This window comes from Polaromonas sp. P3_B1 (genome assembly GCF_056402935.1).
Map to the genome: position 1 here is coordinate 1 of NZ_JBFUGK010000001.1, position 56,867 is coordinate 56,867.

At 62.5% G+C, this 56,867-nt stretch carries 50 protein-coding genes (1 of these 50 running past the window's edge); 28 read left to right on the forward strand and 22 right to left on the reverse strand.

The features are described 5' to 3' along the window. Positions 1-1,621: tetratricopeptide repeat protein (locus AC1DXS_RS00005; protein WP_477735546.1), on the reverse strand; the 1,621-nt coding region annotated here is incomplete at its 3' end. An 86-nt stretch (positions 1,622-1,707) separates the two neighbouring features. On the opposite strand from AC1DXS_RS00005, the gene AC1DXS_RS00010 reads away from it, so the two are divergent. The 9 genes from AC1DXS_RS00010 (at position 1,708) to AC1DXS_RS00050 (ending at position 10,175) form a co-directional block, all read left to right on the forward strand. Then, positions 1,708-2,010, forward strand: coding sequence for a hypothetical protein (locus AC1DXS_RS00010; RefSeq protein WP_477735547.1), 303 nt, complete (start codon positions 1,708-1,710; stop codon positions 2,008-2,010). After that, positions 1,983-2,201 carry a hypothetical protein gene (locus AC1DXS_RS00015; RefSeq protein ID WP_477735548.1) on the forward strand — a complete coding sequence of 73 codons (219 nt, stop codon included), beginning with the start codon at positions 1,983-1,985 and terminating at the stop codon, positions 2,199-2,201. The genes AC1DXS_RS00010 and AC1DXS_RS00015 overlap by 28 nt, the downstream gene beginning before the upstream one ends. Beyond that, positions 2,198-2,659, forward strand: coding sequence for a pilin (locus AC1DXS_RS00020; protein ID WP_477735549.1), 462 nt, complete (start codon positions 2,198-2,200; stop codon positions 2,657-2,659). The genes AC1DXS_RS00015 and AC1DXS_RS00020 overlap by 4 nt, the downstream gene beginning before the upstream one ends. Positions 2,660-2,724: 65 nt before the next feature. Beyond that, a complete protein-coding gene (locus AC1DXS_RS00025) occupies positions 2,725-4,641 on the forward strand; it encodes a tetratricopeptide repeat protein (RefSeq protein WP_477735550.1) in 1,917 nt (638 codons plus the stop codon). Positions 4,642-4,661: 20 nt separating this feature from the next. Further along, positions 4,662-5,549, forward strand: a complete 888-nt coding sequence (locus AC1DXS_RS00030; protein WP_477735551.1) for a glycosyltransferase family 2 protein — start codon at positions 4,662-4,664, stop codon at positions 5,547-5,549. Beyond that, the gene (locus AC1DXS_RS00035) at positions 5,549-7,165 is read left to right on the forward strand and encodes a hypothetical protein (RefSeq protein ID WP_477735552.1); all 1,617 of its coding nucleotides are present in this window, start codon (positions 5,549-5,551) and stop codon (positions 7,163-7,165) included. Before AC1DXS_RS00030 ends, AC1DXS_RS00035 begins: the two co-directional genes overlap by 1 nt. Continuing rightward, the gene (locus tag AC1DXS_RS00040) at positions 7,155-8,300 is read left to right on the forward strand and encodes a glycosyltransferase family 4 protein (RefSeq protein ID WP_477735553.1); all 1,146 of its coding nucleotides are present in this window, start codon (positions 7,155-7,157) and stop codon (positions 8,298-8,300) included. The genes AC1DXS_RS00035 and AC1DXS_RS00040 overlap by 11 nt, the downstream gene beginning before the upstream one ends. Continuing rightward, on the forward strand, positions 8,297-9,160 hold the full coding sequence (locus AC1DXS_RS00045) for an NAD-dependent epimerase/dehydratase family protein (protein WP_477735554.1): 864 nt from the start codon (positions 8,297-8,299) through the stop codon (positions 9,158-9,160). The genes AC1DXS_RS00040 and AC1DXS_RS00045 overlap by 4 nt, the downstream gene beginning before the upstream one ends. Next, on the forward strand, positions 9,153-10,175 hold the full coding sequence (locus tag AC1DXS_RS00050; protein WP_477735555.1) for a glycosyltransferase family 2 protein: 1,023 nt from the start codon (positions 9,153-9,155) through the stop codon (positions 10,173-10,175). The genes AC1DXS_RS00045 and AC1DXS_RS00050 overlap by 8 nt, the downstream gene beginning before the upstream one ends. A 424-nt stretch (positions 10,176-10,599) precedes the next feature. Here AC1DXS_RS00050 and AC1DXS_RS00055 read toward each other — a convergent pair whose 3' ends face one another. The 4 genes from AC1DXS_RS00055 to AC1DXS_RS00070 all read right to left on the reverse strand — a co-directional run bounded on the left by AC1DXS_RS00055 (position 10,600) and on the right by AC1DXS_RS00070 (position 15,592). Continuing rightward, on the reverse strand, positions 10,600-12,405 hold the full coding sequence (locus AC1DXS_RS00055) for a hypothetical protein (protein WP_477735556.1): 1,806 nt from the start codon (positions 12,403-12,405) through the stop codon (positions 10,600-10,602). Between the two features lie 139 nt (positions 12,406-12,544). After that, the gene (locus tag AC1DXS_RS00060) at positions 12,545-13,447 is read right to left on the reverse strand and encodes a class I SAM-dependent methyltransferase (protein WP_477735557.1); all 903 of its coding nucleotides are present in this window, start codon (positions 13,445-13,447) and stop codon (positions 12,545-12,547) included. After that, positions 13,444-14,793, reverse strand: coding sequence for an ABC transporter ATP-binding protein (locus AC1DXS_RS00065; protein ID WP_477735558.1), 1,350 nt, complete (start codon positions 14,791-14,793; stop codon positions 13,444-13,446). The genes AC1DXS_RS00060 and AC1DXS_RS00065 overlap by 4 nt, the downstream gene beginning before the upstream one ends. Next, positions 14,783-15,592: an ABC transporter permease gene (locus tag AC1DXS_RS00070; RefSeq protein WP_477735559.1), complete on the reverse strand. Its 810-nt coding sequence runs from the start codon at positions 15,590-15,592 to the stop codon at positions 14,783-14,785. The genes AC1DXS_RS00065 and AC1DXS_RS00070 overlap by 11 nt, the downstream gene beginning before the upstream one ends. A 379-nt stretch (positions 15,593-15,971) precedes the next feature. Between AC1DXS_RS00070 and AC1DXS_RS00075 the strand changes: the two genes are divergently transcribed. Then, positions 15,972-17,489 (forward strand): PglL family O-oligosaccharyltransferase, encoded by a 1,518-nt coding sequence (locus tag AC1DXS_RS00075; protein ID WP_477735560.1) that lies wholly within the window; start codon positions 15,972-15,974, stop codon positions 17,487-17,489. Between the two features lie 9 nt (positions 17,490-17,498). On the opposite strand, the gene moaC is transcribed toward AC1DXS_RS00075, so the two are convergent. Next, on the reverse strand, positions 17,499-17,984 hold the full coding sequence (moaC, locus tag AC1DXS_RS00080; RefSeq protein WP_477735561.1) for a cyclic pyranopterin monophosphate synthase MoaC: 486 nt from the start codon (positions 17,982-17,984) through the stop codon (positions 17,499-17,501). A gap of 41 nt (positions 17,985-18,025) precedes the next feature. On the opposite strand from moaC, the gene tfpZ reads away from it, so the two are divergent. Both tfpZ and AC1DXS_RS00090 read left to right on the forward strand, forming a co-directional pair. Beyond that, positions 18,026-18,805, forward strand: coding sequence for a TfpX/TfpZ family type IV pilin accessory protein (gene tfpZ, locus AC1DXS_RS00085; RefSeq protein WP_477735562.1), 780 nt, complete (start codon positions 18,026-18,028; stop codon positions 18,803-18,805). A gap of 4 nt (positions 18,806-18,809) precedes the next feature. Further along, complete coding sequence (locus tag AC1DXS_RS00090) at positions 18,810-20,420, forward strand: M48 family metalloprotease (RefSeq protein ID WP_477735563.1); 1,611 nt, start codon at positions 18,810-18,812, stop codon at positions 20,418-20,420. On the opposite strand, the gene AC1DXS_RS00095 is transcribed toward AC1DXS_RS00090, so the two are convergent. From AC1DXS_RS00095 to AC1DXS_RS00105, 3 genes are all read right to left on the reverse strand, one after another. Then, positions 20,376-20,729, reverse strand: coding sequence for a phage holin family protein (locus AC1DXS_RS00095; protein WP_413326536.1), 354 nt, complete (start codon positions 20,727-20,729; stop codon positions 20,376-20,378). The genes AC1DXS_RS00090 and AC1DXS_RS00095 overlap by 45 nt on opposite strands. A 76-nt stretch (positions 20,730-20,805) precedes the next feature. After that, positions 20,806-21,255, reverse strand: coding sequence for a hypothetical protein (locus tag AC1DXS_RS00100; protein WP_477735564.1), 450 nt, complete (start codon positions 21,253-21,255; stop codon positions 20,806-20,808). A gap of 51 nt (positions 21,256-21,306) precedes the next feature. Beyond that, complete coding sequence (locus tag AC1DXS_RS00105; RefSeq protein ID WP_477735565.1) at positions 21,307-22,035, reverse strand: TerC family protein; 729 nt, start codon at positions 22,033-22,035, stop codon at positions 21,307-21,309. A 557-nt stretch (positions 22,036-22,592) separates the two neighbouring features. On the opposite strand from AC1DXS_RS00105, the gene AC1DXS_RS00110 reads away from it, so the two are divergent. Both AC1DXS_RS00110 and AC1DXS_RS00115 read left to right on the forward strand, forming a co-directional pair. Next, entirely contained in the window at positions 22,593-23,030 is a 438-nt protein-coding gene (locus AC1DXS_RS00110; RefSeq protein ID WP_477735566.1) for a DUF3717 domain-containing protein, read from the forward strand. A gap of 56 nt (positions 23,031-23,086) precedes the next feature. Then, a complete protein-coding gene (locus AC1DXS_RS00115) occupies positions 23,087-23,389 on the forward strand; it encodes a DUF2007 domain-containing protein (RefSeq protein WP_477735567.1) in 303 nt (100 codons plus the stop codon). Between the two features lie 104 nt (positions 23,390-23,493). On the opposite strand, the gene purB is transcribed toward AC1DXS_RS00115, so the two are convergent. Then, the gene (purB, locus tag AC1DXS_RS00120) at positions 23,494-24,885 is read right to left on the reverse strand and encodes an adenylosuccinate lyase (RefSeq protein WP_477735568.1); all 1,392 of its coding nucleotides are present in this window, start codon (positions 24,883-24,885) and stop codon (positions 23,494-23,496) included. 125 nt (positions 24,886-25,010) lie between these two features. Here purB and AC1DXS_RS00125 point away from each other — a divergent pair, with 125 nt between their 5' ends. Then, a complete protein-coding gene (locus tag AC1DXS_RS00125; protein ID WP_477735569.1) occupies positions 25,011-25,628 on the forward strand; it encodes a glutathione S-transferase family protein in 618 nt (205 codons plus the stop codon). A gap of 380 nt (positions 25,629-26,008) precedes the next feature. On the opposite strand, the gene AC1DXS_RS00130 is transcribed toward AC1DXS_RS00125, so the two are convergent. After that, the gene (locus AC1DXS_RS00130; RefSeq protein WP_477735570.1) at positions 26,009-26,596 is read right to left on the reverse strand and encodes a glutathione peroxidase; all 588 of its coding nucleotides are present in this window, start codon (positions 26,594-26,596) and stop codon (positions 26,009-26,011) included. Positions 26,597-26,858: 262 nt separating this feature from the next. On the opposite strand from AC1DXS_RS00130, the gene AC1DXS_RS00135 reads away from it, so the two are divergent. From AC1DXS_RS00135 to rfaE2, 3 genes are read left to right on the forward strand one after another with little or no spacing between them, the layout of a single operon-like run. Then, entirely contained in the window at positions 26,859-27,728 is an 870-nt protein-coding gene (locus tag AC1DXS_RS00135) for a ferritin family protein (protein WP_477735571.1), read from the forward strand. A gap of 44 nt (positions 27,729-27,772) precedes the next feature. Beyond that, positions 27,773-28,078: a Rid family hydrolase gene (locus tag AC1DXS_RS00140; protein WP_477735572.1), complete on the forward strand. Its 306-nt coding sequence runs from the start codon at positions 27,773-27,775 to the stop codon at positions 28,076-28,078. A 9-nt stretch (positions 28,079-28,087) separates the two neighbouring features. Next, a complete protein-coding gene (rfaE2, locus tag AC1DXS_RS00145; protein WP_477735573.1) occupies positions 28,088-28,594 on the forward strand; it encodes a D-glycero-beta-D-manno-heptose 1-phosphate adenylyltransferase in 507 nt (168 codons plus the stop codon). 16 nt (positions 28,595-28,610) lie between these two features. Here the strand turns inward: rfaE2 and AC1DXS_RS00150 are convergent, their stop codons facing one another. The 8 genes from AC1DXS_RS00150 to glnE all read right to left on the reverse strand — a co-directional run bounded on the left by AC1DXS_RS00150 (position 28,611) and on the right by glnE (position 40,892). Beyond that, positions 28,611-29,855 carry a beta-ketoacyl-[acyl-carrier-protein] synthase family protein gene (locus AC1DXS_RS00150; protein ID WP_477735574.1) on the reverse strand — a complete coding sequence of 415 codons (1,245 nt, stop codon included), beginning with the start codon at positions 29,853-29,855 and terminating at the stop codon, positions 28,611-28,613. A 27-nt stretch (positions 29,856-29,882) separates the two neighbouring features. Further along, positions 29,883-30,122 (reverse strand): acyl carrier protein, encoded by a 240-nt coding sequence (locus AC1DXS_RS00155; protein ID WP_007870140.1) that lies wholly within the window; start codon positions 30,120-30,122, stop codon positions 29,883-29,885. A 117-nt stretch (positions 30,123-30,239) separates the two neighbouring features. After that, a complete protein-coding gene (locus AC1DXS_RS00160) occupies positions 30,240-31,286 on the reverse strand; it encodes an SDR family oxidoreductase (protein ID WP_477735575.1) in 1,047 nt (348 codons plus the stop codon). 158 nt (positions 31,287-31,444) lie between these two features. Beyond that, a complete protein-coding gene (locus AC1DXS_RS00165; RefSeq protein WP_477735576.1) occupies positions 31,445-34,561 on the reverse strand; it encodes an efflux RND transporter permease subunit in 3,117 nt (1,038 codons plus the stop codon). Positions 34,562-34,572: 11 nt separating this feature from the next. Then, positions 34,573-35,742, reverse strand: a complete 1,170-nt coding sequence (locus tag AC1DXS_RS00170) for an efflux RND transporter periplasmic adaptor subunit (protein WP_477735577.1) — start codon at positions 35,740-35,742, stop codon at positions 34,573-34,575. A 46-nt stretch (positions 35,743-35,788) separates the two neighbouring features. Beyond that, positions 35,789-37,330, reverse strand: a complete 1,542-nt coding sequence (locus AC1DXS_RS00175; protein ID WP_477735578.1) for an efflux transporter outer membrane subunit — start codon at positions 37,328-37,330, stop codon at positions 35,789-35,791. After that, positions 37,317-38,075 (reverse strand): CerR family C-terminal domain-containing protein, encoded by a 759-nt coding sequence (locus AC1DXS_RS00180; protein WP_477735579.1) that lies wholly within the window; start codon positions 38,073-38,075, stop codon positions 37,317-37,319. The genes AC1DXS_RS00175 and AC1DXS_RS00180 overlap by 14 nt, the downstream gene beginning before the upstream one ends. Before the next feature lie 45 nt (positions 38,076-38,120). Then, a complete protein-coding gene (gene glnE, locus AC1DXS_RS00185) occupies positions 38,121-40,892 on the reverse strand; it encodes a bifunctional [glutamate--ammonia ligase]-adenylyl-L-tyrosine phosphorylase/[glutamate--ammonia-ligase] adenylyltransferase (RefSeq protein ID WP_477735580.1) in 2,772 nt (923 codons plus the stop codon). A 73-nt stretch (positions 40,893-40,965) separates the two neighbouring features. On the opposite strand from glnE, the gene AC1DXS_RS00190 reads away from it, so the two are divergent. From AC1DXS_RS00190 to AC1DXS_RS00205, 4 genes are read left to right on the forward strand one after another with little or no spacing between them, the layout of a single operon-like run. Continuing rightward, positions 40,966-45,180: a YhdP family protein gene (locus tag AC1DXS_RS00190; protein ID WP_477735581.1), complete on the forward strand. Its 4,215-nt coding sequence runs from the start codon at positions 40,966-40,968 to the stop codon at positions 45,178-45,180. Between the two features lie 2 nt (positions 45,181-45,182). Further along, positions 45,183-45,989 carry a carbon-nitrogen hydrolase family protein gene (locus AC1DXS_RS00195; RefSeq protein ID WP_477735582.1) on the forward strand — a complete coding sequence of 269 codons (807 nt, stop codon included), beginning with the start codon at positions 45,183-45,185 and terminating at the stop codon, positions 45,987-45,989. Between the two features lie 13 nt (positions 45,990-46,002). Beyond that, entirely contained in the window at positions 46,003-48,072 is a 2,070-nt protein-coding gene (locus tag AC1DXS_RS00200; RefSeq protein ID WP_477735583.1) for a two-component system sensor histidine kinase NtrB, read from the forward strand. An 8-nt stretch (positions 48,073-48,080) separates the two neighbouring features. Next, positions 48,081-48,707 (forward strand): response regulator transcription factor, encoded by a 627-nt coding sequence (locus tag AC1DXS_RS00205; RefSeq protein ID WP_477735584.1) that lies wholly within the window; start codon positions 48,081-48,083, stop codon positions 48,705-48,707. Between the two features lie 15 nt (positions 48,708-48,722). On the opposite strand, the gene AC1DXS_RS00210 is transcribed toward AC1DXS_RS00205, so the two are convergent. Beyond that, positions 48,723-48,866, reverse strand: a complete 144-nt coding sequence (locus tag AC1DXS_RS00210; RefSeq protein ID WP_477735585.1) for a hypothetical protein — start codon at positions 48,864-48,866, stop codon at positions 48,723-48,725. A 58-nt stretch (positions 48,867-48,924) separates the two neighbouring features. Here AC1DXS_RS00210 and mltA point away from each other — a divergent pair, with 58 nt between their 5' ends. Together mltA and AC1DXS_RS00220 are read left to right on the forward strand one after the other, a co-directional pair. Then, positions 48,925-50,067, forward strand: a complete 1,143-nt coding sequence (mltA, locus tag AC1DXS_RS00215) for a murein transglycosylase A (RefSeq protein WP_477735799.1) — start codon at positions 48,925-48,927, stop codon at positions 50,065-50,067. A gap of 18 nt (positions 50,068-50,085) precedes the next feature. Beyond that, positions 50,086-50,412 (forward strand): hypothetical protein, encoded by a 327-nt coding sequence (locus tag AC1DXS_RS00220; protein WP_477735586.1) that lies wholly within the window; start codon positions 50,086-50,088, stop codon positions 50,410-50,412. Between the two features lie 8 nt (positions 50,413-50,420). On the opposite strand, the gene AC1DXS_RS00225 is transcribed toward AC1DXS_RS00220, so the two are convergent. Next, positions 50,421-51,080, reverse strand: a complete 660-nt coding sequence (locus tag AC1DXS_RS00225) for a hypothetical protein (protein WP_477735587.1) — start codon at positions 51,078-51,080, stop codon at positions 50,421-50,423. A gap of 182 nt (positions 51,081-51,262) precedes the next feature. Here AC1DXS_RS00225 and AC1DXS_RS00230 point away from each other — a divergent pair, with 182 nt between their 5' ends. Beyond that, complete coding sequence (locus AC1DXS_RS00230; protein ID WP_477735588.1) at positions 51,263-51,658, forward strand: hypothetical protein; 396 nt, start codon at positions 51,263-51,265, stop codon at positions 51,656-51,658. A gap of 72 nt (positions 51,659-51,730) precedes the next feature. Here AC1DXS_RS00230 and AC1DXS_RS00235 read toward each other — a convergent pair whose 3' ends face one another. Further along, positions 51,731-52,204: an Lrp/AsnC family transcriptional regulator gene (locus tag AC1DXS_RS00235; RefSeq protein WP_477735589.1), complete on the reverse strand. Its 474-nt coding sequence runs from the start codon at positions 52,202-52,204 to the stop codon at positions 51,731-51,733. Positions 52,205-52,546: 342 nt separating this feature from the next. Here AC1DXS_RS00235 and AC1DXS_RS00240 point away from each other — a divergent pair, with 342 nt between their 5' ends. The 3 genes from AC1DXS_RS00240 to secD all read left to right on the forward strand — a co-directional run. Beyond that, complete coding sequence (locus tag AC1DXS_RS00240; RefSeq protein ID WP_477735590.1) at positions 52,547-56,113, forward strand: indolepyruvate ferredoxin oxidoreductase family protein; 3,567 nt, start codon at positions 52,547-52,549, stop codon at positions 56,111-56,113. A 206-nt stretch (positions 56,114-56,319) separates the two neighbouring features. After that, positions 56,320-56,664: a preprotein translocase subunit YajC gene (gene yajC / locus AC1DXS_RS00245; protein WP_477735591.1), complete on the forward strand. Its 345-nt coding sequence runs from the start codon at positions 56,320-56,322 to the stop codon at positions 56,662-56,664. A 106-nt stretch (positions 56,665-56,770) separates the two neighbouring features. Beyond that, positions 56,771-56,867: the 5' end (the start) of a protein translocase subunit SecD gene (gene secD / locus AC1DXS_RS00250; RefSeq protein WP_477735592.1), read on the forward strand. 1,793 nt of this gene lie beyond the right edge of the window; only the first 97 of its 1,890 coding nucleotides appear in the window; the start codon lies at positions 56,771-56,773; its stop codon lies beyond the right edge, outside the window.

Genomic DNA, 56,867 nt, shown 5'->3' on the forward strand with positions numbered 1-56,867 from the left:
GCAAAGGCCTTTGGGGATCGGGTGAGTTGGGCCAGTCTCTGTAGGGTCGGGCCTGGCGCTCCACCATCTCACCGAAGCGCCGCGCATCCGCCAGCAACTGCTCCGCCGGTTGGTCCGCCACGTAGTTGTGGATGAATAGCAGGTTGTTGTGCGCTATCGCACAGCCTGCATCAAGTTCCAGTGCCCGGCGCAAGATGTCCAGTGATTCATCGAGGCGGCCGATGTCCTTGAAGACGCCCCCAAGGTTTGCATACGCATCAACGTAGTCGGGTTGCAGGCTGATCGCGCGTTCAAGACTCTCGACGGCGTCGTCAAGCCTTCGCGTGCGGCTGAATATGAGACCGAGATTGTTGTGCGCGATAGCCAGGTCCGGGTCGATTTCCAGCGCACGAAGATAACTCGCCTGCGCCAGGTCAAATTGGCCGAGATGCTGGAGCACCGTGCCGTAGTTGGAATGGGCCAATGGAGAATCGGGATTGATTTCCAGTGCGCGTTGATAACTCTGCGCTGAAGCATCTATTTGTCCGAGCGATTGCAGCACGTTGCCGAGGTTCAGGTGAGCATCGGCGAAATCAGGCTGAAGGGCCAGGGCCTGGCGAAAGCAGGCCAGGGCGGCGTCGAGCTGGCGGCGCTTTTTCATGATGACGCCCAGATTGCTGTGCGCCGCGACACTTCCCGGGTCTACCTCAAGGAGGTGCCGGTAACATGCCTCGGCCGCGTCGAGCTCCCCGAGCCCCTGCAAGGCAACGCCCAGGTTCAGGTTGAGTTCGATGTTGTCCGGATCGGTTTTCAAGGCCTCCTGGTAGCTTGCAACCGCGGCTGCAGGCTTGCCCGTGTCTGCCTGAATGTTGCCCAGGCGAATCAAGGCCGCCGCATAGCCTGGCTTGATCTCCAGCGCCTGGAGGTAACTGTCGATTGCCGCCTCATTTTTGCCCAGGGCCTTCAATGCATCTCCCAGATTCATCCGAAGGTCGGCATTGGCTGGGGCCGCCTCAGAGGCGCGCCGAAACCAGGTGGCGGCTTCTTCGAGTTCTTGCATCCGAAACAGGATGCCGCCGAGGTTGTTGCACGCATCCACATGATTGGGCTGGCTCTCAAGCGCCTTGCGATAACAATCTGCAGCCTGGTCAAGGTGATCAAGGTCCTGCAATGCAAGGCCTTGCTGGAACCAGTCTTCGGCACTGCCGGGCTCTACGGAAAGCACCGCCTGCAGCGCAGCTTGCGCATCAGCAAACCCGGGCTTGAGCACAAGAGCCTGGCGGTAAGCCGAAGCAGCCGCAGCAGCATTTCCCAGCTGCAGCTGGGCATTGCCTATGTTGTAGCTGGCTCCTGCGGAGTCCGGCTTGAGGAAGAGGGCGGTGGTGAAGTCCTTCAGTGCCGCTTGGGCGTCACCGCGATCCAGCAAGATGGTCCCGCGGTTGAAATGTGCTCGCGCCAGGTCAGGCATCAAGTCGATAGCCGCTCCGTAGCATTGCAGGGCATCGTCCATGCGGCCCTGGTTCTCCAGGAGCATGCCTTCCTCGAGCAGTTGGTTGGCCTTCTGCGCGGCAGGAGGCTCGGGCTTTTCATTTGCGCCGGCAGACACTTCGCGAGGCTTTAGAAATCGTTCAAGGAATCCCATGGCGAGGTTCTTTTATTGGTACGTTCCGGTGATGTAATAATCAAAGAACGTCTGCATTGGATGGGCTGTAAAGCGGGAGAAGCGACATGATACTGAGCTGGTTTGATGCTAAAGAAGCAAAGAAATTTGGTGAATCGCTCGCACGGTTTTTCATCGCGAGTATGCCTGCCGGCGTTCACGTCGGTGAAAAGGCGTTTGAGCAAAAAGCCGTCAAGGTATTGGGGCAGATGGCCGGCCAGGTAGCCCATTTCAAGCAAGCCCACAAACTCAACACCTACAAAAAAGCCCAGCTTGGAAACGCATTTACCTGGACTCTCAAGGATGCAAATATCCCCAAAGAGTATTCCGACAAGCTGACTGAATGGCTGATGCTTCAGGTGGGGCAGTAGGCGTTCTGCAGCTCTGCCGCTGGCCGTACAAAAATGTCACGTTTTATCGCCAGGTGACAAAAATCGCCCCAGGGATGCAGCCAATGCCATGGGTTGTAGAGCAAAAGACCCATCATTTTCTGGCTAAAGCCGTTGGCATGGAATCTGCTGAAGTGAGTCGTCCCTTTTTTTCAACCAAGGAGTTTTTATGAAGCGTTCTCTCCAGCAGGGTTTTACCCTGATTGAATTGATGATCGTTGTGGCGATCATCGGTATTTTGGCTGCGGTGGCATTGCCTGCCTACCAGGACTACATGGTCCGCGCCAAGATGTCTGAAGTCATCCTGGCTGGTTCTTCGGGTCGCACCGCCGTTGCGGAAACCTACTCGCAGAAAAATACCATGTCGCTGACCGCCGCATCCATGGGCGTGCAAGATCAACAGTCGAAGTATGTGGCTTCGGTTTCCTATACCGGCACCAGTGCCACGATTGGTGACATTATCGTGACCACCAAGGACACGGCCTCCGGCTTGCCCGCTGCTGTTGCTACCAAGACGGTGATCCTGCGCGGCACCGCCAACACGGCAACTGGCCAAGTGGGTTGGACCTGCGGCGGCGGCACCACCCCCGTCCCACCAAAATACCTGCCCAGCTCGTGCAAAGACTTCTAATCGATTGACGATATCTCGCGAAGCCCCTTGGGTGACCCCAAGGGGCTTTTTTATTGGGTCTTTGCATGCAGCAAATCAGATTTCCTGTTCCCGTCATCGTCGCCGTGCTTGGGCTGCTGGCGCTGGGCGTTTATTGGCCGGGGCTCCAGGGCGCTTTCTTTTTTGATGACGGCCCCAGTATTCTTTTCGCGCCGGGTGTCCGGTTGCAAAGCCTTTCTGCGGATTCCATTCGGCAAGCGTGGTTCAGCGGCGGCGCCGGCCCATCCGGACGACCGATTGCACAGCTTAGTTTTGCGCTGAACTACTACTTCAGCGGCTATAGCCCTTTTGCGTTCAAACTCACCAACCTCGCGATCCACGGGCTTTGTGGTGTGTTGGTATTCGTGGTGTCGCAACGCCTGCTGCTCACCCAGTATGCGGCTGCAGCCCGATTGCACGTTCGTTTGGTTTCAAGCGTCATCACTGCCGCGTGGCTCTTGCATCCCATTCAACTGTTGCCGGTGCTGCACGTGGTGCAGCGTATGGCAAGCCTGTCGGCGCTATTCCTGCTGGCGGCATTCTGCCTGCATATAGAAGGGCGACGGCATGCCGGCCGCGGGGGGCTGGCGCTGCTTTTAGCCGCCTGGATCTTTGTATGGCCGCTGTCCTTGCTGAGCAAAGAAACCGGAGTGTTGTTTCCGGTATTTGTTCTTGCCTGGGAAGTGTTGCTGAGAAGAGCTTCGGTGGGGCATATGGATCGGTTCGCCAAAGGGCTTGTGGCGTTGTCTGTTGTAGTAGCCTTGGCTGCATCGGTTTACCTGATTTCCGGGAAAGCCCAATGGTTATGGGCGGGGTATGAATTCCGGCCGTTCTCAATGACGCAACGTCTGCTGACGGAGGGGCGCGTGATCTGGCTGTACTTGGGCCTGATGCTGTTGCCACGTTTGCCTGCATTTGCCTTGAACCATGATGACATTGAAATTTCCACTGGCTGGCTAGCGCCGTGGACGACACTGACCGCTATTCTTGGCTTGCTCGCGCTTGCTCTGTTTATCTGGAGAATACGTGCGCGTGCGCCCATAGTTGCGTTCGGTATTGCTTGGTTCCTGTTGGGCCATCTCATCGAGTCCACCTTTTTGCCGCTGGAAATTGCGCATGAGCATCGCAACTACCTTCCGTTCTTTGGGGTTGCGCTTGCGGCTGGCGGCGGTTTGTTATACGCAATCGAGCGGGGTACTGCGCTCAGAGCCGGATGCCTCGGGCTAGCCGCGGTGGTCCTCTTATATCTCTCATTCATCACCGCATTGCGGGCGCATCAATATGGAGATGAGCTGCGACGAACGCAACTTGAGGCCCAATACCATCCAGCGTCAGCGCGGGCTCAACATGAGGCTGGCGCGGCTTTGGCCGGTTTGCCCGAGGCTAATTTTCCTGATTCGGCGATCAACACTTCAGCTCGGAACTATTTTGGGCTTGCCAGCCGGATCGATCCGAGCCTCAAAATCAGCCTGCTGGGCTTGATCTCCCTGGATTGCAAATCCGGCGTGCCGGTAGCGCGCGGTCCTATTGACGAACTCTCCCGGCGCTTGCGGGACACGCCATTCGCCCCAGGGGATAGAGGTGTTTTATACACCCTGAAAGAAATGTCCATCGCGGGTCCGCCATGCCTGGCGCGGCCGGAAGTAGAGCGCCTGTTTGAAGCTGCGATTGACAACGCGAGCGTATCGGACGGTGTCAGGGCGATACTTTACTCCTGGCGCGCCGACTACCGGTGGCTGCGAGAACGGGATCTGCCCGGGGCCAGCCAAGCCTTGGCGGCTTCCTTAAAGCTCAATCCCCACAATGGCAGTAATCGTTTGAAGTGGGCGCAGCTCATATTGATTTCCGGCGACAAGGAACAGGCCCGGCGGTTGTTGCTTGAACTGCAAGGGCTGGACCTTTCCGCAGAAGAGCGGGGCACCCTCGGTGAGCTGCTGGCAACGGTTAACATGACTCACAATTGACTCTGCGGGCCCACTCCTCAATGATTCCAGCAGCAAAGATATCCATTGTCATTCCCGCCAGAAATGAGGCGGAAGGATTGCGCGCGCTGTTGCCCAGGCTTCTGAAAATAATGCCGGGAACGGAAATATTGGTGGTAGATGATGGCTCTATCGACGACACAGCTACTGTATGCGCCGAGTTGCAGGTGCAGGCGCTTAAGCATCATTACCCCAAGGGCAACGGTGCGGCTATCAAGACAGGTGCCAGGGCGGCGTGCGGTGAGGTGATAGTTTTCATGGATGCCGACGGCCAGCACAAGCCCGAGGACATACCGAATCTGCTCGAGGAATTCAACAAGGGCTACGACATGGTGGTGGGCGCGCGGCAGGCGGGCTCGCAAGCCGGTCTTCACCGCGCCGCCGCCAACGACATATTCAGCCGCTTCGCCAGCTGGATGGTGATGCAGCCGATTGCCGATCTGACCTCTGGATTCAGAGTGGTTCGTGCCGCCCGTTTCCGTCAATTTCTGTATCTCCTTCCAAATGGATTTTCGTACCCGACTACCATCACCATGAGTTTTTTCCGCGCCGGATACGGCGTGGCATATGTGCCTATCCATTCGCCGCGCAGGAGCAGCGGCGCAAGCCATATTCACCCGTTGCGCGACGGGTTGCGTTTTCTGTTGATCATCATCAAGATCGGCACGCTTTTCTCCCCGCAAAAGCTTTTCCTGCCGATCAGCGGGGGATTTTTCCTGACGGGGTTGGCCTATTACCTGTATACCTACCTGACGGCGGGCCGCTTCACGAATATGAGCGCCTTGCTGTTTATCTCGGCAGTCTTCACCTTCCTGATCGGTATTGTTTCCGAGCAGATTTCCGCGCTGCATTACAAGGATATCGATACCAGCGACAAACAGGACCTCTAATGGGCACGAAGGTAATAGAGGCTGTCGCCCCGCTTGTTTCCGCAGAACATGCCTTCACCGCGACCTCGAATTCTGGTCGACCAGCCATCTCCCGAAACGCGACGATCGTCCTGATGGTGATTGCCGCGTTGGCTATTGCCTTGGGATTAATGCACTATGCAACAGGGGGCCGGGTCGCGTATACCATGGACTCTCTGACCTACCGGGATGCCGCGCTGCAGTTCGCAGCCGGCCATCCGCTGCAGTCGAGCAACGTTTCCGCCCCGCAACCGGAACTGCAGCCTTTGCTGAACTGGCCCCCCGGCTATCCCGCACTCTGGGCATCGGGAATGGGCTTGGCGCACGGCGCTGTCGATGATGTTCCTTCTCTGTTGAATCCGGCTCTACTCGCGCTTACCACCTTGGTTCTTTTCTGGATTTGCTGGAGAACCACTGGCAATGCCGTGGTCGCCTGCATCATCGCAGCCGTGAATGCGTTCACCCCTACGAACATGATTGTTTATGGCCATGCATGGAGCGAGACTTTGTTCATGCCCCTGGTTCTTCTGGCCTATGCGGGATTCTGGAAATACCGTACGTCGGGAGGAAAATTTATCTGGCTTGCGGTCGCAGCCGTCCTGGCGGGGAGTACAAACTGGGTCAGGTATGCCGGAGTAGTCTTCCTTCCTGTTCTCGGGTTTTCGGTTCTCGCCGCATCGAATTCCGCCTTCGGAAAACGCGCCGTGCATGCGGTGGCCGGCGTGCTGTTGGGTGCGGCGGTGGCATTGCCTTTGTGGTTTCGCAACTGGCAACTGGCCGGAAACATCTCAGGATCCGCACGCGGGGGAATGCCGAAATTCAGCAGGTGGCTTGAAGATCTGGGCGTCATTGCCGACCTGTTTGAACATTCGTTCTTCGCATTCAGCATGGTGTTGCGGGCGAATCTGGAAGTTCCGATGCTCATCGCGGCCGCCTTCGTGGCCTACAAGGCGTTTCGCCGCAGCGGCGTGCAATGGTTGCGACCTCCCGAAGTCTGGCTCCCGATGGTCTGGCTTGCGGGCTACCTGCTCTTTCTGCTTTACGCCAGGCGAATCCAGACCACCATTGATCTGGATCTGCGCATGGTGGCAGTCGTGTTTCCTTTTCTTCTTGTTGCGATGGCGCCCGCAGTCAACGCTGCCTTCCTGAGCCGTTCGCCCGACATCCGGAAAGTCTTGATGGCCCTGTTGCTGGGTTTGCTGGTTTATGCTGGCTTCGACCAGGCGGACCGGATTCACCATAATTACGCTTCAAAAGGCATACCTCGCTGGCGCTCCGACTTCGGCCTTGGTTTTCGGGAGCTGCGTGACACTTCACCGACAAGTCGCGCCATCAAGGAAACCATAGGCCCCATCGACGCGTCGACGGTCATACTGACGGACTATCGAGCTCTCTATATTCGGTATCTGACGGGGGCCAAGGCCTACTCGCCGGCTGGCGGCGACTGTGCACAATGGGTGAACGCTCCATCCGGAGGTATTGTGTTTGTTGGCGCTGTGGAACTGCCGGCATGGGCCGCTGACTGCATCGCAGGCAACTCACGGTGGCGGTTGTTACGGCCTGATGGGAAGGCCGCGCCGTCCATGTATGTTGACTGATACCCCCAACCTGGAAAGCCCTCGTTTGAACGTCTTGATGAGCAGTACTTCTTATCCGGAAAGCCTTCAGGATTGGCGTGGCCGCTTTATTGCGAACCAGGCCGGTGCGCTGGCGCGGCGTCACGATGTCAATCTGTCGCTATGGGCGCCCCCGGGAGAGTTACCCCCGGGCGTGGCCACCGCGACGACACCGGCCGATGCACTCTGGCTGGGGCGCTTGTCGCAACAAGGCGGTATCGCGCATCTGCTGCGCACCCGGAAGGCGCTGGCTGTCGGGACCATCCTGGCCTTGCTCACGCGCCTGGGTTGCGCTTATCGTCGTCAGCCGGTCGATGTTGTTCACGTTAACTGGCTCCAGAACGCCTTGCCCTTGTGGGGCACCACAACGCCGGCCCTGATCACCGTGCTGGGCAGCGATTTTGGCCTGTTGCGCCTGCCCGGCATGAAGGCCCTGCTACGCACGGTGCTACGGCAACGCCGTGCGATCCTGGCCCCCAACGCCGAATGGATGCGGCCAGAACTGGAACGGGCATTTGGCGGCCTTGCCGAGATTCGACCGATTGCGTTTGGAGTCGATGACCCATGGTTTGAAGTTGTGCGCGATCCCCCCGCAAGCGATACGAAAATCTGGCTGGCTGTGACGCGACTGACCCGCAACAAAATAGGTGACTTGTTTACCTGGGGCGAGGGGCTTTTCGGCGAGGCGCGGCAGTTGCACCTGTTCGGCCCGATGCAGGAAACAGTTGAACTTCCCTCTTGGGTGCATTACCACGGCCCGACGCATCCGGCGGACTTGCTGCAGCGCTGGTTCCCTCGGGCATGCGGGCTGATCACCCTGAGCCGCCATGACGAAGGCAGGCCGCAAGTCATGCTGGAGGCCATGGCTGCGGGCTTGCCCATTCTGGCATCCGCCCTGCCCGCTCACTCCGATATGCTGCAGCACCGCACAAGCGGCTGGCTGGCAGTCAGTCGTGACGAACTCCGCCAGGGCCTGGATTGGCTGGAAGACCCTTTGAACAATCAACGAGTGGGGCTGACGGCCAGGGCCTGGATCAGGGGGTCAATCGGCACCTGGGACGACTGTGCTGCTCGCTACGCCGCAGCCTATCGAGATCTATTGGAGCGGCGCACATGAGGCGCGATGGCGTCCTGCTGCTTGGCGGTGCCGGTTTCATCGGCCGTACGTTGGCTCAGCGTCTGGCGCGTGAAAGAGTCCCCGTGCATATCCTCGGCCGTCGCCAGGAGGATCAGCTCGAGCCTGTTCTAGCCCAGTGCGGCACCGTGGTTCACCTTGCCTGTTCCACCACGCCGAGCGCGTCCGCGGCGAGTTCCAGCCTTGAATTCGCTAACCTTGCATTGACTTTGCGTTTAGTGGACCTGCTGAGAAAACAACCGGGCACGCACCTGATCTTTTTCTCCTCCGGCGGTACCGTATACGGCAATCCCCAAACTCTTTCTGTGACGGAAGACAGTCCGCTCGCCCCGCTTTCGAATTACGGTGCAAGCAAAGCCTCACAAGAGGTTTTTTGTAGTGCGCTCAGGGCTGAGGGCCACCCGATCACAATCCTTCGCCCCTCTAATGCCTATGGGCCCGGCCAGATGATGACAAGAGGCTTTGGCCTTGTTCGGACCATGCTCGAACACGTTCGTGCAGGTACACCGCTGGAGGTCTGGGGCGATGGTGAAAACATTCGTGACTTCATCTACATCGACGACATTGTTGAGGCTACCTGGGGCCTGATCAACCTCACCCAGGACTCAAGCACTTACAACCTCGGTAGCGGAATGGGTTTCAGCATCAACCAGGTTCGCGCCATCGTGGAAGCGCAATGCGGCAGGGCGTTGCAGACGATTTACCGGCCTGCGAGAGGTGTTGATGTTCGCGGCGTCGTGCTCGACAGCGCACGCCTCAAGACAAGGCTTGATTGGCAACCCACAGTTGAATTGGCAGACGGAATAGTGCGGACCTGGACTTGGTTGAACGTCCATGATTGACCATTCTCCGCTTATTTCAGTGTGCATCGCCAACTACAACGGCATGGGGGTAATCGACGAATGCCTGCAGTCGGTGATCAAACAGGAAGGCCCCATTTCCGTTGAGATTCTTGTTCATGACGACGCATCCAGCGACGGCTCGGTAGACCACATTCGCAGCCAATACCCGCAGGCGAGGCTAATCATTAGCGACGGCAACGTGGGATTTTGCGTTGCGAACAACCGTATGGCGGCCGCTGCAAAGGGCAAATACCTGTTGCTGCTCAACAATGACGCGGCCCTTTACCCGGATGCCTTGCAAACCTTGCTTGCGGAGGCGAGTCAGCTCGGTAAGCCTGCTGTCTTGGGCCTGCCTCAATACGATGCGAATAGCGGTAATCTGATTGATGTGGGTAGTTGGTTCGATCTCTTCCTCAATCCGATTCCCAATCAAAATCGCCACCCGACTGACGTCGGAATGGTCATTGGAGCCTGTTTATGGGTTCCAGTGGTGCTTTGGAACGAGCTGGATGGTTTTCCAGCTTGGTTCCATACCTTGGCGGAGGATATGTATTTGTGCTGCCGGGCGCGTTTGCTTGGGTATCCTGTTCGAGTGTTGCCTTCCTCCGGATTTCGCCATCATGTGGGATACAGCCTCGGCGGAGGCAAAGTAACGTCTGAGGGGCGCTTGGTCACCTCACGGAAACGTCGCTCTTTGTCGGAGCGCAACAAAGCTTATGTGATGGTGTTGACCTATCCCTGGCCAATGTTCTATCTCCTGTTCCCTCTTCACCTTGCTGCCTTGTTAGCGGAGGGAGTGCTGCTGGCACTCCTAAACCGCGAGGCTGGGTTGCTCCGTGAAATCTATCTGGCGGCTTTTAAGGGGCTCTGGGCTGAGCGGGCGCGCTTGTTTCGACTGCGTCGAGAGTTACAAAGGAGTCGATGCGTAGGAGTACGGACATTTTTCGCGGTATTTCGCTGGTTTCCCCAGAAGCTGCGTTTATTGCAGGCGCACGGTATCCCGGACGTGCGTTGATTCCAAGCATGGGGACGGTCTGAATAAGGCGCCATGACCATACACGCATCACTTCGAAGTGACGCTTGCGACTGGCGTTTTTCAGGCTGATTCAGACTCGGTGACTCGCCTCACCGCCGTCTTTGCAGGCAGTGGGTGCAGCGCGGTGATCATCTTGAGAATGGTTCAGCGAAGTCGCGTCTTACCAGTGATTGGCTCGTTCAGACTCAGATGCGCGAAGCTACCTCAGCGCAACCAGCTCTGCATCAGGTGCGCCCGCCGCATCGACTCCAGTGCGTACGGCCTGCCACCGCAGCCGTCCACCGGGTGGTGTGCCTCGATGATATTAATCAGCACCTTAGGGCAACACCAGTTCCATCTCCGCGAGAGGGAGCCGGCGCACCGTCCTCTTGCGCTTGCAAGCTCTTTTGCACCAACCAGCGCGTCACGGCGTTAACGGTGGATCTGTCAGGCCTTCCTTGATACCTGCTTTTCTGAAGGCGCTAACCTTTTCCTGAAGTACTTCCTTGCTGCGCACAATCAATTCGGTATAGCTCTCGTTTCCAAAACCCCATAAAGTCGAGCTATCCTCTTCGGAATGCCCCGCGATAAAGGGAATTGCGGTAATCACCCGTAGATTTTTGGTATTTTCCAGATATCGATCAATTGTGTTGGTTTTGGGATCCTCATTGGATTCGTCCCAAGAAGCCAACAGGTCATAAATGGTGTGGTTGTAAATATTGAAAACCATGCTGGTCATCTTGTTCAGATGTACAAAGGTTAGCTCATCAAATTCAACGACGCGGCTTATCTCGGCATCGGGGTGAACATGCGCAATCAATCCGACAAAAATATCCCATTCCCCTTTCAAGGACTCCAGATACTTCTCAATGATCGGGACTGCGGATTTGCCCTCGCGGTTAAGCACCACATCGTCTTCGCAGATCAATATCTGCCGTAGGCCCGCTGCTTGGGCCCGCTTTATAAGGTACTTGTAGCTTAATGCGCATCCGACCCAACCTTGGGTGTGCCTCAGCCCATCAAAGATCTCGAAAGCTGGCAGATCCTGGGATAAAAAGGAATCCCTGCGAGCAGGGGTTTCTGGCAGGCTCAAACAGATTTTCTCTGTGATCAAGCGTGGTGGAAAAGCAGGTACCCTGGAAGAAAGTGCGTCCAGGTCAATAAGTCCGTATGCGAGCAAAAATCGATTCAGATAGAAAGACGACATCTTTTCATGCGCTTCACCACATTGATCGGGCGACGCTTCCACCTTCGGCATAGCGGCTTGGGCATCAAGCGCGTTCTCAATCGCTTCTATCATTCCCGGAACGTCACCTATCTCCACAAACCGAACTTGAGATTCCAGTTCAGGATAGTCACCTCTATCCGATGCACTTTCTGACACGACTGGAATCCCCAAAGAAAGGCATTCGCAGATCCGTGTCGTTTCCAGCAGGGCGCTTTCGTAGTAGTGGAGGTTGACCACGACTCGCGCTTTTAGCAGATGTGCATAGAGATCCCGGCCGAATAGATTGCCAATAATTTTTACCTCGAACCGTTTGCCCAATTCGTACAAAATCGTCCGCCGCCGTTCGTTGTTGATATCTCCGTAGAACAGCACCGGGTAGGTTTTTTCATTGGTTGGCTCAAAGCGCAAGCCTTTGACGGCCAGAAAATCCAGGTAATTCGGGATTTTCGTGATGGGCATGTAGAAAATATTTCCGTATGGGATACCCTGTTGTCCCATGAACCTAATATTTTCCTTTGAGTAATCCAGAATGACCAACGAATTGCGGAGTACCTTCAAGTAGCTTGGCGTAAACCAGCGCGAGCTGGTTGATTGTTCCATTTGAAATGAAATCAGATTTTGCGGAAGCTGTGAAAACATCTGAGGACACACGACGATATGTACGTTGGTACCGTAGCCCATTGGCGGTCGCGACGTGATTATGGAAACTTGAAAGCCAGCTTCTGAGAACGATTGGTTCAACATGTGCGCAACGTATGTCGTGTGCGGTGTTGCCAGGATGGTTATCTCTTTGCTGGTGGCTAATTTAGCAAGCGAATTTTTGCGCGCTATCTGCGCCACCTGAATGCGCCTTGTTTTCAGTGTGTTCCGTACCTCCACAACCAGCCCCGAAACACCGAACTTGCCGAGAAGCATCCAGGAGAGTCGTACCACCTTACGGGTTGCAATAAAGAAACCGCCGTTCTCTTTTATGTAGTGGCCTATCGCATTAATGGTGCGCATACTTTCCCCAAACGAGTAGTGAGGGCAACCGATTTTTCAATATATAAGGTGGCACGTGCTTTGCTTCGGGTAATTCGGCACGCCGCCTAAATACTCCGACTTTCCTGAGAAAATTTTGCAGGCGGACTGGCGGTGGGAATTAGAGGCTCGAGAGCCGACGCAGTGTGTTCCAGGCAAACCGAAGTGGCTTGGTGATTCTCCAGGATACGGTCGCCTTTACGCGTGCCACCTCTCTTGCCAATGTATCGTTCGCGATTCGCCATTTCGCCATCTCGCGTTGAATAAAATCCGTGCCATCGAAAAAACTTGGCGGCTGTAAGCGGAGCTGAGAGTCCGATGCAAGAGCGACGAAAAAAAGCGGCTCCGGATCGGCGCTATGGCCAATGATCGACTCGGCATCTCCAGCATGAAAAGTAAACTGGTGGCTCGCCGAGGCCAACGGTCTTGACGGTGACGGCCTTGGCGTCATGAGTGATCCATATCGAACCTTTTGCCCGAACAATACGTGGTTCTTGAAATGCCGCGCAAGTAGTTCTGTGAACTCCGAAAGGCTTAACTCCTTCACGTGAAATTCATTGGGACGCAGCGGGAGCCCGTCAAGGAGCCCTCGTTCGGGGGTTGAGATCATCAACAACCCCCCGGGCTTGAGTACCCGTTTAATTTCTGACAGCATGGCTTCGTGTTGATCATGGTGCTCAATGGTTTCAAAGCTCACAACCATGTCAACGCTGCTGTTTTCTAAAGGAATGCATGTGCAATCACCCTGGCGAAATTCCAGGCCCGGCGCCACGTATTTCGCTCGAGCATGAAGTACGACATCCTCGGACAGATCAACACCTATTACGCTTTTTGCTCTTCCAGCCAGGAGATGTGATCCGTATCCCTCGCCGCAGGCAATATCCAGGATATCCTTTTGCTCAGCCAGCTCGCCTGCGAAGGCATAGCGATGCAGGTGTTCCAATTCAATATCGCCTTTAACAAACGGGACATAACGCTCGCCTGTCCAAGAGATATCTGTTGCTGGGTTATCAGTTTGAATCAAGTGCCCTCCTCTTCCTCTCTCGACAAGTGCGGTGGGTGCCGTTCCAACGATATTTTCTGCATGGGCAGACCTATGGATACGCCGGTTACGCTGCTTCGACGGGATTGGAACTGCAATGCGTCATGAATCCAATGCTGCGTCTCATGCGCTTCCTGGCTTCCTTCGGCAACTGCGACACACACAGAATATTCGCCGATAGGCAGTCTGGGCATTTGAAACTGGAACCGGGCTTCAATCATTGAGCCAGCATCGGCTGCAACAGGATCCTCCGCATAACTTATGTATGTATTGTCACCAAAGAGTGGCTGACCCATGCTGTCTTTGACATGAAACCCGATGATGGGCGATGCAAGATATTTGTAAATTTGTACTCGGATGACCAGAACAACCGCCTCACCGCCAATTACCCAGCTATAAGGCTGCTGTCCGGCTTCGTCCATCAGTTGAACGTCTACCACTTGGGCGTCTCCATTGCCAAACGAGGGAGCGACCGGGTTAAAACTAAACAGCTCCAGATCATTTCGAAGGTTGCTCGCATTGAGGAAAGGCAGCCTGGGATCAGTTTGATCACCGATTTTTCGCCCAGGAAAACCGTCAAGGTTGCGCGGCACCCCGCCGAAAATAACCGACAAATACTTCTCGCAGATCGTCTTGGCTGCACCAAAATCCTGTACGGTTCCGTGATCCAGCCACAAAACTTTCTTACATAAACGCGTGATGGCGTTAAGGTCGTGGCTAACAACGATAAGGGTACTTTTCTCCCGGAACTCATTTAGAAAACGAAAGCATTTCTGCGTAAAGACAGCATCGCCCACGCCTAGTGCTTCGTCCACGACCAGAATATCCGGTTCGACGTGAATGGCGACTGAAAACGCCAATCGTACGTACATGCCGCTGGAATAAGTACGGACTGGTTGATCGATAAATTCGCCTATGTCTGCGAAGTCCGTGATCTTGTTAAAGCGGGCATCCATTTCTGCTTTGGTTAGGCCCATCACCGCGCCCTGGAAATAGACATTTTCCCGACCTGTGAACTCCGGATTGAATCCGGCCCCTAGTTCTAGCAAAGCGGAAACCCGGCCGTTCACCAATACAGTTCCCGAACTTGGCTTCAGAATGCCGCAGATTAATTGCAGTAATGTGCTCTTGCCGGACCCGTTGCGCCCAATGATGCCAATCGTCTCCCCTTTTTTAATTTGGAAAGAGACATTCTCCACCGCGGTAAATTCGCGATGAAAGCGCATGTGCCCTAACGTGAGAGCCTGTTTAATGCGATCCCCTGCATGTCCAAAGATGCGATAGGTTTTGGTCAGGTTTTGCGCTGAAATTGCGGTGTCAGAGAGCATCCGCGAACTCCTCACGGTAGTGCTGGAAGAAGGCGTAACCCAGCAGCGTCGCACTCAAGCAGACGGCGAGGGAAATGCTCCAGGCGCACCATTGAATGGGTTGCCCGGTGACCACGGCTCGAGAAGCCTCAATAGCTATCCCCAGGGGGTTGGCCTGATAGACCGGACGTAGTATTTCCGGGACAGCACTTACCGGATAGAAAACCGGCGACAAAAACATCAGCATCTGTACAAATACGGGAATGATCTGTGTCATATCCTTGATAAACACTCCCCATGCCGCCACAAACCAGGACAATCCCAAGGCAAGCAACACAACGGGTAGTAAGAGAAACGGGAAAAGTATGATCTGGCCGTGCAGGCCTCCCACTGCGGCCAGTGCGGCCACAAGCAGGAGGAAGTTGAACGCGCCGTGTACCAGAGCCGCTCCCAGGGGAACAACAGGCAGGATATGCACAGGGAAAATAATTTTCTTCACAAAACTGGGGAAGCCGCGCACCGACGTCGGCGCACGAGAAACTGTTTCTGCAAAGAGGTTGAAAGTGATCAAACCGCTGTAAAGCAGCAGCCAGAACGGCAACCCGTTACCTTGCTGGGGCCAGCGCGCTTGAAAGACCTGACCGAAAATAAAGGCGAAAATCGCCAACATCAGCAACGGACTGAGAAAAATCCACAGCACACCAAACATCGCGCCTCGGTATCGCAGCAATACGTCTCTTTTAATGAGCTGGCCGAGCAGGTAGCGATGGCGCCAGATATCGGAAAAGATCCGAACAGGGTTCAAAACGACCGTGCTCATGGTCTGGCAAGCGCTCCATGGGCTGAGGCACTAAAAGCGGCTCGAGTGGCGATGGGTCGCGCTTGATCACAGAGGGTGTGCATATTTCTTTGGTGATGGCTGGATGTGCCGGCCCGGGAGGCTTGTTCGTACGCGGTTTTCAAGGCGAAACGACACGATGCTAACGCATGGAAGCGAGAAAAAGCGTTGCCGTTGCGCATAGGGTGACTTGCCGGTGCAAGCTGGCAGACCGGCGGCAGGGGTTGCCTGACAGCCGCGCTTGCCATTCGCCTGCGCGAGGGTAATCCCCAGCGCCCGGATCAGTTAATCTCGCAACTTTCGGTCTTGTTCTTACCGTTTTGGTGAGTGCTCGCGTCGAGCATTCCGGCGTCCCACACCTATGCAATTGATCGCCATTCTCTTTCTGGCACTCCCCTGGCTCAACCCGCTTGCGCCCGGCCCCTCGCCGGGCGTTGTGCCCTGGTTGGTGTCGCTCGCTGCGGCGGCTGCCCTGGTGTGCCTGGCGTCGATGCGTGCAATCTCCGCCCAGCCCGCAGGTGCAGCCTCTTTTGCCCAACGTTGGGTGGCGCCGGCTGCCTGGGCCTGGCTGCTTGCCGGCCTGGTCAGCAGCCTGATCGGGCTGCTTCAATACTTCGGTGCCACGGCGGCGTTGGGAGCGTGGGTGAGCCAGACGCCGGCGCCTGGGGAGGCGTTTGCCAACCTTCGCCAGCGTAACCAGTTTGCCAGCCTTACCAATATCGCCTTGGCGGCTCTGGTGTGGGCCGCCGGCCAGCGTGCTACCGCCGGGCCTCGCCAGTGGTTGCTGTACCTGGGCGCAGGCCTGCTTGCGGCCGGTAATGCCGCATCTTCCTCTCGCGCGGGTCTCCTGGAGTTGCTGGTTCTGTGCGCCATGGCGGGAATATGGGGCGCGTGGCGCCAGCCTCGCGTTTTGCGTCTTCTGGTCACCGCGGTGCTGGTCTATTCCTTGGCAACGTTGGCGCTGCCTTGGCTACTGGGCTTGGATCCGGCGGCGCACGGCATGCTGGCCCGGCTTCGCGGCGGCGAACTGGCATGCGCGAGCCGCAAAGTGCTGTGGTCCAACGTGCTGGACCTTACTATGCAAAAACCCTGGCTGGGTTGGGGCTGGGGGGAGCTGGACTATGCGCACTACGCCAACTTGTATGCCGGGCCGCGGTTTTGCGAGATTCTGGACAATGCCCATAACCTGCCATTGCACCTGGCGGTGGAACTGGGCATTCCGGCAGCGTTGCTGATTTGCGGCCTGGCCGCGTGGTGGGTGTTCCGGCGGCGGCCCTGGCGCGAGACGGATATCGCGCGCCAGCTGGCCTGGAGCGTGCTGGCCGTGATCATGCTGCACAGCCTCCTGGAATACCCCCTCTGGTATGGGCCGTTCCAGATCGCTTTTGGCTTATGTGTGGGCTTGCTATGGCGCATTGGCGGTGAAGCTCCGGCTTCTGAGGTGCCCAGAGTACTCCGTTGGAGGAGCTTGTTGGCCGCTGGGGCGCTGGTATGTTGCGCCTACGCCGCATGGGATTACCACCGGGTCAGCCAGATTTACTTGGCACCGCAAGACCGTGATCCGGCCTACCGCGACGGTACCCTGGCAAAGATCCGGGATTCATGGCTGTTTCGCAACCAGGTCGGTTTCGCCGAACTGAACCTGACGCCGCTGACGCGCGACAACGCGGAGTGGACCTTCAACACGGCGACGGCGATGCTGCATTATTCGCCCGAGCCGTCCATGATTGAAAAAGTGATTGAAAGCGCCGTCATGCTGGGGCGGGATGACGAGGCGCTGATGCATTTGGCGCGCTACCGGGCGGCTTTCCCGAAGGAGCATGCGCGATGGGCCACGGCCAAAGCCGGCCTGCCCGAGGGCGGTGAGCGTCTGCCGTAGCAGGCGGGTTCAGGGGTTGGTGAAGCTGCCGGATTTCCCGCCGTGCTTCTCAAGCAGCTTGACGTCGGTGATGGTCATCGCGCGGTCGGCCGCCTTGCACATGTCGTAAATTGTGAGCAACGCCACCTGTACTGCGGTAAGGGCCTCCATTTCCACACCCGTCGGGCCGACGGTTTCGACGGTGGCGCGGCAGGCAATACTCGAATCGCTTTCCTGCGGCTGGAACTCGATGGCCACGCGGGTCAGGGCGAGCGGGTGGCAAAGGGGAATCAGTTCGCTGGTTTTCTTGGCGGCCATGATGCCGGCGACACGCGCGATGCCCAGCACGTCCCCTTTTTTGGCGCTGCCCTGCAGAACTATGGACAAGGTCGACGGATTCATTACGATACGGCCCTGCGCGATGGCGACACGGTGTGTGGCCGCCTTGCCCGCTACGTCAACCATATGGGCCTGGCCTTGGCCGTCAAAGTGGGTGAGTGCGGGAGGGAGAGCCATGCTTTTACGAAACCTTTACAACGGGCCCTCATCATAAGACCATGTTTGTGACTCAGAGTCCTCTCAAGAGCCGTTTGCTGGCGGCAGGTGTGCATTTGGGTATCAGCGTTGCGATTGCCGCTCTCGCGGCGGCGCTGGTTTTTTGGGTCTGGTACCCCTACCCATACCGGGAGATTTCAGGCGGCCGCGAGCTGTTCATGATCTTGGTGGCCGTCGATGTGGTCATGGGGCCTCTTCTGACGCTGGCAGTGTTCAATGTCAAAAAGGGCGCCAGGCTGCTGCGCCTGGACTTGACGGTGATCGGCTTGTTCCAGCTGGCCGCTCTGGCTTACGGCTTATGGACGGTCGGCGTGGTGCGTCCCGTCCACCTGGTGTTCGAGATAGATCGTTTCAGGGTGGTCCATGCCCTCGAGGTGCCCAAAGGAGAATTGAATCAGGCACCCGCCGGGCTGGGTACGTTGCCCTTGACGGGGCCGACACTACTCTCCGTTCGCGATTTCAAGAATGCCAAAGAGCGCTCTGATGCGACCTTTGACGCTTTGGGAGGCAACCCACTTGGCGCTCGCCCAGGTTTCTGGCAGCGCTACGATCAGACCAAGCCCCAGGTCCTGGCGCGCGCAAAGCCCTTGGAAGACCTCAAAAAACGTTTTCCGGCCCAGGCGGGTGACATCGACGCCGCATTGAAGGCTGCCTCGGGCGGAAGTGACAAGGCCAGGCAGGTCGGCTATATCCCGATGGTGGGTCGGAAAACATTCTGGACGGTTCTGGTGGATTCCAACACTGCAGAGGTGATCGCTTTTGTACCCATTGATTCGTTCTAAGCGGATGCGGCTGCCCGCACCTCGTCCTGTGCTGGCCAGGCTGGCCTTGGCCGTGCTGGCATGGGCGGCCTCTGCCAACCTTTCCCTTGCGCAAGCCCCCGCAGCCGCGCCCGGCACCACCACAGGCTCCCTGCCTTCGCTGGGTGAAACTTCCGAGTTGGCGGCGGCGGCCGAGCGGCGCGTTGGTGATCGCATTGCCGCGAGCATTTACCGGGACCCGGATTACATCGATGACCCGGTGCTGACCGACTACCTGCAAAGCATCTGGCTGCCGCTGGTAGCGGCGGCGCGCACCCGTGGGGAATTGCATGCCGAGCTTGAGGAGCGTTTTGCCTGGCAGGTATTCCTGATCCGGGACCGGAGCATCAATGCCTTTGCCCTGCCCGGGGGCTACTTCGGCGTGCACCTGGGCCTGATCGCAGCAGTTGGCAATGCGGATGAGATGGCCGCCGTGCTCGGCCACGAACTCAGCCACGTGACACAGCGGCACATTTCGCGCATGCTGACGCAGCAGTCGCGGCAGACGCCGTGGATGATTGCTGCGATGGTCCTGGGCGCCCTGGCGGCCGGGAAAAACGGCGACGCCGCCAGCGCCGCCATGGTCGGCGGCCAGGCGGTTGCGGTGCAAAACCAGCTCAATTTCTCCAGGGACATGGAAAGAGAGGCCGATCGGATCGGCTTTGGCGTCATGACGGACGCCGGCTTTGAGAGCCGCGGTGTGACCACCATGTTCGAAAAGCTGCAGCAGGCTTCGCGCCTGAACGACAACGGCTCCTTCCCCTACCTGCGCTCCCATCCGCTGACCACCGAGCGGATTGCCGCCGCGCAGGCGCGCGTGCAGCTGGCCTCCGCCGAGGCTCAAAAGCCCTCGCAGGAAAAACTGCTCGAGGCCGGCAAGGCCCGCGTGCTGCACGCCATGATGGCTTCGCGTGCGCGCATTCTGGCGGCACCGGGAGTCGATGCGCTGCGGTCCATGGTGACGGAAGCCCAGCGCCGCACTGCACCCCTGGTCCTGCAGTCGCCGGCTTCGGCGGACAACGTGCGCGACGCCGGGGTTGTGTACGCAGGCGCCTATGCGGCAGCGCAGCTGCGGGACTTCGCGGGCGCCCGAAGTTTGCTGGCAAGGCTCAGGCCGCTGGTGGCCGGGGTGCCGCAGGCGGCCGGCGCTGCGGATCTACTGGCCGTTGACATCGATCTGATGGCCGGCGTGATCCCGGCTACGGCTGCGACTTTCGATATTTCAAAGGCAGCGTCCCGTGCGGAGGTGTTGACTCAAGCGCGTTCGTTGTTGGCGGCGCAACGGGCCCAGGACGTCTCCAGCCGGTTGCAAACCTGGGTGGCAGCGCATCCCAAGGATGCGACGGCCTGGCAGCTGCTCGCGGTCGCCTACGGCAACCAGAACCAGAATGTGCGGGCGATCCGGGCCGACGCGGAAAGCCGGGCGGCGCAGCTGGACTATCCGGCGGCGCTGGACCGTTTCAAGGCGGCACAGGGCCTGATGCGCAGCAATCCAGGCAGCGCGGACTATGTGGAAGGCTCCATCCTCGACACGCGAACGCGCCAGACGGAGTCACTTATCAAGGAACAGGCGCTCCAGGACAAAGTCGATCACTAGCTGCAGCGCTGAATAAATCAGCGAGCCTATCAGCGCTGCAACGAAGCCCGTCACGTTCAGGCTGCTGGTCAGGCTGGCCGCGGCCCAGAACATGAGCGCATTGACGACGAAGAGGAACAGCCCCAGCGTCACCAGCGTCACGGGCAGCGTCAGCAGCACGAGGATGGGCCGCACGACCATGTTGAGTGCGCCCAGCACGGCGGCTGCGATCAGCGCGCCGGTAAAGCTGCTCACCACTACACCCGAATACAGGTAGGCGACCGCCAGCAGGGCGGCCGCGCTGAAAATCCATTTGAGTATGAGTTTCATGGCCAAAGAATACCATCGGGCCGCCTAAAGAAAAATGCGCCCCTGGGGGCGCATTGGCAGGGGATGGCAGGGCCCGTCAGTCAGTCGCCACCAGCAAGCCGGCGCCCGCCAGCGCGGTGGCGTAACCCAGCACGCCCTTGCTTTCCTGGGCCTGCGTGGCCGTGACAGGCTGCATGTCCTGGCCGAACTTCGGCCGGCGGGCATCCAGCACGCGTGCGGCGCCGTGCTGTTTGATCAGGGACTCGGTCTGGCTCATCAAGGTGGTTTGCGCCAGCTGGGTCAGCACCGTGTCCCCCTCTTGTTCCAGCACCGGCGCCAACTGGGCGAAGACTTTTTCCGCCCATTTCCCGCGCCAGCTTTCGCGCGCGCTGTGCGTCACCCATTTGCTGACGCGGTGCGTCACGCGGGGTGCGCAGCCAACCACGATCCAGCGGGTGGGGTTGCGGGTGCCGCCTGTGGGCAGCATGGGTTGCAGCATCTGCAGGGCATATGCAGCGTCGTCAACGTACACGATGATGTTGTCCATGAAGTTCTCCTTGAGTTGTCGTCGTTTTAGAAAGCTTGCTGTTGGCCGGGTTCAGTGAGGGATCAGGTCTGCGTCGCGGTTGGAGCGGCTGCGCCGGGTGGCCCACCAGCCCGCACCAAGTACGCCGGCCACAGCTACTGCGTAGGTGATCCATGTGGCGGCCGTGTGCAGGGTCGCGGCTGAGGGCAGGGCACCGGGTCCACCGTAAATCGGGTCGAGGAGTTGCTCGCTCACGATCATCTTGGCGGCGGTAAAGGCCAGCACGGCGGCGCCGATGTTGATGATGGCGGGGAAGCGTTCAACGAGCTTGAGCACCATGGTGCTGCCGAATACCACGATGGGAATGCTCACCAGCAGGCCGATGACGACCAGGTCGAAAGAGCCGTGCGCGGCACCGGCTACGCCCAGCACGTTGTCGATGCCCATCAGCGCGTCGGCCACCACAATGGTTTTCATCGCGCCCCAGAAGGTGCTGGCGACGGGGCCGTCGTGTTCCTTGTCGCCCTGATCGGCCAGCAGTTTGTAGGCGATCCACAGCAGGCCCAGGCCGCCTACCAGCATCAGGCCGGGGATTTTCAGCAGCCACACCACGCCGACGGTCATGGCGGAGCGGACCACAATGGCCCCCACGGTGCCCCAGACGATGGCTTTCTTTTGCAGGTTGGGCGGCAGGTTGCGCGCGGCCAGGGCGATCACGATGGCGTTGTCGCCGGCGAGCACCAGGTCAATGAGGATGATCGCCAGCAGGGCGGACCACCAGGGGGCGGTAAATAGTTCCAAAGCTCACACTCCATATCAAGTTTCGACTTGGAAATTCGCGCGAACGAATTTCCGGATTCGTGAAACCGGAATAGGCTTGTGAATGGTTCGGGTCAGGGAACTGGTGCCGCGAACGCCTCGATCAAACCTGTTCAGGTTTCAATCGAAGGTCTGGCTCGACATGCAGTGTCGCTGCATGCCCAACAAGCCGGAAGTGTGAACTTCGTAATGACGACTTGCTGTTAGCGATTTTGCTGTGGTGTCTGTTATCGAATATTGCAGCAAAACGAGGGAGTTACTCCCCTTCGTCTGCGTATTTGACAATAAAAAAGATTTTTTTGCAAATCCTCGGTTTTTCGCCCGGACCTGCGCGCGATTGCCCTATGGTGAAGGCTCGACAGGGGTTTGCGGCTGTAGCTGCAAGGGCAATGAGGGATGGCCCTCAAATCCCGCGAAACCAAACCCGCGTCCGGAGAGCGATTTTGCCGTCTGGCAGATAATGAACGGCCCGGCCCTGCGGCTTCGCGCATTCCTCTTTCCAGGCGCGGCCAGCCACCCCTCATTGGTACTTATTTTCCATGCCCGGCATCCACATCACCGATATCGAAGCCGCCATTAACTACTGGCGGGAAAAAAAGCCTTCGCCCGACGGCGTGACGCTGGCGTCGGAGCTGCGGGCCTTGGCCGAGGTTTATGCGCTCATGGTTTTCTACCATGAGGACGAGGCCGACGAAAAAACCTTCCCGCCCAAAGCGCTCGCGGCCTGGCGCGCCTGGTATGACACCACCGCCGACACGCCCTGCATCGCCATCTGCTCGACCAGCCAGGGCGATGCCCAGTGCAAAGGCTGCGGCCGCACCTTCGACGAGGTGCAGCGCTGGCCCGAAATGACGCCCGGCGAAAAGCGCGGCACTTGGCGGCGCATCACGCAGGAGGCAACTGCCTGGCGTTTTGGCCGTTATGCCGACAGGGCGCTGGAAGGAAAAACACCCGCCCCAGCTGACGAAAAACCCTGATCCAGTCAGCTATCAATTTTGTAGCGACTGGCGGCGAAGCTGGCTACACTGGATGCATGCTCAGACTGGCCCGCGCTCCCAATATCGCCATCGCCGCATTGTGGGTGGACGCCTTGCAACAGGCCGGCTTTGCGGCCAGCGTGCAGCGCTACTTCCTGGGAAGCGTGGCCGGCGAGCTACCACCCGACCAGTGCCTGCCCGAAGTCTGGCTCACGCACGACCACGAAGAGGCGCGCGCGAAGGAGTTGCTTCACAGCTTGCAGAACATGCCGCAGCGGCGCTGGCTGTGCGCTTGCGGCGAGACGGTAGAGGGTGGATTCGAGCAGTGCTGGAACTGCGGCGACGACATGCCAGCTTGAAGAGGGTGCCCAACCAGGAGGGGCCGCGGGACTGGCTTTGCCAGACCGCAGGCACCGCCCCCTGGAAGGGTGGACAGGCTACGCGCAGTGAGCCTGGACGGGCGTTAGACTCTTTTTGCCAACTCGGCCGCCAGGCCGACGTAGCTGCCGGGCGTCATTTCCAGCAATCGGGTTTTCTCGGCCTCCGGAATTTCCAGCGAGCGGATCAGCGCATGCAGGTCTTCGGCTTTCACGGTTTTGCCGCGCGTGACTTCCTTGAGTTTTTCGTAGGCGCCCTGCACACCGTAGCGGCGCATGACGGTCTGGATCGGCTCGGCCAGCACTTCCCATGAGTTGTTGAGGTCCTCGCTGAGCGCTTCGCGGTTCAGCTCCAGCTTGTTCAGGCCCACGCTCAGGGAGTTATAGGCCAGCACGGCATAGCCCAACGCCACGCCCATGTTGCGCAGCACGGTGGAGTCGGTCAGGTCGCGTTGCCAGCGGGAAATCGGCAGCTTCTCGCTCAGGTGGCGCAGCAGCGCGTTGGCCAAACCGAGATTGCCCTCGGCGTTCTCAAAGTCGATCGGGTTGACCTTGTGCGGCATGGTGGACGAACCGATTTCTCCCTCCTTGAGGCGCTGCTTGAAGTAACCCACGCTGACGTAGCCCCAGATGTCGCGGGCCAGGTCGATCAGGATGGTGTTGGCGCGCGCCACGGCGTCGAACAGCTCGGCCATGTAGTCGTGCGGCTCGATCTGGATGCTGTAAGGCTGGAAAGTCAGGCCGAGACCCAACGGCTCTGGCGTTTCGATCACGTTGCGGCTGAAGGCTTCCCAGTCGAATTCGGGCCAGGCGGACAGGTGGGCGTTGTAGTTGCCCACGGCGCCGTTCATTTTTCCCATTAGCTTGACAGCGGCGATCTTCTCGCGCGCATTGGCCAGGCGCACGACGACATTGGCGATTTCCTTGCCGACGGTGGTCGGGCTGGCGGTCTGGCCATGGGTGCGGCTGAGCATGGGCTCGCCGGCAAACAGGTGGGCCATTTCGCGCAATTGGGTAATCACTTTGTCGAGCGCGGGCAGCACGACCAGGTCGCGGCCGCTTTTGAGCTGCAGCGCGTGGCTGGTGTTGTTGATGTCCTCGCTGGTGCAGGCAAAGTGCACAAACTCGCTGGCGCCCTTCAGTTCCGGCCTGGCTTCGAATTTGGACTTGATCCAGTATTCGACGGCCTTCACGTCGTGGTTGGTGGTTTTTTCGATCTCCTTGATGGCCGCGGCATCGGTTTCAGAGAAATTTTTGACCAGGCCCAGCAAATAGGTGCGGGCGCCCGGGCTGAGAGGTTTGAATTCGGCGAATTTGGCGTCGGACAATGCGATGAACCAGGCTACCTCCACCTGCACACGGCGGTGCATATAGCCCTGCTCGGACATCAGGGGACGTAATTGGGCGAGTTTGCCGGCGTAGCGGCCGTCCAGCGGGGAGATGGCGTTGATGGTGGAAAACGGGGTGGAAGAGCTCATCCTCCAATTGTAGGGGCGGGGCCCGCGAGACTGTCCAGATTTGCGACGTTTGGAGGGCCCTGTCAGCCCGGGGCTGGGCTTACTCGATAGAATGCACTTCCCTCGGACCACGATCTCACACCACCATGAAACTCATCGGATCCGCCACCAGCCCCTATGTGCGCAAAGTGCGCATCGTAATGGCCGAGAAAAAGCTCGACTTCCAGTTCATCCTGGAAGATGTCTGGGCGGCGAACACCACCATCGGCGCGTCCAATCCCCTGGGCAAGGTGCCCTGCCTGGTCATGGAAGGCGGCGAAGCCGTGTTCGACTCCCGCGTGATCGTCGAATACCTGGACACCCTGTCGCCCGTCGGCAAGCTGATTCCGACCCAGGGCCGTGAGCGCGCTGAAGTCAAAACCTGGGAAGCCCTGGCCGACGGCCTCATCGACGCTGCCATCCTGGCGCGCCTGGAGGCCACCTGGAGCGGACGCGGCGCCAAGCAGCGCAGCGACGCCTGGATCGACCGCCAGATGGGCAAGATAGAGGCGACCCTCAAGGCCATGAGCACCGGCCTTGGAGACAAGGCCTTTTGCAGCGGCATCCATTTCAGCCTCTCGGATGTGGCGGTCGGCTGCGCGTTGGGTTATCTTGACCTGCGCTTCACGCAGATCAACTGGCGTGAGCTTTATCCCAATCTGAATCGGCTGCAAGACAAGCTGATGCAGCGCCCCAGCTTCGCGGAGACGATTCCGCCGGGCTGATATTGAGATTGAGGGCGCGCCTTCAAGCCCTCGCCGCAGCAGGCCGATACAGGATCGGCTGACCGCAACGCGCAAGACGCACCGCCTGTAGCGGTGCCTTGCCGGCTGGAATATAAAAATGCTGCGAAGCGCCCCGGCGCGAACGAGGGAGGGAGGGAGGAGGAGGAGCGCCCCGGGATTGCAGCTGAACCTGGACGGCTCAGAAGGCTTCGCAACAATGAAACTGTTCGGTGCCAGCGCTGCTTGTGACGGCAAATGCGCTTGCCCAAGTATGAGCGCACAAAAGGCCCGGAGTTCCCTGCGGCCACAGTCCATCAGGTAAATTTTTGTTAACGCACTGCAGGCCAGCGCACGGGTCGAGAAACGGCGGTGCCAGCCTGTCAAGGAAGCGCAAGCTGCTTCTCGATCTCCTGGATAAAGGAGCGGCTGGCCGGGTCGGCCATGGAGTTGAAGCTGGTGACGCTGCTGCCGTCTCGCGCGATCACGTATTTGTAGAAATTCCAGCGAGGGGCGGTCCCTGTCTTCGCCGCCAGTTGCTTGAAAAGCGGATTGGCATCTTTGCCGGTCACGCTGGTCTTGGTGAACATAGGAAATTTCACCCCGAAGGTGTTCTCGCAGAAGTCCGCGATTTCCTTGTTGCTGCCGCTTTCCTGCGAAAAGTCGTTGGAAGGAAAACCCAGCACCACCAGCCCCCGGTCCTTGTATTTGGCATGGAGTGCCTCCAGCCCCTGGTATTGGGGCGTGAAGCCGCAAAAGCTGGCGGTATTGACCACGACCACCACTTTCCCACTGTATTGGCATAGCGACTGCGGCTTTTCGTCCTGCAGGCGCAAAAAGTTTTGTTGCAAAAGACCTGGGCAGGCAGCGGGCGTCGGGCCAGCCGGGGCGGCCGACGCAAGAGTGCCGGCCAGCAGGGCGCCGCAACAAATCACGGCCCGCAGGAGGTTTCGGGGTTTGGAAGCGGGCATGGTTAAACTCTCGGGCATTTGGGTGGATGGCAGCTTGATTCTGGCGCTGTTCGGTTCACGGCACAAATCGGCTGAAGGGAGACCCTACAGCCTCAAGTAGGTAAACACGCCGGAATAAGCCCGAATTTGCCTGATTTGCCGGTAAATTGCCGACAAATCGCAAGTTGTCACATTAGCCGCCTAAAATCACCCCTAATACCCAGGATGCGCCCAATAGCGTCCAAGGCAGATTTACCGCGAATTTGATCGCGAAGGAGTTCACATGCTTTACCCCGAACTGTTCAAACAACTTGAATCCGTCCGTTGGGACATGGACAAAGACATTCCATGGGCCAGTTTTGATCCGGCCAAGCTGACCGACGAGCAGGCCCAGACCATCAAGATGAACGCCATCACCGAATGGTCCGCCCTGCCCGCCACGGAAATGTTCCTGCGCGACAACAAGGACGACAGCGATTTCTCGGCCTTTATGTCGATCTGGTTCTTCGAGGAGCAAAAGCACTCGCTGGTGCTGATGGAATACCTCAAGCGCTTCCGGCCCGAACTGGCTCCGACGGAACAAGAGCTGCACGAAGTCCGCTTCGAGTTCGAACCCGCGCCCGCACTGGAAACCCTGATGCTGCATTTTTGCGGCGAGATCCGCCTGAATCACTGGTACCGCCGCGCCAGCGAATGGCATACCGAGCCGGTCATCAAGCAGATCTACACCCAGTTGAGCCAGGACGAAGCGCGCCACGGTGGCGCCTACCTGCGCTACATGAAGCGCGCCATCAACAACTTCGGCAATGAGGCGAAAACTGCTTTCACCAAGGTTGGCGTGCTGATGGCCAGCGCCCGCCGCACGGCGCAAGCCCTGCACCCGACCAACCTGCACGTGAACAAAAGCCTGTTCCCGCGCGACACCATCCAGAGCCGCCTGCCCAACCCGGAATGGCTGGAGCACTGGCTGGACACGCAGATCAAGTTTGACGCCGTGTGGGAAGGCAAGGTGGTGGAGCGCATTCTGCACAACCTGAGTCTGCTGCTGAACCAGAGCTTCAAGACCGTGCAGGAGTTGAACCGCTACCGCAAGGAGATCGGCAAGGAGCTTGCCGATTCCATCACCGCCAAGCCCTCGCCCGCCGGCGCCTGATGCAGGACTTGCGCTGGCCGAGTGCCGCCGGTGGCAGGAGCCGGGTGGTTGCCCGGGGCGCACAGGTGTTCGCGGTGGCGAACGCCAGCGACGCTTCGCTGGATTTCGATGCACAGCTTGCGCAGACCCTTGAGATGCTTGACGCCCACCTGGCGCATGTGGGCGCTTCTCGCGCATTGCTGCTCAGCGTGCAGATATTCCTGGCCGACATGCAACACAAAAACCAACTGGATATCGCCTGGCAGAAATGGATAGGCGACGACAGCGCAGCTTGGCCCCAGCGCGCCGTGGTAGGTGCCGACCTGGACGGCGGCCTGCTGGTGGAGATCGTGGCCCAGGCCTTCCGTTAAAGTCGCGGGATGCCCAGCGATCTCCAGCCCCCCCAATTCCTTCAAAAAATCGTTTCCCGCGCGGATGCACCGGGGCGCCTGGCCGCGCTGCCCCGGCCCGTCGTCTTCACCAACGGGGTGTTCGATGTGCTGCATCGCGGGCACGCAAGCTACCTGGCCCAGGCGCGCTCGCTGGGCGCCAGCCTAGTGGTGGCCCTGAACACCGATGCCTCAGCCCGGCGGCTCGGCAAGGGGCCCGACCGGCCGCTTAACAATGAGCAGGATCGGGCCATCATGATGGCGGCGCTGGAGTCGGTGAGCCTGGTGACCTGGTTTGATGAAGACACGCCACTGGAGCTGATTTCCGAATTGCAACCCGACCTGCTGGTCAAAGGCGGTGACTACGACATGGACAAGCTCGCGGAAACGGCGGTGGTCAGGGCCTATGGCGGCGACGCCCGGGCGATCCCGTTTGTGGATGGTTACTCGACTACCGCGCTGGTGAAGAAAATCAGGGCTACGCAGGGCGGCGCCTGAAGCCGGCGCCGCGACCTCAGGCGGCTTTGGCGATCAGCACGGCATTGGAGCCGCCGAAGGCGAAGGAATTGGACATCACCGCGCGCAGGCCCTTGGCGCTTCGCGGCGTCAGCGGGACGTAGTCCAGGTCGCAGCGAGGGTCGGGATGGTGCAGGAAGGCCGTGGGCGGCACTTGCCCGGCACGCAGGGCCATCACGCTCGCGATGAATTCCATGGCGCCGGCCGCACCCATGGCATGGCCGTGCACGCCTTTGCTGGAGCTGATGGGCAGGCTCATGGCCAGCTCCTGGAAGGCCAGCTTGATGGCGCTGGTTTCCACCACGTCGCCTACGTCGGTCGCGGTGCCGTGGGCATTGAGGTAGCCGATGTCGGAGGCTCGCATTCCCGCATCCGCCAGCGCCAGTGTCATGGCGCGCGCCTGGCCCTGGGCATCGGGTTGCGTCAGGTGGTGCGCGTCGGTGGTGGAGGCGTAGCCGCTGAGCTCGGCCAGGATGGTGGCGCCGCGGCGCTTGGCGCTTTCCCACTCTTCCAGCACCAGCATGGCGGCACCTTCGGCCAGCACCAGACCGCTACGGTCGGAGGAGAAGGGGCGGCAGGATGTTTCGGGGCCGTCGGCGTGGGGCTTGGCCAGGGTATGCATGGCTTGCCAGGCCTTGATGGTGCCGCGGTTGAGCAGCGCTTCCGAACCGCCGGCCAGCATGGCGTCGGCATAGCCGTGGCGGATTTGCCGGAAGGCTTCGCCGATGGAGGCGGCCGAGGAGGCGCAGGCGTTGGAGATGGTGCTGCTCGGCCCCTTCAGGCCGAACTCCATGGAGACATGGGCGGCAATCGCGTTGTTCATTGCCAGCACCACGGTCATGGGGCGCAGGCGGGCGACCTTTTGCTCGAGCAGGGCCGTGTACGCCACATCGGTGGAACTGGCGCCACCGCTGCCCGTGCCCAGGGATACGCCAAAGCGTTCGGCGGCAAAGCTGTTGTGCACGGCGGTGAGATCACTCAGGCCGGCCTGCGACATGGCTTCACGACCCGCGACCAGCGCAAACTGGCTGACGCGGTCCATGGTCAGCAAGCGGGCGCGCGGGAAATGAGGGTCGGGATCAAAATCGATCGCGCCGGCCAGCACGCTTTCGGTGCCGGTGGGAAAGGGGATGTCGACGGCGCGGATGCCGGAGCGGGCGGTCAGCAGGGCGTCAAAAAAAGCCGGAGTGCCGGTCCCTACGGCGGAGATGACGCCCAGACCCGTAATGGCAACGCGACGCATGGATGTCCTGGGGCGCCCGCCAGGGGCTTAAGCGGCGGGCTTGCCCGATGGCAGCAAAGGCTCGATCAGCTGGACCATTTCGGCCAGGGTCCGGGGCGGATTGGCCTGATCGGGAATCTGGATGCCGAACTGGTCTTCGATCTGGAAGAGGAATTCGATGACCGCCAGGGAATCCAATCCGAGGCTTTCCAGCGTGGCATCAGGCAGCAGTTTTTCCTCGCTGATGCCAAATGTCTCGGCAAAAAGTTTGATCAAATCAGAATTCATCACCCAACCAGTACGTGTATATGCAAAGCGTCATTGTCCCACCATCGCCGTGACAGCTGACCTCTCTGTTCAAACCTCTAGGTCATTCTACAAAAGCGGTGGCGTTGTTTTTGTGCTTCAGGGGGTGTACATCTGCCGGACGGCATCCGACAGGCTGAACGTTCCCAGGAGCTCTCCTAAATAGCTGACAGGCGCCGGCGCAACGGCCGCCGCGCCGATTTCGGCGCGCAAACGGGCGTTGCTGAACACCGCATCGGCTGTCAAAAAAGGCAGGTAGGGTTGCAGTGCCTCGAACATCCAGCGCTGGCGGGCGAATTTGGGTGTCGGCACAAAATCGCGCCCCCGCATCACCAGCTTGCCTATGCCCGGCATGGTGGCCGTCAACTCGTCGGCCAGCGTCTTGAACGTCATGGAGTCTTCGCCGGTTGACACGTGATAGCAGTCATGGGCCAGTTCACCCTTGAGCAGCATTTCGGCGAAAGCGCCGGCGATGAAGTCCACCGGCGCGAAATCGAGCCTGGCCAGGGGATCCAGGGGAACGTCCCCCAATTCGGCCATCACGGGAATCGACCACAGCATGTTGCGGGAAAGCTTGGCGTCGTCGATGCCGCGCGACAGCACGATTCCGGGGCGCAGGCTGACAAAGGGGCTGCCGGCGGCCCGCAACAGGGTTTCGGCGTCGCGCTTGGACCGGATGTAGTCGTTGGCATACCCGGCGAAGGGCATGTCTTCGGTGATCACGCCGCGCGGCTCGGTGGTGACGGCAGCGGTGCCGACAAAAAAGCCGCGCTGCGAGGGGGCCAGGTTTTTGAGGATGCCGGCAAACTGCTCGGCCGCCTTGATATTGATAGGGTAAACCCCTGCGCCAGGCTTGAAGGAAGTGCTGGCCGCCGAGTGCAGGATCACGTCGGCGGACTGCAGCACGGCCGCGCTCAGGCCGAAATTGGGTTCGACGACGTCGCCAGCCTCGGCGGACACCATGTCGGCGAACTCGGGCTTCCACAGAACGCTCTTTTTCAGGCGCTCCATGAGGCGGTCACGGGCTTGGTTCGAATCGGCGGCGCGCACTACAGCGGTGCTGTAGACGCCGCGCGCGGCCAGAAGAAGCATTAACTCGCCGCCAATCAGGCCGGTTGCGCCCGAAAGCAGTACGCGTTTAGACATGTGAAGAAATGTAAAGCTGAACCCAGAAGTATAAGCCAGCCCACGTGGCGGGGGCGCAAAACCCCAGTCGGCGAAACCGTCTAAATCGGCACATTTCGCACGTTGGCGTGGCTTTTTTGCGAGGCAGCAGCCTTTCGCTTTACCTACCTCTTCCCAGGCTATTCGCTGGCCCGTGCCGGGGCCGGGGTCTCCTTGGGCGCCTCGTGCCTGCCACGAAGCCGGCGGGCGGTGCGCTGGATGAAATGCTCCAGGTCGTCGATATAGGTGAACACCGCCGGCACCACCAGCAGACTGAGCACCGTGGAGGTGATCAGGCCGCCGATCACGGCAATCGACATCGGTGAGCGAAAACTCGGGTCGGCCGCCCCGAAGCCGAGGGCGATAGGCATCATGCCCGCGCCCATGGCCAGTGTGGTCATGATGATGGGCCGCGCGCGCTTGTGGCAGGCGTCCAGCAACGCATCCCAGCGCGACATATTGTGGTCGCGCCGCGCCACGATGGCGTATTCCACCAGCAGGATGGAGTTTTTGGTAGCGATGCCCATGAGCATGATCAGGCCGATCAGCGAGGGCATGGAAAAGCTCTTCTGCGCGATCAGCAGGCCGACAAAGGCGCCGCCCAGGGACAGCGGCAGCGCCGCCAGGATGGTTACCGGGTGCAGGAAGTCCTTGAACAGCAGCACCAGCACGATGTAAATGCACAGCACGCCGGTCAGCATGGCCAGGCCAAAGCTGGCGAACAGCTCGCCCATGACTTCCGCGTCGCCGATTTCCACCACTTTCACACCGGCGGGCAGGTTCTTGATGGCCGGCAGCAGCTTGACAGCCTCGGTGATGTCACCCAGGGCCCGGCCCGACAGCTCGATCTCGAACTTGACGTTGCGTGAGCGGTCGTAGCGGTCTATGACTGCCGGCCCACCGGTGATTTCCAGCGTGGCCACCTGGCCCAGCATGACAGGGCCGACGCCGGGCTTGACGCTGGGCACGGCCAGGCGCTCCAGCACGCTCAAATCCTTGCGCGCCGCATCGTCGAGTTTCACCACGATGGGCACCTGGCGCTGCGAGAGGTTGAGCTTGGGCAGCGATTCCTCGTAGTCGCCCACCGTGGCAATACGCAGCGTCTCGCCCATGGCCGCGCTGGTCACGCCCAGGTCGGCCGCGCGCGCGAAGTCCGGCTTGATGGCGATTTCGGGCCGCACCAGGCTGGCGCTCGATGAAATATTGCCCAGACCCGGAATGGTTCGCAGGTCTTTTTCCACCGCCAGCGCGGCGGCCTGCAAGGCATTGGAGTCCTCGGCCGTCAGCACCAGCATATAGGCCTCGCCGGAGCCGCCCAGCCCGACCTTGCTGCGCACGCCGGGCAGCGATTCCAGCGCCGCACGCATCTTGTTTTCGATGCCCTGCTTGCGCGGGCGCTCGCTGCGCTCATCGAGCAGCACGGTGAGCGTGGCCTTGCGGGTTTCCGCCGCGCCCTGCATGGCGAACGGGTCGCCACCGGCCGTGCCTCCGCCTATGGTGGTGTAGACATTCTTGACGTGCTCGACCTTGCTGACGAGCTGGCGCGCGTGTTCGGCCGATGCCTTGGTCTGGGCCAGCGTGGCACCGGGCGGCAGTTCCAGGTAGACCTGGGTCTGCGAGTTGTCGTCGGCCGGGATAAAGCCCGTGGGCAGCAGCGGGACCAGTGCCACCGACCCGAAGAAAAACAGCGTGGCCATGGCCATGGTCTTCACGCGGTGGTGCATGCACCAGGTCGCGGCGCGCATGTACCACCGCATCCAGCCCGGATCGGTGTGCGTGCCCACCACGGGCTTGAGGATGTAGGCCGCCATCATGGGCGTGAGCACCCGTGCCACCACCAGCGAGGCGAACACGGCCAGCGAAGCCGTCCAGCCGAACTGCTTGAAGAACTTGCCGGCCACGCCGCTCATGAAGGCGGTGGGCAAAAACACCGCGATCAGCGTGAAGGTGGTGGCCACCACGGCCAGCCCGATTTCGTCGGCCGCTTCCATGGCGGCTTCATAAGGTGTTTTACCCATGCGCAAATGGCGCACGATGTTTTCCACCTCGACGATCGCATCGTCCACCAGGATGCCGATCACCAGCGAGAGCGCCAGCAGGGTGATCACATTGATGGAAAAGCCCAGCAAATGCATGCCGATAAAAGCCGGAATCACAGACAGCGGCAGCGCCACCGCGGAAACAAAGGTGGCGCGCCAGTCGCGCAGGAACAGCCAGACCACCAGCACTGCCAGGATGCCGCCCTCGTAGAGCAGGTGCATGGAGCCGTCGTACTCCTCCTGCACCGGCTTGACGAAGTTGAAGGCCTCGACGAGTTCCACATCGGGGTGCTGCTGCTTGAGCTCGGCCAGCGCCGCCTGCACGGCCGCACCCACGGCAACTTCGCTTTCGCCGCGGCTGCGCGCGACCTCAAAGCCCACGACGGGCTTGCCGTCCAGCAGCGCGGCCGCGCGCGGCTCGGCCGTGGTGTCGATCACGGTGGCGACCTGGTCCAGCCGTATGCGCCGGCCGTCGCTCAGGGCCAGCTCGATGCCGGCCAGTTCGGCCGCCGATTTCACCGTTGCCAGGGTGCGCATAGGCTGCTCGCTGCCGCCCAGGTCGGCGCGCCCGCCGGCGCTTTCCGTCTGCACCTGGCGCAGCTGGCGCGAGATGTCCGACGCCGTGGCGCCCAGGGCCTGCAGGCGGGACGGGTCCAGCGCGACGCGCACTTCGCGCGAGACGCCGCCCACGCGGTTGACCGCACCCACGCCCCGCACAGCCAGCAGCTTGCGCGAAACGTCATTGTCGACAAACCAGGACAGCGCTTCTTCGTCCATCCGTGGTGAGCGGATGGTGAAGGCCAGCACGGGCTGGCCGGCCAGGTCCATCTTGGACACGACCGGATCGCGCACGTCGGCAGGCAGGTCGCCGCGCACCTTGGACACCGCGGCGCGCACGTCGTCTACGGCTTCCTGCACGGGTTTTTCGAGCCGGAACTCGGCCGTGATGGTGGCGCCGCCGTCCTGCACCTTGGTGTAAATGTGCTTGAGGCCCTGCACCGTGGCGATGGAGTTTTCAAGCTTGCGCGCCACTTCGGTTTCAAGCTGCGCGGGTGCCGCGCCCGGCAACGAAGCCGAAACGGTCACCGTCGGCAGGTCGATGTCGGGAAAGTTCTGCACCTTCATCGCCCTGAAGGACAGCATGCCGGCAAAGGTCAGCAGCACAAACAGCATGACCGCCGGAATCGGGTTCTTGATCGACCAGGAGGAGACATTCATGAGCCTGCTCCTTATTTGTTGGCTGCTGCCACCGGCTTTGCGGAGACTGTGGCAGCTGTGGCGGGAGCCGTATCACTCACCCTGACCAGGTCGCCGTCGTTCAGGAAGCCCGCGCCGCTGACGATGATGCGCGCGTCCGCGGCCAGGCCGGAGGTGATCTCGACCCGGTCGCCGGCCAGCCGGCCTGTCTGCACCTTGAGCTGGCTGATCCGGTTGTCCGCATTGAGGCGGAACAGGTAGTTGAAGCCATCGCGCACCACCAGCGCCGGCTGCGGCACGGTGAGCGCGGGCGTCTCGCCCAGCTCAAACTCCCCGCGCGCGAACATGCCGGCCTTGGCGGGCGACGCCATGCCGGCGGAAACCGGCAGGTCCACGTAGACCAGCGCCGCGCGGGTCTGCGGGTCCACGCTGGGGGCGATCATGCGCACCCGGCCCTTGAGTTCGGCGCCGCTGGCGGCCACCACCCTGGCGGTCGTGCCGGCTTTGATGCGGCCCAGCTCGGCCGAGGTGACCTCGGCGCGCCACTCGAGGCGGCCGCCGCGAATCAGGCGAAACAGTTCGGTGCCCTGCGGCACCACCGAGCCGACGGTTGCGGTGCGCGCCGAGATCACCCCGCTGTCGGGCGCCAGCACCTGCGTGTTCCTGCCGCGCAGTTGCTGGGCGTCGAGCACCGCCTTGGCCGCCTCGACGCGCGCCTTCGCGGTCTGTTCGGCGGTGTTGTACTGGTTGATCTGCTGGTCGCTCAGCGCGCCAGAACTCGCCAGGGTGCGCGCGCGCGCTGCGTTGTCGGCCGCGTCGGCCGCGTTGGCCTGTGCCTCGATCAGGCTGGCGCGGGCCTGCGCGGTGTCGGCTTGCACGCTGTCGCCCGAGAACACCGCGAGGACCTGCCCGGCCTTGACCTGGTCGCCGACGTTGGCTTGCACCTGCACCAGCCGCAAGCCGTTGGACTCGGACCCTATCACGGCCTCCTGCCAGGCCGTGATGTTGCCGTTGGCGCTCAGCCTGACGGGCAGACTCATCCGCTGCGGCAGCGCCGTCGCGACGGTCAGCGCCGGCTTGGCGGTGGGCGGGGCATCGCCTTTGGCTTCCGAACGGGAAAGGAAGAAGGCGGCGCCTCCCGCCACCAGCACGGCAGTTGCGATCAAGGCAATGGCAAAAGGGGTGGGCTTGAGTTTTGGCATGGTGTGCAGGGCTCAGTCAAAGATGGCGGAGTGATGGGGTGGCGCCTCAGGGCGCGGTGATGGCGGCGGGGGTGAAGGGGGCTTCCACATCCGATACCAGGGGCGGGACCGGCGGCGCGGCCGTGGTCCAGCCGCCTCCCAGCGCCCGGTATAGCGCGACCCAGGCGCTGCGGCGTTCCCGCTGCAGCGCGACCACGTTGCTTTGCGCCGCCAGCAAGGTGCGGCGGGCGTCTTCAAGTTCGACCAGGCTGGCCAGCCCGCTCTTGTAGCGGGCCTCGGTGCCGGTGAACGAGGCGCGGTAGCCTTGCGCGGCAACCGCGGCGTCCTCGTTGCGCTCGGCGGTACTTTGCAGCTTGACCAGGGCTTCCTCCACCTCTTGCACGGCTTTGCGCACGCTGGCGCGGTACTGGGCCGCGGCATCTTCGTAGCGCGCCTTGGCGGCCTCCACATTGGCTTCGCTGGCGCCGCCGTCAAACAGCGGAACCGTCAGTTGCAGGGGCCCGACTGTCCAGGTGTCAAAACGCTGCGTGGAGGCGCTGGTGCGCGACTTGGTGGTGAAGACCGAGCCGCCCAGGCTCAGCCGGGGAAAGCGTTGCGCACGGGCGCTGCCCACTTCCAGGTGCGCGGCATCGACCTCGCGCGCCGCGTTGTAGATGTCGGGCCGTTGCGCCAGCACTTCGGCCGGCACGCCGAGGACGGGGGCCATGGATTCCTGCGTCAGGTCGACGGGGTTGGCCGCCAGCTTCTGGCGCAGCGTGGGCTCGTCAATCGCCGTCAGCGACACGAGCGCCTTGATGTCCAGGTCGCAGAGCGTGCGTTGCTGGATGGCGTTGCCGTGTCCTTCCGCGGCGCTGGCGCGGGCCAATGCCGCCGTGGCGGGCGCCTGGAAACCGGCCTTGGTGCTGAGGTCCGAGAGCCGCGCGGTTTCTGCCCGCGAGGCGGCGTCGGCGCGCGCGACCTCCAGCAATTTTTCGCAGGCGCGCAGGCTGTAGTACTGTGTCGCGACTTCAGCGGCCATCGACACACGCGCTGCATGCCACGTCGCCTGCGAGCCTTCAAAGCGCTGCTGGTCTGCGTCGCGGCTGGCCGCGTACTGGCCGAACAGGTCGATTTCCCAGGACGCCTGCAGGCCCGCCTCCAGCGTGGTGGCAATCGGCGGGGAAGCCGCGCGGTTGACGGGGGCAGAGCGCCCGCGGCTGGCGCTGCCGATGGCGTCCAGCGTGGGCAGCATCGCCGCCGCGGAGGCCGCGCGCGAAGCACGCGCTTGCTCGATGTTGGAGCGTGCCGTCGAGACACTGGGGCTGACGGCTTCAGCCGCCATGATCAGCTCGACCAGCAACGGGTCGTTTTGCTGCTCCCACCAGTGTGACAACCCCGCCAAACTGCCGTTGTGGGGCAGGGCTGCGGTGGTTCCCGGCACTGCGGCCGGCAAAGGCGCCTGCCACTGCGCAGGCACAGGGGCGGCCGGCGCGTTGTAGGTAAGGTCCGTGGCGCAGCCAGCCGACAGCAGCATGAAGGCGCCGGCCAGAAGTCCTGTGAGCCCGGGCGGCAGGCGGGACGGCTTGCGCCGGGGGTCAGTTTTGTTCATGGCTGATGGTTTTCTGGCGCGGCGTGCCGGCCGCGGAGGGTGCGGGAAGGTGCGTTCGGCGCGCCGTTTCCACGGCGACCATGGCTTCGGAATACCCCACCAGGCTGGCGGCCCACTGCTCCACGGCATCGGGCGCGCCGAACAGTTGGGGCCGGATCGCGTCCACCACCTCGCGGCTGATGAACATGTGGATCGCCAGGCCGGTGATGGAAAACGCCAGCCGATGCACCTCGTCGTCGGCTTTGGCGAGTCCCAGGTGGCGGCACAGCACCGTCACCAGGGCCGCATGCGCGGGTTTGATGCCCCTGTCGATCTCTTCCTCCCACAGGCCTGTGGGCTCCAGCATCTCGCGGAAATGCAGCCGGGTCGAAAGCTGCACCAGTTCACCCTGGCGCAAGGGCTCCAGGAAACCCGCGAAAAAACCTTCCAGCGACTGGCGCAGCGTGAAGTGCGGCTGGTCGTACAGCGCGATGTCGTCGCGCGCGCTGCCCAGCGGCTCGGTAAAGACGGCGCGGTACAGCCCCGCCTTGTCGCCGAAGTAGTAGCTGATGGCCGCCACGTTGGCGCCCGCCGCCTGGGCGATGTCGCGTATTGAGGTCTTGGCAAAACCCTTTTCGGAGAAAAGGCGCAGCGCTGCGTGCAAAAGGTGCGCCCGGGCGTGGGCGCCGTCGGATCGTTGCTTGCGCGATTCACCCTCAGCGCCGGCGGAGCGCGGGGTTGCTTTGGGGCTCGGATTGGCATTCATGTGCCCGCATTAGAGCACATGAGTCAAACAAATGATTGAATTAAATCAACTGTTTGATTTGAAGGTGGAAATCCACAGCTGCCGGATGGCGTCGCATTCCGCCTGGAGCGCCGGCGGGCTGACCTGGGTCGGCTCTTCATTGAGGCGCGCATGGTGCTGCACGCGCCGCAACTCGCGATAGGCCGCGGCGGCACGCTGGCCCACCGTGTGCGGCAGCAGGCCGGCCGCCTCGGCGCGCTGCAGCAGGGAAATGTTGCCCACATTGGCGATAAGTTCCGGATGCCGCGCGGATTCGGACAGCACCAGGAATTGCACCGCGAACTCGGCGTCCACCATGCCGCCGGGGCTGTGTTTCACGTCGAATTTGTCGCCCCGGACCGGGCGCGCGCTGCGCACCTTTTCGCGCATGGCGACGATCTCATTGCGCAGGGCCTGCGTGTCGCGCGGGGCGGTGATGACGGTCTCGCGCACCTGGTCAAAGCGCTGTCGCAGCGAGTCGCCGCCGAGCACGCAGCGCGCGCGCGTCATGGCCTGGTGTTCCCAGGTCCAGGCGGTATTGCTGCCGCGTTGCTGCTGGTAACGGGTATAGGCCTCGAAGCTCGTGACCAGCAGGCCGGAATTGCCATTGGGACGCAGGGCCGTGTCGATTTCAAACAGGTCGCCTTCCCCGGTCTTGATGGTCAGCCAGTTGATCAGCTTGCGCGCAAAGGCCGCATAGACCTCGGGTGCGCGTTCATCCTCGTCTTCATAAACAAACACGATGTCCAGATCGCTGCCGTAGCCGAGCTCCTTGCCGCCCAGCTTTCCGTAGGCAATGATGGCGAACTGCGGCGTTTCGCGGTGGCGGTTTTTCAGGCGCTGCCAGCACCAGCGGCTGGTGATGTCCAGCACGGCTTCGGCCAGTGCGCTCAGGTCGTCGGCCACCTGCTCGACCGTCAGCACGCCCTCCAGGTCGCGCGCCAGGGTGCGGAAGACCTCCGCATGATGGGCGCGGCGCAGCAGGTTCAGGCAGGTTTCCTCGTCGTCCTCCCCGGTGCTGCGCAGGGCCGCCAGCCGTTGTTCCGCATCGCGGGCGAACGCCGCGCCGTCAAAGCGCTCCTTGAGCAGTTCGTCGCTTGCCAGCTCGTCGATCACGCCGGGATGCTGCAGCAGGTAGCGCGCCGGCCACTTGGCCGCGCCCAGCAGGCGCAGCAGGCGTTCATGCACGGCCGGCCGTTCCAGCAGTAGCGCCAGGTAGCTTTCCCGCCTGAGCAGCGGCTCTATCCAGTCGATGATGCGCACCGCCGCCTCTTCGGTCACCGTGCCCTCGGCCAGCCAGGCGGCGGTGCGTTGCACAAGCCGCGTCAGGCGCGCGCGCGAATCCTCGCGCAGGGCCAGCACCCGGGGATGCTGGCGCCACTGCGCCAGGCGGTCGCGAAACTGTTCCGGCCATTGTTCCGAGAGCTGCTCCAGCAGGTCGTCGAGTTGCGGCTGCGCGGCCTTGGCCTTGCCGCCGCAGCCTTTGCAGTCGGCTTTGCCGCCCAGCAGCTTGTCGAACTCGCCGGCCACCAGTTCGCGGTGCGCGTCGAGTTCGCTGAGAAAAGGGCAGCAGTTGCCGTAGCCCAGCGTTTCGGCAATCCAGGCCAGGTCGTCGTCGCGCGTGGGCAGCACGTGGGTCTGCTGGTCGTCCAGATACTGGATGCGGTGCTCCACCCGGCGCAGGAAATCGTAGGCCCGCGCCAGCGCGTCGGCCGTGTCCTGCGGCATCAGGCCCGCGCGGGCCACGCGCTGCAGGGCGTCGACCGTCGGACGGGTGCGCAGCTCGGGAAACTGCCCGCCGCGCACCACCTGCAGCAGCTGCACAGTGAATTCGATCTCGCGTATGCCGCCGCGCGACATCTTGACGTCATTGGCTCGCTCGGGATGGCCGGCGCAGCGTTTGGCCGCATGCTCGCGGATCTGCCGGTGCAGGATGCGCAGCGCGTCGAACACGTTGTAGTCGAGGTAGCGCCTGAACACAAAGGGCAGCACCGAGCCGCGCAGTGCCTGCGCGGAACCGTCCTGTACGCACTCCAGCGGCGCCACCACGCGGCTTTTGAGCCAGGCAAAACGCTCCCATTCACGGCCCTGCGCCTGGAAATACTCCTCCAGCGCGTTGAGTGAGGCGGCAGCCGGGCCGGAATTGCCGTTGGGCCGCAGCGCCAGGTCCACACGGAAAACAAAGCCGTGCTCCGTCGCGTCGCCGATCAGGCTGAAGACGGCCTTGACCTGGTGCGCGAAATATTCGTGGTTGGAGATCTGCCCGCGGCCATCGCTGCGCCCCGCGGTTTCGCCGTCGTGGTCGTACACATAGATCAGGTCGATGTCGCTGGAGACATTGAGCTCGCGCGCGCCCAGCTTGCCCATGCCGACAACCCACATCCGGGCGGGGCCCCCGCCGGGCGCTTGCGGCGCGCCGTGCTGGGCATCGAGCAGGCGGGTCGATTCCTTCATCGCGACGTCGAGGGCCAGCTCCGCGAGCTCGGTCATGGCGCGCGTCACCACGGCCAGCGGCGCTTGCTGTTCACCGGCGCCGTCGCAATCCAGCACCACCAGCCTTTCCATCACCAGCTGGCGCAGCACCCGCAGCGCGGCGCCGATCTCCAGCCCCTGTGCAAGCAGCGCATCCAGGGCAATCTGCATACTCGGGCGCACGGGCGCGCCGGGGGGCAGCAGCGCAAGCCATTCGGCGTAGCGGCGGCGCACTCGCTGGACAAAGCGGGAATAGCCCGACGCGCCCGGTGTGGCCGGCCCGGCGGCGGCGGAGGAATCAGGGCTGGCGGTCGGGGCAACGGTCATCACACTACTTCACAAAACTTCATGGTCACCCGCCGGGCGCATACCGGCCCCGGCGGTCATAATTCTCAGGTCAATGGAGCCAACGATTCCCAGCCTGCCCACCCTGCCGCCGCGCCGCCTGCACTGGCTTGCCTTGATCCTGCGCATTTTGTTGTGGCTTGTCGGCGCGGCCTGGCTGCTCTTCGGCCTGAGCTGGTTCGTGCTGCATGGCTGGATTGTGCCGCGAATCGGCGAATTCCGTCCGCGCCTGGAAATAGAGGCCAGCAAGGCCTTGGGGGTGCCTGTGCGCATAGGCGGCATCACCGCGCATTCCCGTGGCATGATCCCTTCTTTCGAGCTCAGCGACGTCACCCTGCTGGACGCGCAGGGCCGTGAAGCCCTGAGGCTGCCGCGCGTGCTGGGCGCCCTGTCGCCCTCCTCGATCTGGGGGCTGGGCTTTGAGCAGATCTACATCGACAAGCCCGAACTGGACATACGCCGCGCCGCGGACGGGAAAATCTATGTGGGCGGGCTGGACGTCTCGCAGGACCGGGCCGGCGGGCAGAGCGCCGCGGCCGACTGGTTTTTTTCGCAAACCGAGTTCGCCATACGCGGCGGCACCGTGCGCTGGACCGACGAATTGCAGCGGGCGCCGCCACTGGCGCTCACGCAGGTGGACTGGGTCATGCGCAACGCGCGCCGCCGCCACCTGTTGCGTCTGGACGCCACGCCGCCGCCCGAATGGGGCGACCGCTTCAGCGTCAGGGGCATGTTCCGCCAATCGCTGCTGTCGGGCAACGCCGGCGACTTCGACGCCTGGACCGGGCAGTTGTTCGCCGAATTCGCCCGCGTGGACGCGTCGCGCATCCGGCAGTACGTCAGCGTGGACACGTTGGGCGTGGAACTGGCGCGCGGCAACGGCGCATTGCGCGCCTGGGCCGACGTCAGCAAGGGGCGCATCACCGGCGGAACGGCCGATGTGGCGCTGCGCGACGTCGACGCCCGCTTCGGCGCCAAGCTCCAGCCGCTGGCCTTTGAATCCGTTGCGGGCCGCGTGGGCGGGGGCCAGCGTGCCAACGGCTTTGACTTCAGCACCGAGGGGCTGCGCTTTCGCACCCGCGACGGCCTCCAGTGGCCGGGCGGCAATATGACTCTGGTGCACACCGGCGACGAGGCCGGCGCGCCGCAGCACACCGAACTCAAGGCTGACAAGCTCGACCTGGCCGCGCTCGCGCAGATTGCCAATCGCCTTCCGCTGGATGCCGGCACCCATGGGCTCATCGCTTCCTTCGCGCCCAAGGGGCTGGTGGAGGCCGTTGAGGCGCGCTGGCAAGGCCCCATCGCCGCGCCCAGTACCTATGCGGCGAAAGGCCGGGTAGCCGGCCTCAGCGTTGCCGCGCTGCCGGCCCCGGCCCCCGCGGCCTCCGCCCCGCACCCCACGCCCGGCAGGCCCGGCATCAGCGGCGCCGCGATTGACTTCGACCTCACGCAGGAAGGTGGGCAGGCCAAGGTCAGGATCGCCAACGGTGGGCTCGACCTGCCCGGGGTTTTCGAGGAATCGCTGGTGCCCTTCGATCAGTTGTCGGTCGATGCCCAATGGAAATTCTCGGGCCGCAAAATTGAGGCGCAACTGCGCAACCTGCAATTCGCCAATGCGGATGCCCAGGGCGAAGCGCAGGCCACCTGGCGCACCGAAGACGCGGCCGGCCCGGCGGCCGCCGCGGGCGGGCCCGATCACCGCTTTCCCGGTGTGCTCGACTTGCAGGGCAGCCTGAGCCGGGGCGACGGCGCGCGGGTGCACCGTTACCTCCCGCTGGTGTTGCCCGACCCGGTGCGCCACTATGTGCGTGACGCGGTGGTGCAGGGCCAGGTCGGCGACGTGAAGTTCAAGGTCAAGGGCCCGCTCGACCACCTGCCCTTTACCAATCCGGCGCAGGGCGAATTCCGGGTGTCCGCCAAAATCCGCAACGGCCACTTTGCCTACGTGCCCAAGACGGTGCAGCCGGCCGGCGCCGCACCGTGGCCGGCCCTCACCGAGCTGGGCGGCGAACTGGTCTTCAACCGCGCTTCCCTTGAGGTGAACGGCGCCAGCGGCAAAATCGCCGGCCTGCCGGGCCTGCAACTGGTCAAGGGCGAGGCCCGCATCCCGGACCTGACGCACGACTCGACGGTCAACGTGAACGTCGACATCAAGGGCGCGCTGGCTGATGCGCTGGGTTTCGTCAATCACTCGCCAGTTGGCGGCATGACCAGCCACGCGCTGGCTGCGGCCACGGCGACCGGCACGGGCGACTACCGCTTCCGGCTGGAGCTGCCCATCCATTCCATCGACAAATCGCGCGTCGAGGGCACCGTCACGCTGGCCGGCAACGATGTGCAGTTCGCGGCCGCCGCGCCCATGCTGTCCAAACTCAAGGGTGTCGTGAATGTCAGCGAGAAGGGCTTCTCCGTCGCCGGCGGCCAGGCAAGGCTGCTGGGCGGCGATGTACGCTTCGACGGCGGGCTGCGCTCGCAGCCGCGCGCGCCCGGCAGCATCGAGACGGAAACCGTCACGAACTTCAAGGCGCAGGGCAGCGTCACCGCCGAAGGGCTGCGCCAGGCCAAAGAATTGGGCCCGCTGGCACGCATGGCGCAAAACGCCAGCGGCAGCACCGCCTACACGGCAACCCTCGGGTTTCGCCGCGGCATGCCGGAACTGGCGATTTCCAGCAGCCTGCAGGGCATGGCGCTGAACCTTCCCGCGCCCCTGAACAAAACAGCCGATTCGGTCCTGCCGCTGCGCTTTGAAAACGCCTTGGTGCAGGCATCGATGGCCCCGGGGCAAAAGCTCGAAGACCAGTTGTCAGTCTCGATAGGCCGCGCCGCCAACATCGTCTATGTGCGCGACCTGAGCGGCGACCAGCCGCGCGTGCTGCGCGGCGGCATCGGCGTGGGGCTGGAGCCTGGCGAGACCGTCCCAATGCAGGAAAGCGGCGTGGCGGCCAACATCAACCTTGCCCATGTGGACCTTGACGCCTGGCAGAAGCTGTTGGGCGACTCCGCGGCCGGCGGCACGCTGCAGGCGGCCCCACCGGCGGCGTCCGCGGCGGCCAACCGTGCCGCCGTGAACGCCGCCATGAGCTACCTGCCGACCACCATGGCCATACGCGCCCGGGAACTGGTGGTAGAAGGGCGCAAGCTCAACAATGTGGTGGTCGGCGGCTCGCGCGAAGGGCTGACCTGGCGCGCCAATATCGACGCGACCGAGCTCAACGGCTATGTTGAATTCCGCCAGCCCGGCGGCATAGGCGCCGGGCGCGTCTACGCGCGGCTTTCGCGCATGAGCCTGGAGCCCGGCACGGCCAGCGAGGTGGAGGCCATCCTGAACGAGCAGCCGGCCAGCATCCCGGCCCTGGACATCGTGGTGGAAGACCTGGAACTGCGCGGCAAGAAGCTGGGGCGGGTCGAAATCGAGGCTGTCAACCGCGGCGCATCGGCCGCGGCGCGGGAGGGCGTGCGCGAATGGCGGCTCAACAAACTGAATGTGATCCTCCCTGAGGCCGTGCTGACTGCCAACGGCAACTGGGTGGCGCTGAACGCGCAGGCCGCCGCTGGTGCGGGCGCCAGCCGCGGCGCGCGCGCGGCCGCCGAGCGGCGCCGCACGGTGATGAATTTCAAGCTTGAAATCGCCGACTCGGGCGCCTTGCTCAAGCGCTTCGGCATGGGCGAGGTGATACGCCGCGGCAAGGGCAAGCTTGAAGGCCAGGTGGCCTGGGTGGGCTCGCCGCTCAGCTTCGACTATCCGTCCATGAGCGGGCAATTCAATGTCAGTGTCGAATCGGGGCAGTTCGTCAAGGCCGACCCGGGCATCGCCAAGCTGTTGGGCGTGCTGAGCCTGCAGTCGCTGCCGCGCCGGCTGGCGCTGGATTTCCGCGATGTGTTTTCCGAGGGCTTCGCCTTCGACTTCGTTCGCGGCGACGTCAACATCAACCAGGGCGTGGCCTACACCAACAACCTGCAGATGCGCGGCGTTAATGCCGCCGTGCTGATGGAAGGCTCCGCCGACATCGCCAAGGAGACGCAGGACATCAAGGTTGTGGTGGTGCCGGAAATCAACGCCGGCACGGCCTCGCTGATCGCCACCGCCATCAACCCGGCTATCGGGCTGGGCAGCTTCCTGGCGCAGATGTTTTTCCGGCGGCCGCTGATGCAGGCCGCCACCCAGGAGTTCCACATTGACGGCACATGGTCTGACCCCCGGGTCACCAAGCAGGACCGCAAGGCCCAGGCCGACAGCAAACCCACCCAGGCTGCCACGGAGACGCGCTGACCATGAAAGTAGCTGCTATTCAAATGGTGTCGGGCACCCGCATCGAGGATAACCTTGAGGTGGCGCGGCAGCTGCTCGGGCAGGCCGCGGCGCAGGGCGCCGAACTCGCGGTACTGCCCGAGTACTTCTGCATCATGGGCCGCAAGGACACCGACAAGCTGCAGTTCCAGGAGTCCCCCGGGCAAGGGCTCATCCAGGATTTCCTGAGCCGCGCGGCACGTGAACTCGGGCTGTGGATCGTGGGCGGCACCTTGCCCATGGCCACCGATGACCCGGCCCGCGCGCGCAACTGCTCGCTGGCCTACGCGCCTTCGGGCGAAAGCGCGGCCCGCTACGACAAGATCCACCTCTTTCGCTTTACCCAGGGCCACGAGGACTTCGACGAACGGCGGGTGCTGGAGCCCGGCTCGCAGCCGGTGCGTTTCGAACTGGCCTCGCGTGACGGCCACGTCTACACCATAGGCATGAGCGTCTGCTATGACCTGCGTTTTCCCGAGCTCTACCGCGCCCTGAAGGCCGATGTGCTGCTGGTGCCCAGTGCCTTCACCTATACCACCGGCCAGGCCCACTGGGAAATCCTGCTGCGCGCGCGGGCCATCGAAAACCAGGCCTACGTGCTGGCCGCGGCCCAGGGCGGCACCCATGAAAACGGCCGGCACACCTGGGGCCACACCATGGCCGTTGATCCCTGGGGCCAGATCCTGGCCGAACGCGAGGAGGGTGCCGGCGTCGTGATGGCCGAAGTCCTGGCGGCCAGCCTGCAGGGCGTGCGCGAACGCCTGCCGGCCTTGAGCCACCGCGTGCTGTGAGGAGCCGCCGGGCGTGAAGTTTCCACGTGTCAATGTGAGCCGGGCCAGCCGGCGCTGGGCACTGTGGGCCCTGCTGGTGGCATTGGTCGTGGCTTTGCTGGGCATCCTGATCTGGCTGGCGGGGCGCTACGAATCCAGCATGGTGCAAAGCCGTCTTGAGCACGATGCCGCCGAAACTGTCACCGACATCCGCTCGGGCCTCACGCGCAACATCCAGACCTTCCAGGCACTGCAGTCCGGCGAGCGCACGCCCGGGGCGTGGCATGCGCCGGCCGCCGAAGTGATGCGCGAGCATCGCGAGATCATGCGGCTCGAATGGCGCAGCGAGTCGCTCGAGGTGCTGGCTTTTGTCGAAACGCCCTACCGCACCTCGGTGTTCGAGAGGCTTGGCAGGGCCGGCATGCAGGCCGATGTGGCCCTGACCTGCACGGCGGCCCGGCGCCTGAGCGGCTCGGCTTATTCCACCAGCTATTTCATGCCACAGCCCGACGGCCTGGGGCTGGAGGTGCTGGACATGTGCCTGCCCATCGTGGTGTCCGGCCGCATCACCGGCTACACCGTCGCCACCTATTCGCTGCAGGACATCCTGGGTGAACTGGTGGGCCGGCAACTGGCGCGCGGCGTCGGCCTGTCTTTCACCGAGGCCGACGGCACGCGGCTGGCGTTGCACGGTGTGCCCTCGCGCGGCAACCGCATCTACATCGCGCAGCAGCTGCTGGACCTGCCGGGCAACACGCTGGTCGTGCGCATGGAAAGCCGGCTGGGCACGCCGGCCCTGTTCCCCAACGTGCTGACCGCGCTCGTGACCGCGATGTCGCTGGCCTTGATGGCGGTGCTCTTCCTGCTGGCCCGGGACATGCGCCGCAGGCTCAAGGTCGAGCACGACCTGGGCGAGGCGCTGGCCTTTCGCAAGGCCATGGAGGACTCGGTGCTCACGGGGCTGCGCGCGCGCGACCTGCAGGGCCGCATCACCTATGTGAACCCGGCGTTTTGCAAGATGGTGGGTGTCGAGGCCAAGGATCTGCTGAACCAGAGTTTTCCTTCGCCCTACTGGCCGCCCGAGCTTGCCGGCGTCTACCAGCAGCGCCAGGAAATCCGGCTGGCGGGCAGCAACCTGCCGCGCGAAGGCCACGAATCGGTGTTCATGCGGCGCGACGGCACGCGCTTTCCGGTGCTGATCATGGAAGCGCCGCTGATCAACGCGGTGGGCAAGCACACCGGCTGGATGAGCGCCATCCTGGACGTCAGCGAGCAGCGCCGCGTCGAGGAGCTCTCGCGCGCCAGCCAGGATCGCCTGCAGGCCACCGCCAGGCTGGCCATGGTGGGCGAAATGGCCTCGCTGCTGAGCCATGAGCTCAACCAGCCGCTGGCGGCCATTTCGAGCTACGCCACCGGTTCGCTCAACCTGCTGCAGGAAGAAACCGGCGCGGCCGCGCCGACGCCGGCTCCGCTGTCCGAAGACCTGCAGCAGGCCATGCGCCGTATCGCCGAGCAGGCCGAGCGCGCCGGCAAGGTCATCAAGAGCGTGCACGACTTCGTGCGCCGGCGCGACCAGGTGCGCGAGGCCGTGCCGCCGCGCGCGCTGCTCGATGCCATCATGCCGCTGGTGAGCCTGCAGGCTCGCAAGCTGGGCGTGCGGGTTGTGATTGAGGTCGACGAAGCCTGCGAGCCCGTGCTGTGCGACCGCACCATGGTCGAGCAGGTGCTTCTGAATCTTTCGCGCAACGGCATGCAGGCCATGCAGGGCCCGGTCGAAGGCGTGCAGCCGAGCGGCCCGGCACAGGTCGAAAAGGTGCTGACCCTGCGCATACGCCCGGCGGCCTCCAACGCGCACAGCCGCTGGGTCGAGTTCGCGGTCATCGATCGCGGCGAAGGCATTCCCGGCGACGTCGCGGAACGCCTGTTCACGCCTTTTTTCACCACCAAGGAAGAAGGCATGGGCCTGGGTCTCAGCCTTTGCCGCACTGTCATAGAGCAGCACGGTGGTTTCCTCGGATTTGAAGCGGCCGAGCCGCAGGGTACGATTTTCAGTTTCACCCTGCCCGCGGCGCCGGCCCGGGACGCCGAACCACCGCAAGCCTGAAGGACACCATGGAACCCATTCACAATGCCACGGTCTACATCGTCGACGACGACGCCAGCGTGCGCGACGCGCTGGCCTGGCTGCTGCGTTCGCGCCGCCTGCTCAGCGAAACCTTCGACAGTGCCGAGGCCTTCGACGCGCGGGTGTCAAAAGGCTTTGACGTGCGCTCGCCTTCCTGCGTGCTGCTGGACGTGCGCATGGCGGGACTGAGCGGCCTGGCCATGTTTGAAAAACTCATCGGTTACGGCCTGCTGCCGACCCTGCCGGTGATTTTTCTGACCGGCCATGCCGACGTTCCCACCGCCGTTGATGCCGTCAAACGCGGCGCCTTTGATTTTTGCGAAAAACCGTTCTCGGACAACGCGCTGGTGGACCGCATCGAGCAGGCGCTCAAGCATTCCGCCGCCGCGCTGGCGCAGCACAGCGAATCCACCGGGCTGCAGGCCCGCATTGACGGCCTCACCGACCGCGAGCGCGACGTGATGCGGCTGGTGGTGGGCGGCCTGCCCAACAAGCTGGTCGCGGACCAGCTGGACATCAGCGTGCGCACCGTGGAGGTTCACCGCGCGCGGGTCTTTGACAAAATGGGTGTCAAATCGGCGGTGGAGCTCGCCAACCTGCTGCGCAATCTGTAGTGCCGCAGGCGCGGCTTAGTCCTTGCGGGATTCCGCGTCGGGCGCCGGTTGTTCCGGGTCCTTCAGCTCGCCGTTCTTGCGGCCTGAAAACATCGTCCACCACACAATGAACACCAGCAGCAGCAGTGCCCCCAGGGCTTCCAGCAAAAGTAAGGCCATGACATTTCCTTCGATACCGTCGATACGCGCCAGCCATGAGAGCCGCTCCATGCGTCCCATGCGCTTCTTGCAGATGGGAGCGATTATCTCCATCGCGGTTTTGCTGGCCTCTTGCGCCAGCCCGCCGCTGCCGCCAGCATCACCGGGAGAGCCCACCTCGGCAGGTAGCCGTCCCGGCGATTCGGGCCCCCTGCCCGCGTCCATGCTGCAAGGCAAAAGCCGCTGGGTCGCGGTGCGCTGGGCCGAGCTGCCCGGTTTTGAAGACGACCAGCTGTTCGAGGGCTGGAACGCCTGGCTCAAGAGCTGCGAGCGGCCGGGTCCGGTATTTGCGCCGCTGTGCGCCGAGGTCCGGCGCTTGAGCATCGCCTCCGCCGAAGAGCAGCGCAACTGGATGGTGAGCCGGCTGCAGCCCTACCGTGTCGAAAGCCTGCAGGGTGCGGCCGACGGGCTGCTGACCAGTTATTACGAGCCCGTGCTCAAGGCCAGCCGCCAGGCCGGCGCAGGCTATGAAGTGCCGCTGTACCGCCCGCCGGCCTCTTTGGCCAGCCGCAAACCGTGGTTCTCGCGCCAGGAGATCGATACCTCGCCCGAAGCGAAGTCGGCGCTGCGCGGCCGCGAGATCGCCTGGCTGGCCGACCCGGTCGAGGCGATGTCGCTGCATATCCAGGGCTCGGGCCGGCTCAGCCTGACCGAGCCCGATGGCTCCCAGCGCATGGTGCGCGTGGCCTATGCCGGCTCCAACGAGCAGCCTTTTCGCAGCGTCACCCAGTGGTTGCTGGACCAGGGTGAAGGCCGCATGACGGCGCCCTGGGTGGAGTCCACCAAGGCCTGGGCCGCGAAAAACCCGCCGCAGCGCGTGCAGCAAATGCTCTGGAGCAACCCGCGCTACACCTTTTTCCAGGAGCAACCGCTGAGCGAGCTCGACGCCGCTTTCGGGCCCAAGGGCGCGCAGGGTGTCGCGCTCACGCCGGGACGCTCCATCGCGGTTGACCCGGGCAGCATTCCTTATGGCACGCCGGTGTGGCTGGCCTCGCGAGGCGGGGCCGGCAGCCTGCAAAAACTGGTGCTGGCCCAGGACACCGGCAGCGCCATTGTGGGCGCGGTGCGGGCCGATTACTTCGCCGGTACCGGACCCGAGGCCGGCCAGTTCGCCGCGCGCATGAACCAGCCGCTGCGGCTGTGGGTGCTCTGGCCCCGCTGAACCATCTCAGGAGCCATCATGAACAAGCCATGGAATATCTGTGCGGCGCTGCTGGCCGCGGCGGCATTGGGCGGCTGCGCCGGCGGCAACTGGCAGGCCGACGGCCCGCTGTACCGCTGCGAGCACGGGATTGAGTTCCGCGTCAAATTCATCGACGACAGCGCGCTGCTGGAAGGCCCCGGCGGCCGGGATCTGCTCCAGCGCGATGCCGGCGGCGAGGGGCCGCGCCAGACGGTTTACAGCAACCCGCGCATGCGCGCCGAGTTCGGCTTGGGCGCCAGCGGGCGCGAGGCGGTGCTGCGGTATCCCCTGCTGCCCCTCGTAGCGCGCTGCGTGCGCGACTGAATTCTCATTTAACGCACGGAGAGGCGGACCTCGACCCGCATCCCATCCCGCCGTGTGGACTGCCGGCTGTCTGCGATGCCGCTGCTGTTGCCCGCGCTCGCGTCGTCGGACTCCGCCACGGTCACCCATTCCCCGAGGCGCACGCTCACCGAGGTGTTGGTGGACGAGGAGGACAAGGGTGCCATCGGCGACGACCCCGTGCGGCTGGCCTGACCGGCCGCAAGTTCCAGCTCCACACTGTCGCCGCCGTACCAGATGGGCCGGGCTGAAAAGCCGCTGTTGGCATCGATGAACACGGTGGCCGCCTGGCGCCCCTGCACCAGCCGCAGCGGCTGGCTGTTGCCCACGTTGATGTTGGCGGGGCGGCCGTTTAGGACCAGTATGCGCTGCACCATGTCGCGCGTATCGCTGCGCTGGCTGTCCTGCGCCGTGATGTGGGCATTGGCGCCCGATCGGCCCGGCTGCAGCACGACGCCGCCCTGCGCGCCCAGGGCACTTTGGGAGCGCAGGCTGCTGCCGGCCTGGCGTACCTCGATCTGCAGGTTGCGCATCGGGAGTGTTTCGGGACCTGCGCCCGAAGTGGGCGACGGCTGGGCCATCAGCCAGGCAGGGGCGAATGTGAATGGCGCCAGGCACAGGGCGCAAAAGATGTTGCGGAATTTCGTCATGGTGATCTCCATGGGCAGCTGGGATAAGGGCAGGGGAAGGAGCGTTGCCACGGTGCAAGGGCGCCTTCATTTAAAAAGGGGCGCTTTCCTCTCAAGGCAAGCTAACATGGTACTGAAGTCCGCTGTTCCTCCGCCGCTTCACACCGTCAAGGGTTGTGAGCGCCATGTCAAACCCGTATCCCATGAGCCCAAAAGCAAAAGTTATCGCCTGGATTTTCGGCATTCTTGCAGCGTATGCCGCCAGCGTCGGCGTGGGCGCCTATCGCATCGTCTCTTCGGAAATGTTTCCCCTGGCCGAGAAAGGGTTGGCGGCCTACCTTGTTGCCACCCAATCCAGCGAGGCCAACAAGCCGATTCACTTCAAGTGGTGGTCGTCCTGGTTCTTCAAAAACAGCACTTCGGATGGGCTGGCGCAGTTTTTACTCTGCACCTCTTCTTCGGCCTCGCATTGCCACACCATCATCGCCTACGGGGCTGAAGGTATGTGGTACATCAATGTGGAGGGCCACCTGGTCGACGTCGACAAGTGGCGGGTTCCGGCAGACGGCAAGCGGGTGAGCCCGCAAGCGCCGTCTTAGACCTGAAGGCCGCGGCGTGCGTGAACGCCATCCGGTCATTCTGTCCCCCTCCCAAGCGCCGTGTGCAGGGCATCAGGCTAGGTGCCCCAGCGGCAGCGCGCTGCTGGCCTTGACCTCGCCCAATGAAAAACTGGTGTGCAGGTCTTTGACGTTGGGCAGGTTGATCAGGTTTTGCAGCGCGAACTTGCTGAAGGCCTCCAGGTCCTGCGCCACCACCTGCAGCTCAAAGGTGCCGGTGCCGCTGATGTAGTGGCAAGAGACGATTTCCGGCAGCTTTTTAATGGCCTCCTCCAATTGCCGCGTGGCGTCGCCGTTGTTGCGGTCGGCGTCCAGCCGCACAAAGGCCAGCACGCCCAGGCCAATTTTGTGGCGGTTGATCTCGGCCCGGTAGCCGGTGATGAAACCGCTTTCTTCCAGGGCCCGAACGCGTCGCCAGCAGGGTGCGGCCGACAGGCCCACGCGCGAGGCCAGTTCGGTGTTGGTCAGCCGCGCATCGCGCTGCAACTCGTTCAGGATGGCGATGTCAAACTTATCTAATGTTTCCATATTTGCTATTTTGCAGCAAGATTCTTTCTGGAAGTGGGCCAAATAGGGCAAACAAAGCAAAGACATATCAGGGCCGGCGGCATACACTTTGCATGCATATAGAGGGCTGGCCCTAACCGGGTCTGGTCTTCCCCAAAGCCCGCCCACAAGGCGGTATCAAAAACAGTCCTGGAGACCCACGAAGATGAATGCGCCCCTACCTGACCATATCCGCAAGGCCCTGGAGACAGTGACCCTGGACGAAAACCCGCAAAGCGGGTTTCGCCGAAGGCACAAATACTCAGGCGGCGAAGCCGGCTGTGCTGGATTTGTGGTCGAGCTCGTTCGCATGGGAGATGTCGCATGAATGCCCCACTTCCTGAGCACATCCGCAGGGCGCTAGAGACCGTCACGCTCGACGACAAATACAGCCTGGATCACGGCCGTGCCTTTATGAGTGGTGTCCAGGCGCTGGTACGCCTGCCCATGCTGCAGCGCACGCGAGATGCCATCGAGGGCTTGAATACGGCGGGTTTTGTCAGCGGCTACCGCGGCTCGCCGCTGGGCGGCTATGACCAGGCGTTGTGGGCCGCCAAAAAGCACCTGGCGGCGCAGAACATCGTGTTCCAGCCCGGTGTGAACGAAGAGCTGGGCGCCACCGCCGTCTGGGGCACCCAGCAACTGGACCTGTACCCGCAAAGCAAGAAATTCGACGGTGTGTTCGGCATCTGGTACGGCAAAGGCCCGGGCGTGGACCGCTGCTCGGACGTCTTCAAGCATGCCAACATGGCCGGCACCGCGAAACACGGCGGCGTAATCGCCATCGCCGGTGACGACCATGTCTCCAAGAGCTCCACCGCCGCCCACCAGAGCGACCACATCTTCAAGGCCTGCGGCCTGCCGGTGTTCTTCCCGTCCAATGTGCAGGACATCCTGGACATGGGCCTGCATGCGTTTGCCATGAGCCGCTTTTCGGGCGTCTGGTCGGGCATGAAAACCATCCAGGAAGTCGTGGAGTCATCGAGCTCCATCCTGGTCGACCCGGACCGCGTGAAGATCGTTATCCCTGAAGATTTTGAAATGCCGCCCGGCGGCTTGCACATTCGCTGGCCCGACGCGCCGCTGGAGCAGGAAGCGCGGCTGATGGACTACAAATGGTATGCGGCGCTCGCGTACATCCGCGCCAACAAGCTCAACTACAACGTCATCGCCGGGCCCAAAGACCGCTTCGGCCTGATCGCCAGCGGCAAGGCCTTCAACGACACGCGCCAGGCACTGGCCGACCTCGGCCTGGATGAGCCAACCTGCCACCAGCTGGGCATACGCCTGCACAAGGTCAACGTGGTCTGGCCGCTGGAGGCCACCATCACGCGCGACTTCGCCGAAGGGCTGCAGGAAATCCTGGTGGTGGAAGAAAAACGCCAGGTCATCGAATACCAGATCAAGGAAGAGCTCTACAACTGGCGCGCCGACGTGCGGCCCAATGTGCTGGGCAAGTTCGACGAGCCCGAAGGCGACCAGTCGGGCGGTGAATGGGGCCGCTCCAACCCGAGCGACAACTGGCTGCTGCGCGCCAAGGCCGACCTGACGCCGGCCATCATCGCCAAGGCGATCGCCAAGCGCCTGAAAAAGCTGGGCGTGCCGGCCGACGTGGTCTCGCGCATGGACGAGCGCCTGGCCGTGATCGAGGCGCGTGAACGCGCCCTGGCCGAAGCCAAGGCCGACACCGGCGAGCGCGCCCCCTGGTTTTGCAGCGGATGCCCGCACAACACCAGCACGCGCGTGCCCGAAGGCTCGCGCGCCGTGGCCGGCATCGGCTGCCACTACATGGCCACCTGGATGGACCGCTCCACCTCCACCTTTACCCAGATGGGCGGCGAAGGCGTTACCTGGGTGGGCCAGGCGGCCTTCACGACCGACGCGCACATCTTTGCCAACCTCGGCGACGGCACCTACTTCCACAGCGGGCTGCTGGCGATACGCCAGGCCATCGCCTCGGGTGTGAACATCACCTACAAGATTCTTTACAACGACGCGGTCGCCATGACCGGCGGCCAGCAGGTCGGCGAGCGGCCCGAGGGCCACTCGGTGCTGCAGATCATGCAAAGCCTGCGCGCCGAAGGCGTGGCCAAGCTGGTGATCGTTACCGACGAGCCGCAAAAATATGACGGCGCTCCTTTGCTGGACGGCGTGACGGTGCACCACCGCGACGAGCTGGACCGCATCCAGCGCGAGTTCCGCGAGATCAAGGGCACGACCGCCATCATTTACGACCAGACCTGCGCGACCGAGAAACGCCGGCGCCGCAAACGCGGCACCCTGGTGGACCCGGAAAAGCGCGTGGTGATCAATGAGCTGGTCTGCGAAGGCTGCGGCGACTGCTCGGTGCAGTCCAACTGCCTGTCGGTGGAGCCGCTGGAAACCGAATTCGGCCGCAAGCGCCGCATCAACCAGAACACCTGCAACAAGGACTATTCCTGCGTGAAGGGTTTTTGCCCCAGCTTCATCACCGTCGAGGGTGGGCAGTTGAAGAAGCCGAAAAAAGAAAAGAAGGGCGGCGTCTCCGGTCTGCCGCCTGTCCCCGAACCGGTGCTGCCCGTGGCGGAGCACGCCTGGGGCATCGTCGTGGGCGGCGTGGGCGGCACTGGCGTTATCACCGTCGGCCAGTTGCTGGGCATGGCGGCGCACATGGAAGGCAAGGGCGTGGTCACGCAGGACGCGGGTGGCCTGGCGCAAAAGGGTGGCGCCACCTGGAGCCACATCCAGATCGCCAACCGGCCCGAAGCGATTTACACCACCAAGGTGGACACCGCCAAGGCCGACCTGGTCATAGGCTGCGACCCCATCGTGGCTGCCAGCAAGTACACGCTGACCGTCATGCAGCCGGGCCGGACCTACGTGGCCATGAACTCGCACGGCACGCCGACGGCCGCCTTCGTGAAGAACCCGGCCTGGCAGTTTCCCGGCGGCAATTGCGAAAACGCCGTGACTGCCGCAGTGGGCACTGACTTGCTGGGCAGCTTCGATGCCGAGCAGGTGGCGGTGCAACTGGTGGGCGACTCGATTTACACCAACCCGCTGATGCTGGGCTTTGCCTGGCAAAAAGGGCGTGTGCCGCTGTCGCATGCCGCGCTGATGCGGGCGATCGAGCTCAACGGCGTGCAGGTCGACAACAACAAGGCGGCCTTTGAATGGGGCCGTCGCTGCGCGCACGACCTGGCATCGGTCCAGGCACTGTTCAAGGCGGCGCAGGTCATCGAGTTCGTGAAAAAGCCGGCCCTGGCTGAAATGCTGGCCAAGCGGGTGGACTTTCTCACGGCCTACCAGAATGCCGCTTATGCGCAGGCTTACCAGTCCTTTGTTGAACAGGTGCGAGGCGCCGAAGCGGTGCTGGGCAAAACGGCGCTCACCGAAGCTGTTGCGCGCTACCTCTTCAAGTTGATGGCCTACAAAGACGAGTACGAAGTGGCGCGCCTGCACACGGACACGGCCTTCCTGGGCAAGGTCAACGCCATGTTCGAAGGCGACTTCAAGCTGAATTACCACCTGGCGCCGCCCCTGATCGCATCCAAAAACGAGAAGGGCGAGCTGCAGAAGAAGCAGTTCGGCCCCTGGATGCTGGGCGCGTTCAAGGTGCTGGCCCGCCTGAAGGGCCTGCGCGGCACGCCGCTGGATGTGTTTGGCCGCACCGAGGAGCGGCGCACGGAGCGCGCCCTGATCGAGGAATACAAGGCCAGCCTGCAGGAAGTGCTGGCGGGGCTGACGGCTGAAAACCACACCACGGCGGTGGAAATCGCCCGGATTCCCGAAATGATCAAGGGTTATGGCCACGTCAAGGCGCGTCACCTGGCCGCCGCGCGGCCGCAGTGGGCTGCCTTGATGCAAGCCTTTCGTAACCCCGGATCTACCGTCCAGCGGAAAGCGGCCTGAGTGCCATCGGCCGTTTCTCCCCGTGAGGGCCCCCCGGCAAGTCCGAGGGCGGCACCTTGCACGTAAACCCGGCTTGAAAAGCCCCTGGCGCGCGCCAGTTACCCCCTGGTGCGGCTGCCCCGCCGCATACAATCGTGGACTTCGCGCCTCGTCCGTGCTGGACGGCGCGCGCGCCAGTGTGTTTTTACTATGTTGTGGAGTTAGCCGTGTTCATTTCTTCCGCCTTTGCCCAAACCGCTCCCGCTGCAGCCGCCGGTGGTGACAACGTGATGTCCTCGCTGACGGGCATGCTCCCCCTGGTGCTGATGTTTGTGGTGCTGTACTTCGTCATGATCCGCCCGCAGATGAAGAAGCAGAAAGAGCACCGCGCCATGATCGACGCGCTGGCCAAGGGCGATGAAGTCGCGACGGCCGGCGGCCTGCTCGGCAAGGTCACCAAGCTGGGCGATGTCTACCTGACCCTGGAACTGGCCCCCGGCGTTGAGGTCCAGTTGCAGCGCAGCGCCATCATCCAGGTCCTGCCCAAGGGCGCGATCGGCACCGCCAAGTAAATTCACAAGGCCCTTGTGAAGATCCACGGGGGCTTGCGGTATATCGGGGCTGCTGCTTGATGCGGGCGCCCCTTTTGTTCATTTGTCCACCAGGAACAGCCCTCTCATGAATCGTTATCCGGTCTGGAAGTACGTCGTACTGATCTTCGTGGTCTTGGTCGGGATCGTCTATACGTCCCCAAATATTTTTGGTGAAGCTCCTG

Coding starts and splice junctions, on each gene's coding strand:
- AC1DXS_RS00010 (WP_477735547.1), top strand. CDS start 1,708: ATGATACTGAGCTGGTTTGATGCTAAAGAAGCAAAGAAATTTGGTGAA.
- AC1DXS_RS00015 (WP_477735548.1), top strand. CDS start 1,983: ATGGCTGATGCTTCAGGTGGGGCAGTAGGCGTTCTGCAGCTCTGCCGC.
- AC1DXS_RS00020 (WP_477735549.1), top strand. CDS start 2,198: ATGAAGCGTTCTCTCCAGCAGGGTTTTACCCTGATTGAATTGATGATC.
- AC1DXS_RS00025 (WP_477735550.1), top strand. CDS start 2,725: ATGCAGCAAATCAGATTTCCTGTTCCCGTCATCGTCGCCGTGCTTGGG.
- AC1DXS_RS00030 (WP_477735551.1), top strand. CDS start 4,662: ATGATTCCAGCAGCAAAGATATCCATTGTCATTCCCGCCAGAAATGAG.
- AC1DXS_RS00035 (WP_477735552.1), top strand. CDS start 5,549: ATGGGCACGAAGGTAATAGAGGCTGTCGCCCCGCTTGTTTCCGCAGAA.
- AC1DXS_RS00040 (WP_477735553.1), top strand. CDS start 7,155: ATGTTGACTGATACCCCCAACCTGGAAAGCCCTCGTTTGAACGTCTTG.
- AC1DXS_RS00045 (WP_477735554.1), top strand. CDS start 8,297: ATGAGGCGCGATGGCGTCCTGCTGCTTGGCGGTGCCGGTTTCATCGGC.
- AC1DXS_RS00050 (WP_477735555.1), top strand. CDS start 9,153: ATGATTGACCATTCTCCGCTTATTTCAGTGTGCATCGCCAACTACAAC.
- AC1DXS_RS00055 (WP_477735556.1), bottom strand. CDS start 12,405: ATGCGCACCATTAATGCGATAGGCCACTACATAAAAGAGAACGGCGGT.
- AC1DXS_RS00065 (WP_477735558.1), bottom strand. CDS start 14,793: ATGCTCTCTGACACCGCAATTTCAGCGCAAAACCTGACCAAAACCTAT.
- AC1DXS_RS00070 (WP_477735559.1), bottom strand. CDS start 15,592: ATGAGCACGGTCGTTTTGAACCCTGTTCGGATCTTTTCCGATATCTGG.
- AC1DXS_RS00075 (WP_477735560.1), top strand. CDS start 15,972: ATGCAATTGATCGCCATTCTCTTTCTGGCACTCCCCTGGCTCAACCCG.
- moaC (WP_477735561.1), bottom strand. CDS start 17,984: ATGGCTCTCCCTCCCGCACTCACCCACTTTGACGGCCAAGGCCAGGCC.
- tfpZ (WP_477735562.1), top strand. CDS start 18,026: ATGTTTGTGACTCAGAGTCCTCTCAAGAGCCGTTTGCTGGCGGCAGGT.
- AC1DXS_RS00090 (WP_477735563.1), top strand. CDS start 18,810: ATGCGGCTGCCCGCACCTCGTCCTGTGCTGGCCAGGCTGGCCTTGGCC.
- AC1DXS_RS00095 (WP_413326536.1), bottom strand. CDS start 20,729: ATGAAACTCATACTCAAATGGATTTTCAGCGCGGCCGCCCTGCTGGCG.
- AC1DXS_RS00100 (WP_477735564.1), bottom strand. CDS start 21,255: ATGGACAACATCATCGTGTACGTTGACGACGCTGCATATGCCCTGCAG.
- AC1DXS_RS00110 (WP_477735566.1), top strand. CDS start 22,593: ATGCCCGGCATCCACATCACCGATATCGAAGCCGCCATTAACTACTGG.
- AC1DXS_RS00115 (WP_477735567.1), top strand. CDS start 23,087: ATGCTCAGACTGGCCCGCGCTCCCAATATCGCCATCGCCGCATTGTGG.
- purB (WP_477735568.1), bottom strand. CDS start 24,885: ATGAGCTCTTCCACCCCGTTTTCCACCATCAACGCCATCTCCCCGCTG.
- AC1DXS_RS00125 (WP_477735569.1), top strand. CDS start 25,011: ATGAAACTCATCGGATCCGCCACCAGCCCCTATGTGCGCAAAGTGCGC.
- AC1DXS_RS00130 (WP_477735570.1), bottom strand. CDS start 26,596: ATGCCCGCTTCCAAACCCCGAAACCTCCTGCGGGCCGTGATTTGTTGC.
- AC1DXS_RS00135 (WP_477735571.1), top strand. CDS start 26,859: ATGCTTTACCCCGAACTGTTCAAACAACTTGAATCCGTCCGTTGGGAC.
- rfaE2 (WP_477735573.1), top strand. CDS start 28,088: ATGCCCAGCGATCTCCAGCCCCCCCAATTCCTTCAAAAAATCGTTTCC.
- AC1DXS_RS00150 (WP_477735574.1), bottom strand. CDS start 29,855: ATGCGTCGCGTTGCCATTACGGGTCTGGGCGTCATCTCCGCCGTAGGG.
- AC1DXS_RS00155 (WP_007870140.1), bottom strand. CDS start 30,122: ATGAATTCTGATTTGATCAAACTTTTTGCCGAGACATTTGGCATCAGC.
- AC1DXS_RS00160 (WP_477735575.1), bottom strand. CDS start 31,286: ATGTCTAAACGCGTACTGCTTTCGGGCGCAACCGGCCTGATTGGCGGC.
- AC1DXS_RS00165 (WP_477735576.1), bottom strand. CDS start 34,561: ATGAATGTCTCCTCCTGGTCGATCAAGAACCCGATTCCGGCGGTCATG.
- AC1DXS_RS00170 (WP_477735577.1), bottom strand. CDS start 35,742: ATGCCAAAACTCAAGCCCACCCCTTTTGCCATTGCCTTGATCGCAACT.
- AC1DXS_RS00175 (WP_477735578.1), bottom strand. CDS start 37,330: ATGAACAAAACTGACCCCCGGCGCAAGCCGTCCCGCCTGCCGCCCGGG.
- AC1DXS_RS00180 (WP_477735579.1), bottom strand. CDS start 38,075: ATGAATGCCAATCCGAGCCCCAAAGCAACCCCGCGCTCCGCCGGCGCT.
- glnE (WP_477735580.1), bottom strand. CDS start 40,892: ATGACCGTTGCCCCGACCGCCAGCCCTGATTCCTCCGCCGCCGCCGGG.
- AC1DXS_RS00190 (WP_477735581.1), top strand. CDS start 40,966: ATGGAGCCAACGATTCCCAGCCTGCCCACCCTGCCGCCGCGCCGCCTG.
- AC1DXS_RS00195 (WP_477735582.1), top strand. CDS start 45,183: ATGAAAGTAGCTGCTATTCAAATGGTGTCGGGCACCCGCATCGAGGAT.
- AC1DXS_RS00205 (WP_477735584.1), top strand. CDS start 48,081: ATGGAACCCATTCACAATGCCACGGTCTACATCGTCGACGACGACGCC.
- AC1DXS_RS00210 (WP_477735585.1), bottom strand. CDS start 48,866: ATGGCCTTACTTTTGCTGGAAGCCCTGGGGGCACTGCTGCTGCTGGTG.
- mltA (WP_477735799.1), top strand. CDS start 48,925: ATGCGCTTCTTGCAGATGGGAGCGATTATCTCCATCGCGGTTTTGCTG.
- AC1DXS_RS00220 (WP_477735586.1), top strand. CDS start 50,086: ATGAACAAGCCATGGAATATCTGTGCGGCGCTGCTGGCCGCGGCGGCA.
- AC1DXS_RS00225 (WP_477735587.1), bottom strand. CDS start 51,080: ATGACGAAATTCCGCAACATCTTTTGCGCCCTGTGCCTGGCGCCATTC.
- AC1DXS_RS00230 (WP_477735588.1), top strand. CDS start 51,263: ATGAGCCCAAAAGCAAAAGTTATCGCCTGGATTTTCGGCATTCTTGCA.
- AC1DXS_RS00235 (WP_477735589.1), bottom strand. CDS start 52,204: ATGGAAACATTAGATAAGTTTGACATCGCCATCCTGAACGAGTTGCAG.
- AC1DXS_RS00240 (WP_477735590.1), top strand. CDS start 52,547: ATGAATGCCCCACTTCCTGAGCACATCCGCAGGGCGCTAGAGACCGTC.